We start from the raw sequence: 55,881 nt of genomic DNA on the forward strand, positions 1-55,881 counted from the left end.
CCGGACACACGCCGACAAACGACTCGCCCACAGCAAGATGATTGAGATATTAAAAAATCCTTTTTACTACGGCGAAATGCGTTGGCGAGGATTAGTTAACATCGGAAAACACAAACCGCTGATAGATAAAGATTTATGGGAACGAGTCCAACTGGTTATGGCCGAACACAATAGATATGCTTGCCGACGGCAAAAATTCAACTTCATTCTGCGAGGCCTGACCTTTTGTGCCAACTGCGGACAAAGATACACCGCCGAACATCACCCTAAGAAAAATAAATCTTATTATCACTGCAACCGGTCCGGCGATCAGATTAAATGCCAAGATAAGTATGTGGAAGTTTGGGATATAGAACAGCAAGTTGCTAACCTGTTCAAATACATAGAATTTACTCCCAATTTTACCGACAGGCTGGTGACCAAGATTGAAAAGATTTACAGCAGTCGCAAAGAAGTGATCAACAAAGATAAGCGAGCTCTGAATACTCAAAAAATGATGTTTGAAAAGAAACGGGATACAGCCGAGGAAAAACTATTTGCCGGACTTATTACCGATGACGACTTCACCAGAATAAAAATAAAAATCAAAGAACAGCTTGAGCTGTTGCAAGACGAACTGTACGTCCAAGATAAAAAACTCAATATGAGAATCGATGAACTGCAAGACATGCTCTTATTCGTCCGCAACGCTTACGAAGCCTATACTAAATCGCCGGATGAAATGAAACGATTGTTCCTCGGCCTTTACTGGGAGAGGTTTGAGGTGGCTGACAAAAAAATCCAAACCGTAATACCGTCACCGATCATCAGAGGTCTGATGCAAGCCGAGGATTTGGTCTTTACCAAGAAATACAAAGAAATTACCGGTCCGAGAATAATAACCGACTTGGCCGTAGAATTTACTCCATTCATAGCTGGCAAATCAAAATCCAAGATTGCCCCTAAAACGCAAAAATCCCGACAAATTGCCGAGATTCCTGCAATGATATCCAATCAACCGAACTCGGTTATATTAGATACCGTTTGGGGTGCTTATCGGGAATCGAACCCGAATTAAAGGCTCCACAAGCCTCTGTGTTAACCGTTACACCATAAGCACCATATTTTATTGTTACCGCCTATTTATATGTCGGCGGTTCCTCTGTTATACCAGATTTGTGGTTAGAAAGTCGAGCCATCGCGTACAAAAGACTTGAGAGGCGATTGAGAAATGATTTGGTGTGCTCTCCCACAGTTACCCTTCCTTCTTCTGAAACACCGACCACTCTCCTCTCCGCGCGACGTGCCAACGTCCGCGCAAAATCAAGTTGGGCCGCCAAGAGGGTTCCGCCCGAAACAAAAAAAGTTTTGATCGGCGGTAATTCTTTTTCAATGGATGCGATGATTTCCTCAACCTCTTTCACTTTTTTCTCTTCAATCGTTTTTGGCGCACCCGCAACTTCCGCCTGCACAATAAAAAGATTTTGCTGAACCCAATCAAGTATCGTTTCATATCCCCTGTCTCCGACCGTCATCTCTTTTGTTTTAACATTCATCTTGCACACCCCGAGAAACGAATTACACTCATCAAGCGTTCCGAGCGCTTCCGCGACCGCAGAACTTTTTGACATACGCTGATTACAGCCAAATGTTCCCGTGTCTCCTTTATCTCCCTTGCGCGTGTAGAGCATGAACACCATTTTAGCATTCAATGGTATAATTGACAAATACTAAAATTTGTGATAGTCTAAAAAAGTAACAGTTCTTTATAACTGAACAGTTGTTTAAATCACATAACGGAGGTGGACCATGTCCGCGTTTTTCCATAGATTAACGCGCGAACATGCACCATCATGTCGCGCGCCAGAAGAAAGTTGCCATTGCACCCCACAAGAGCGCAGTAAACAAGAGGAGCGTCCATATTGGGTAACAAGTTTCTTGGCTATTATTGCAGGAGTTATTGGTGCGGCAGTAGGATACAATTTCAGTATGGCCGCCCTAAGCGATTCCCTTCACGCATTTTCAGATGGATTTGCAGACATGTGGGGAGTACGCGTTGTTCGCAAGATAGGAAAAGATCCTGCTCGAGAGCATGAACTTCGGCGCAAGGGAACTCGTGTTATCGCTTTTATACTTGTTGTTGCCGCACTACTTGTCTTACATGAAGGATGGGATCGATTTAATGGGGATGGTTATACTGTTTCCCCTATTTGGATTCTCCTTGTGGGACTTGCTACTAGTGTGATTGATCTTGTGAGGGTCTGGATTTTGTCTCTCGCACAATCACATAAACCCAATGAGATGCGTGGTGCACTCATTGAGCATGCGGTGATGGACCTACGGCGCAGTGAGTTGCTTGTTGTAATGGGATTTCTCATGTCTGTTGCGCAACTTGTCGTACCAATGGTTGCAGTACTGTTTCTGGTGGAGATTGTGCAAGTGGATGTCTGGCTCCGTGGAATTGATTTACTTATTTCCATGGGACTTACTGTCTATATGTTCAAAATCGCTCACATGTTGTGGTTGGGTAAACATTCCCATGTACATCGTGAAATGCGCTTTGAAAAATGGCTCATTCAAAATATGTTGGGCATCAGGATACATCTTCATCACCATCACTGATTTTGCAACTGCTCCGGGCGGAGTCTCAGGGGGTACTCTTCTCAAAAGAGATTCATAAGAAGAGTATGAAAGTAGAACGGGCACCGATTTTTGGTGCCCGTTTTTTTATTGGATCTAATTGGTTCCCCACGAAATCTGCTATAATTAAAATGTGAAAAAATTATTTAAGTGGCTCCTGTATCTTTTTCTTATTTTTATAGCGAGTGTTGCACTTTCACTGTTTGTTGTACATATCGCCATTACACCATCAAATGATCGGGAATGGGCTATTGATCAGTCGATACTTCCCTATGCTGACATCAGTGATACTTTAATAACAATACATAACGTTCGAAATTTTACCTACACATCTACTCAAGATTATGTTCCGGGATATTACGATAAAACATTTGACTTAAATAAAATTAAAAATGTATATTATGTCGTCGAACCATTTTCTGGAATTCCCGGATCAGCTCATACGTTCTTAAGTTTTGAATTTGAAGACGATCAGTTTGTTGCAATTTCAATAGAAATACGAAAAGAAAAAGGTGAGTCCTTTCACCCCGTCAAAGGACTTTTCAATCAATACGAACTCATGTACGTGATTGCTGATGAGCGTGATGTTATCAAACTGCGCACTAATTATCGAAAAGATTTAGTGTATGTATACCCGGCAAAAACTACAAAGGAAAAAATGCGGAAATTATTCTTGGATATGGTTCTGCGTGCAAATTATCTCAAAGATAATCCGGAATTTTATAACACAGTCACCAATACCTGTACCACGGGCATCGTACGGCACGTAAACACCATTACTCCGAATAGAATTCCCTTTTTAAACTGGCGCATCTTGTTCCCCGAGAGTTCGGATAAACTTGCATACAAACTTGGCCTCATTGATACCGACCTGTCTTTTGAGGAAGCGCGGGGACGATACTTTATCAATGATCGTGCTCAAAAATATGCGGACGATGAGAGTTTTTCAATAAAAATCAGACAGGCTGATTAATCTGTAAGAATAGAAAAGTTTTTCAGCAAACTGTTATTCGCCGCGAAGACAGGTTATCTCGAGATTTATGAGCTTGTCCCTAACCTCTGCATCATAAAGGTCGAGCAAGCCATTATCAAAGTAATATGCCCAAGGCGCTGAAGTTTGCCAGCTAAAATCTAGCACCCAGCTATCTGTGCCGAGTGGGTTAAAGTTGTGATAATTTTCCATAACTTCCACACTACCAGCGCCAAAAAATACAGGCCGTGATGTCAGCATGATATCGTTTGGACTATCACAAAATACCTCGAGATGATGAGGTGTAAAGGGTATATAAATTCCTGTTCCACCACCCCGCTTTATATATACCCGAGATTTATTAACAAGACTTCCCGTACTTGTTCCAGTAGGGCCTTGAATTCCCTGGGGTCCTACTGGTCCCTGCAAACCCTGAGCGCCATCTGCTCCTGGTAAACCGTTAACTCCCGCGGGACCTTGTGGGCCTGTTTGCCCTTGTGCGCCTACTGGACCCGCAACTCCCGGTATGCCTTGTGGCCCTTGTGGTCCTGTAACATTCCAGCTGATTGGCTGGTCGTTATCTTTGCAGTCAGCGCGCTTGAATCCTTCGCCAATCATATACATTGCTCCTTCCTTTTTAACACAGACGGTGATTATTCCACTTGCCGCTTGAGCGAGCGTCCACGAGATAAGAGAAAATGCCGCCACCCCAAGAATGAGAACGGCTGATACATATTTATACTTTAATGTTGTTTGCATATTATTATTTTTGTTAATTCTTTAGCTTTAATGAGTAATAACGCCTCTCACCAAGAGTGCTCGCGTTTCGATAATATGTCAAACGTTACAAAACAGCTATTTTTTGTGCGCAGGAGAGGACTTGGTCGTGTCCACCCCCGTAACCCTTTCCAAAATCGCCTCTTATTAAAGCGACAATCGCCCAGATTACAAGCCCCCAAAAGATGACCATAACTATCCAGCCGAACCCGCCCATAGCTCCAAATCCAAAGTTCATCATAAAATTATTTTGTTATTAATTAATAACAAATTATTCTTCAACGGTAAACGGAAACACCATACCGGCTTCTATGTGTTCAAGGATATGGCAGTGCGCCACCCATACGCCGGGGTTTTCTATATCAACCAAAATATCCACGTATTGCCCTGCGGGCACATTGACGGTATCTTTCCACACAAGGTTGGTTTGCGGTACGCCGTTTTTATTCACTACCAAGAATCGCTGGCCGTGAAAATGTATCGGGTGTTGCATGGGATGTACGGAGGTGCCGTCATTCTCAATGCGAATCTTCACCTTTTCTCCGACCTTAAATTTCCAATCAATATCCATATTGCTCTTGCCAGAACCTTGGTCGATAATTTTCCATGCCACCATGCTTGTGTTAGACATCGCATTCATTCCCGCGTTGTTTGCATCGTCCCATTCAATTCCTGCCTGCGCCGATTGCGCGGCAGGCAGGCCGTCTTCCGTCACGCCACCCATCATTTGGCCTCCACCCATACCAGACGGCATTGAGTGACCACTGTTGCCCCCGCCTGCATTTTGACGGGCAGACATCATCCCCATACCGCCCCCCATCATATCAAGCGCAAGCTTTATGTGCTTGTCGATTTCTTTTGTAAAAAGAGGACGAAAAGGATTGATGGTTTTGATGGTTTCTGTATTATCGTGGAGTGTCTGAAATAAATTTGCGGACGCGGAGGCGATAGGCTCTTTCGAAACGATAATTTTTCCGAGACGCGTGGTCGCATTGGGAGTTTTGTTTTGAATCGCGTATTCGCCCGGCGCGTCAAAACGTGCCTCGACGATGGCGCGTTCAGAAGGGGTGATGAGCACAGAATCTTTCCACTCCTCGCGTTCATATGCGCCATTGTCTCCGCCGACAAGTTTCAGTTTGATGCCTTCAAGAGCGAGATTAAACGGCCGGACACTCGCGCTGTTGGTGAAGTAAAAACGAACCACTTCGCCTTTCTTGACCGAGAGCGCGTAATCGGTTTCTCCGTTTACGAACATAGTATTTCCAAAGCGCCCCATGAGCGCGCGATCCGAACCTTTTTTATAAAAAGGGGCGATTGTGCCATTTTCAATTAAAATATCATCCAGAAAAATAGCAATTTCACGGTCAACGGTATTCCAGTAGGTCGGGCTTTTCGGCGTTACTAAAAAATTTCCATAAAGACCGAGCTCAATGGCGTAGTCATCGCGCATGTGCGGGTGGTACCAATACACGCCAGCGTCGGGAAACGTGAACGTATAGACAAACGACTCGCCCGGGAGAACCGCCTTTTGCGTAACATCGGGCACGCCATCAAAGGCGTTCTTCACGCGAACGCCATGCGGGTGAATAGAATTTCCCAAGTCCGTATCATTTTTAAAATTGACGGTCACGGTGGCTCCCTGAAGAACCTTCAAGCTCGGTCCGGGAATAGAGCCGTTATAAGCGAGCATCCTCACTTCCGTGTTGCCAATTTTTTTCTTAACGAAGCTTGCGGTGAGATTAAACGTATCTCCATCTTTGAGTTCTATTACCTCCGTCTTCCCGGCAAGTGGCAATCCTTTGGTGCTTGTTGAAAACGTTTGTCCCGAGACTGTGTCGTTGTTTGATATAAAAATTCCTCCGACAATTGCCGCCGCCGCGATGATACCGATGAATAGTGATTTATTTTTCATATACCTAATAGTATACCGTAAACACAAGCTCCAGAAAAGCCCTTTCCTAGAGCCTGCTCGCGTATTCATCCCCGCGGCAAGCCGACAGGAAATTCTGCGCTTTTAATTAAAACAAATGCTTATATTCAGGGTAATTATCTTTAACGAGAATTTTCCAGCTTGCAGTTTCGTTGTGACCGCTTAAATCGGTTTTGTGGTACACAAGAAGAACACAAACTTTGTTTATATTCCTATGGATCGCAACAATACACCTATTACCAGAACCGTGACGAGACTCTTGAGTACCGGAAATTTTAAATTCAGTTTTACAAATAACTACATCAGCATTTTTATCAGTAATTTCCTCGGCAATACTTTTCAGGAACAAAATGTCTATTTTCTCAAACTCTTGAATTACGGTGCTCAGAGTAAAATCCCATGCGCCCTTATACTTTTTTACAAAAGTCTTTATGAAATGCCTTTCGGTAAATGGTTCAAAGACAACTTCATACTTAGTAGACTTCATGAGGATCTTCTTGGGTTATGAGCGCATAAGAAATAATTTCCTCGTCATCAGCAATCAAGTATGGTAATTGATTGTGAGTAAAATTCACAATGTCTTGAGTTTTTTTGTCTTTCCACTTTTCCACAATTTTTTTCATCAATGCTTTTTCTTCAGTGGAAATAGTCTGAATCTTCTCATTTTTATTGCTTTCTGATTCACTAATCAGAAAGATATCCTTGTCATCGTCTCTTTTTCTATTGATAACAATCTTTCCACTAACTTCAAGTTCATCAAGAGCGCGGAAAAATGCGTCCGGCACCGGACCATAAGTAAGTTTTCTGTATTGCATTCCGCTCATACTCTCAAGATGGTTATAAAACCATGCAAAATCTGCAAGATAGAGAAGCTTTGCAAGCTTGGTCTTTGGAACTTTCCCATCCTTTGAGAGATTCATCCGCAGATAGGTAAGTATCATATGCTTGTACTTTTCTATATCCTGAATAGACCCAGAAACAAGCTCGCTAATATCAATACCCAAAAGATTTGCGAGTTTTTGAGCCTCATCTAAATCGAGCTTCTGTTTACCCGCCTCAATGGCACTGTAGGTAGGACGGGAAACACCAATTGCTTTCGCAACTTGCTCCTGAGAAAAACCTTTCTTAGTACGAAATTCCTTAATTTTTTGTATATACGTGTTCATACGAACAAGTATATACAAACGATGTAAAAAAGTCAAGCAGGTTTGGTCGAGTATTTGACATGTAGAATCAACGGCAATCTCGACATCAAAATTTGCTTTGCTGTACTACTGGGATGCGCTTGACCCACCATCCCGTTCGCGCGCAATATCCCCGCCGTGGGGAAAAGAGGAAACGGCGGGGATGCTCCCTAGTATCACTAAGCCCAGAATGGGATGTAGGACATATACCTTTTTGATTTGTTGTTTGGATCAGATGGTTTAATCAACCCCGCCTCCATAGCGTCACTAATAATTCCCGAGGCAATAGGATAGTTTTCTTCTTTAATCTGGAATCTTTCGCGTAGAGTTGTGTTATTCATTTTTTCTTTACCTGCCACATATTTCAAACAACAGTGAAGATAACACGCGCGCACTTTATCGTCCTTATTCATTTTTGAGAGAGGCTTATGAGAATACAAAATTGCTGTGAAATGTTTTTCGTTTTTTCTAAAATCTGGCGCAGGTAATTGAAAAAACTCCGACTGGAATACCACCTTATCAATACCGCTCCCTCTTTCTTCACAAATTTTGAATCGGCGCATAATTCCCGCCAGCTTCTCATTTCTAGATTGAGGCGGAGAATCCAAAAGTCGCAGAGTATCAATAAGAGGCTGTCCGGGATTTGTGATCTCTATCCGATCAGAAAAAATCTCAATCATTGGTCCAGTGCCTGTAATATAAAAATCTTGATGAATTAAAGCATTTGCGACCAACTCTCTGATGGCAATTTCTGGATACATTTTTACATCTGCTCGTAAAGCTGTTTTTATGACTTCGTTTGCAGGCAAAAGATTATTTATAAATCCAATCAAAGATTCAAAACCTGATGCATATCCTTTTTTACCGTCTAATTCCTTAATAGTTTTCATTCTATCCTTACCTTCGTAAATAATCACACGCACAGCCTTACGGCTTAAATTCTCAAATTCTTCAATATTTTTCGCCAACAGGATTGCTCCGAGGTTTGTTATATCAAAAAGGTCGCCATTTTTTCTTGCTAATTTATCTGCACATAAAACATCCAGAATTGCTTCATTCCCGCTCGGTAGTGGTCGTTCAATCATGTCAAAATATGAAGTAAAATCAATTTTCTTCAAAACTGCCTCTGCCGACAATCCAGTTTCAGAAATTCCATCTTCAAATCTCAATCCTTGTGATTTCGCAATCAAATTAGCCACCTCAACTCTATCCATTCTCCTTGTTTGTCCAGCCGAGCGAGTGTAAGAGTCATAAACAGAGCCACTTCGCAAATGAATCGGTCTCTCTTGTGCTTCGCCAATTTTTATAAAAAGTAAATTTTTTCCTTGAAACTCTGTGACCGCATGATCTAAAACTATCGGCGGTATCAAATTTTGTCGGGCAATATTCCCTAGAGCCGTAATAATTTTTGTGCATTGATCATTATCTATACCAATTATTTTCCCGGCTTCAACGCCAAACACGAGAAAACCACCACCATCATAGTTTGAAAAGGCAGACAAATGTTGCGCCAAGCGGTCAGTATTTGGCGACAGGTCAAGTTTCCAGTCAATTTCATTGAGTTCTTGAGGAAACGGCTTTATGCTCTTTTCTAGCCAATCAATGGCTTCTTTTTCCCATATTTTCATAATTTATACATGGCCATTACATTAGAATACCCTTTATATTAGCAGAAATATGGCCTTTTTGCTCCATAATTTTATTACCAATTACATGAACTATGTCTCTATTTCCCCGCCAAAAACCTTCTCTAGAAAAACCGGGACAATTGAGTCAATATGCCTTTTATACTTCTCGCTATGTTTAATTAGATTAGTTGAAAGTAAGGACAAGCCATTTATGTTTTCTACTATTTTTTTCTGAACACTTATATCCTTTGGGATTTTTATTACTTGAGCAAGAAATAATTTCTCTTCCAAATACTGACGGTTGGTCGCACCTCTACTAGATTTAATACAGAAATCAAGAAAGCTATTCGTTTGTGTTAAAAAAGCAAAGAAATCAGGATTTAATAATTTTGTGTTTACTTCGTAGTCCCAGAAATTTCCGGTGATAATTGCTTTCTCAAGCTCTTTCGGAATAATACCAAAAGCACCATTCCTTGCATCAATTTTTGACATTAGTAAATGTCCCGGACTCACAGTAAATTGTTTTTTTGTACCAATACTGTTGCCACTCACTTGATCTCTAAGAATAACGCCCTTGCCGTGCATTTTAACTGTTGTTCTTTTATATTGTTGTCCATCTTTTATTTCAATCTTCTCTTTTTTCCGTATCAAAAGCTTACCTAATGGATATTCCTCATATGCACAATCTATATGTCTAGATATGTTCTCTTCAATTTCACTAAACAATCCTTCCATTAATCCAAAACTTTCTCTTATCATCTGGACAATTTCTTTTGAGTTCGGAAGCTTAATTATTGAATTTTGATTCGGATGCCGAAAATCAAGAGAATAATTCTTTTTTATCACATCATCTCTATTTATAATCCACGACCGTTCTGTTAGTTCATTTGTATTCCATAATTCCTTAATTTCGTTGAAATGGTCATTTGTTATCGGTCTTGTCTTAGTAAAATTTTTTCTTCCATCTGTAATTGGTAGGTCATAATAATGAATTTCTTTAGTCGGTCCGGTTTTATCAAAGAAAAGTATATTGGTGTTAATTGGTGTATAAGGAGCAAAGGATCCTTTCGGTAAACGGATTATGTGATGAAGATTAAAACTTTGAAGAAGTTCCTTCTTGGTATTAATATAAGATTGATCTTGATTTTCAAATAAAACACCCTCTGGAAAAACTATTGCGCACTTTCCGCCTTCCTTAAGCGAACGCATACAGTGTTGTAAAAATAAAATTTCTGTCTGTGCAGATGGATATGGAAAATTTGAATCTATACCACGCACTGTGCCGGAAAATGGAGGGTTGGTAAGAATAATGTCATATTTTTCAGTAAGATTGAAAAGATTGATGGAAAGCGTATTCATTTTACGAATGTTTGGCGTAGCAATTCCGTTCAAAATCATATTCATTGTGCCAAGAATAAACGGCAACGATTTTAATTCCTTTCCATAAAAAGTTTCCTTTTGTAATTTTTCGTTATCAGCTACATTTTTTGCTTTCGGTCGCATAAAATGATACGCCTCTGTCAAGAATCCTGACGGCCCATTGCAAGGGTCGTATATCGTTTGGCCAATTTTAGGAGCAACCATTTCCGTCATAAACCGAGCAATGACTCGCGGAGTGTGAAATTCAGCAAGCGGTTTTATTTCTGCCGATTTCATTCGGCTAAATAATCCCTCATAAATACTCGAAACGGCAAAGGAATCTTCGTCAGAGAAAAAATCCACGCCAACCATCACATCTACCACTTCTCGCAAAAGATAGCCGTCCTCCATTCTGTTTTGAGTATTGGTAAAAATTTCAGAGATAATTTCTTTGGTGCGATTACCAGAAAGCGTGCATAAATGCGGGATAAGTTTATTTTGCACAAATTTAAGAAGGTCTGGCCCAGTGAGATAAGTATCTTTCCCAGTCCAAACACTCCAGCGATATTCGCCGTCAATGTTCCTCTGGTATGTTTTCCCCTCAAAAGCAGCCTTTGCTTCATTCTTATTTTCTGTTTCCTCGTATACTTTCAAAAAGAGAAGCCATGAAAATTGCTCCACATACTGCAAAGCTCCGGTCGTACCCGGGTCTTGGCGCATTTTATTGCACGCGCTCCATAATTTATTTGAAATTGAATCGTTTGCCATAATTAATTATTTGCGTAAAGCTTTTCCTGTAATTTATCGACATTTTGTCGCAGTGCGCGCGGAGAACCGAAAGCATTTTGCGAATAGGTAAAGCCGGGCATTGGATATACATCAAATACATCTGCTTTTGTAATTTCTGTAATACCATTTTCCTGATATTTCAAAAGCAAGCCTTTGATAATACGAAGTTGATCGGGAGTGAAAAGTTTTAGAAATTCCTGCTCTTTGTTCACTACTGCATCTGCACGCTCTTGGCGAGAATGAATCTGCTCACCGAAGCCCAGAGATGCAAGCAGATCGTAATCATCAGCTTCATCATTGTTGGTAATTTTAGAAAGCATTTTTATATTGATACCATTCTGCTCAAGTTCGGCAATGAGAGCGTCGCGAGTTTCTTGTTTTATCCATGTTGTTCTAAGATTTTCAACATTTGTAGCAATTTTACCAATTTCTTCTTTAGAATACGCAACATATTCTTTTAGATTAAGTCTTTTACCAAGTATTTCCACCTCAAACATCATCTCATCTTCAATAAACACAGTGAGTCCAGTAACTTTTATCGGAGGAACTGGTTTCTTTTGCAAAGTAAGCTCTATTTGTATTTTTTCTTTGGTTGTCGGTTGAGTTTCAAGTGTTATTTCACGGCGTTTATATCCTGAAGCTGTAACAAATAATTTTATTTTTCCTTCTGGTAAATTAGTTAGAGCAAATAATCCATCTTTGTCTGTTCTTGATTGAATCTGTTCATTTGGAGAAAGTTGTATAGTCAAAAGAGCATTTTCTATCGGCGCAATAACATCAAACGCATCGTGCATTGGTCCCACAACACTGCCATTAAGAAAATTTATTCTCGGAGAATCGGGTTTAATTTCTGGTGTTCCCTCAATCCATTCATCAATAAGACGAGTAGCATTAGTATAGTCAATAACCCGATACCACAATTTTCCTTTTTCTTTGGAAATACGGCTTCCTCGTCCCATAATTTGTTTGAAAACAATCGGTGAGCGGATTGGCTTCATAAAGACAATATTTTGGACAGTTGGCGCATCAAAACCGGTTGAAAGCAAATCAACAGTAGTCGCAATGACAGGAACACTCTGTGCTTGATCTTGAAAAGTTTTTAGTAGGGCTAGTGCGTCTGATTCCTCTGACACAATACGGACGGCATAATTTGGATAACCTAAATAAGCAAAGCTATTTTGCAGATGCTTAGAAACTTCTCCTGCGTGATCCATTGTTACGCAAAATACAATGGTCTTTTGCATTTCGCCGTAAGTCTTTATAAGCCCAGCAAGGTGCTCGCACATTTTCTCTGTTCGGTCGGGTAAAATAATCTGCTTTTCAAATTGCTCCATTTTGTAGAAATCATCCGGTTCTGCATCATCCGGTATTTCAACCTGCGCACCTTCTTTGACGGCATCTTCTATTTTTAACCCATCTTTATCAACATTCAGATTTACTTTATGGAGCAAGAAATTTGCCAAAAAACCATCATCAATTCCTTGTGCCATAGTATATTCATAAGCGGCCTTAAAATTATTTTGAGGATTACCGAAGTATTTGTATGTGTTTATGTTTTCATCCTGCTTTGGCGTTGCAGTCATACCAAGATGAATGGCACTAGAAAAATGTTTTAAAATATCATTCCAATTTCCAAAACCAGAACGATGACATTCATCAATAATTACAAGGTCAAAAAAATCTTTTGGGTATTGCTCAAAAACACGCTTCCCATCTTTTTCTCCGTACATTGATTGATAAATACTAAAATAAATATCTCGCGCCGTTGAAATTTCGCCATTTTCAATATAGCCACGAGCATTACCGAAAGGCTCGAAAGTATTAAATGCCTGATCGCGTAGAACATTTCTATCTGCTAAAAACAAAACCCTTCGGATTTTACCGGCTTGTCTTAATTTCCACGCAATTTGAAACGCAATAGTAGTTTTACCAGTACCCGTAGCAAGATTAAGTAGGATTCTATTTCGTCCCTTACTTAGTTCTTCTATGGCTCGACGAATAGCAACCTGCTGATAATAACGAGGATTCTCATTAAAAGTTTGTTTGTTGTATGCAATAGTAAGAGGAGCGATATCTACTGATTCGAGGTTTCGTGCCTTAATAAATCGTTGATAAAGTTCTTCGCGAGATGGGAAATTGGGAATAGTTTTTTGAGTATTTGTTGAAAAATCGAATTCTTCAATCTCGTGTCCGTTTGTTGCGTAGGCAAACATAATATCGAGGCGTTCGGCGTAGTCTTTTGCCTGTTGCATACCAGTCGTGGCAGATTTTTCTTCTTCTTTTGCTTCAACCACAGCAAGAGGTAGCGCGTCGTTGTATCGGAGTAAATAATCTGCCTTTTTAGGTTCTTTTCTTTTCGCCTCATCTCCGACAAGATAAATTTTTCCTTCGGTAAAATAAAATTCACGCGAAATAAAATCCTCTACCCATCCAGATTGGTAAAGTTTTGGATCAATTATTTTTGCTCTTGTATCTGCTTCGTTGTATGCCATAAATTTATTTCAAAAGTTCACTGCTGGAAATATCCAATGCTCCAGCTATTTTTTCCAACGTCGAAAGAGTAGGATTCATTCGACCATTTTTGCCGATGTTTCTACTTGTGCGCAGGAGAGGACTTGAACCTCCACGCCCGTAAGGGCACATCCACCTCAAGGATGCTTGGCTACCAATTACAACACCTGCGCAAATTTATATCCCTTTCTCACCAACTATACCCAATACCTTGCGGATTTTCAACCCTTTTTCCTTGTCGTGAAAAAAGGCGGGACACCCCGCCTTTTAAAATTTCTTGATTATTCTGATTTTGTTTTCCCGACGCTTTCGGTCGGGACCCCGACCTCTTCGGGCGTCGGGGCTTCACTCTCTTCGGGCTCCATGACTTCAAGCGCTTCTTCGGGAACTCCTTGCGGAAGTGCGCGGGAGTGTTTCATTTTTCTGCGAACTTCGCGGGCAACCTTTTCAGTGATGTAGTAGAGCTTTGATCGGCGCACTTTTGCTCGGCGCAAAACTTCAATTTTATCAATGACTGGGGAATAGAGGGGGTACACTTTCTCAACACCAACTCCGCTTGTGACTTTATAGACAGTAAATGTTCCGCCGGATTGTTTTCCATGCTTAAGGCCGAGAACCATTCCCTCAAAAGCCTGGAGGCGAGTCTTCCCTTTTTCCTGTATCTTCGAGAAGACGCGCACCGTATCGCCCGCACGAATGTCGAGCTTTTTTCGTTCTTCAATATTTACGGGAGAAAATTTAATAGTGATCGGTTGCATATAGGCAGATAATCTATCACGAAAGCCCGAGCTGTGCAAGCGCCCCGGTAAAATCATCAGGTACAGGAGCTTCGATCGTGATATGAGTTTTATTGGGAGTATTGATTGATATAGAATAAGCATGGAGTGCCATCCGCAGAAGTCCCCCTTCGCAAAGCCGTTTCGATGCATAGAGTTTATCGCACAGTACCGGGTGTCCGATTGATTTTAAGTGCACGCGAATCTGGTGCGTCCTTCCCGTTTTTGGATGAAGAGAAAGATAAGAAAAATCTTTTGTGCTTTTTAGAAGTTCATACTCCGTTGTTGCCTCACGCAACACCCCACGCGCTCCTTTTTCCGCAGACCATTGCCTGAAATCATTTCTACTTTTCCCGATGGGTTTATCAATGATCCCCTTTGTTTCTTTTACTCTCCCGTGCACGATCGCTCGGTATGTTTTTTGCACTTCGCGGTCCTGAAATTGATTTTTGAAAAACAAAAAAGCTTCTTGGTTTTTCGCGATAATCATAACGCCAGATGTATCGCGATCAAGGCGGTGCACAATGCCATGTTTGGGAATTTCCTGACCAGATGCAAGCTTGATTCCCTCCCCCACTCCTCGTACTGACGGGTAGTGTTCAACAACCCAATCTGAAAGCGTTTTTTCTTTAGACCTCCCGTCGGTGTGTACTGTGATGCCCGCCGGTTTATTGATCGCAAGAATATCTTCATCTTCGTAAATAACAGAAATGTTCATGATATCTTTTAGCTTCCATAGCTTCGGTGGCTTCGAAAGCTTTTGAAGCTCGTGAAGCTAGAACCTATTGAAGCTCTCTTTGATTATTTCCCATTTCTCCGCTCACGCGAAGAAAATTCATCGATCATGCCATTAAATTCTTTTTCGGTAAAATCTGACCAGAGCGTTTTTGTAAAAAAGAGTTCACTGTATGCGGATTGCCACAGAAGAAAGTTAGAAAGTCGCATTTCTCCCCCAGTTCGCAAAATAATATCAGGGTCTGGAATTCCTTGCGTGGAAATCTTTTCCGAAAAGCTTTTTTCCGTAAGATTTTGCATGTCCTCCAGAGAAAGTTTTTTTATTGCTGATATGATTTCATCTCGCCCGCCATAAGATAACGCCACAACAACTTCAATGTTCACACCACTCGCGGTTTCTTTTTCTGCTTCACGCACTTTGTTTACAACGTCAGGAGGAAACTGCTCGACGTTGCCGATAAATTTCAGCTTAATGCCCTCTTTTTTCAATGATTCAACTTCAGTATCGAGCACCATGCGAAGCAGTTCGGTGATTTGACCCACTTCTGCCTCAGATCGTTTCCAGTTTTCTGTTGAAAATGCATACGCTACAACGTACCGAGCACCCCGCTTCCGTGCCCACCGAATAAACTCTTTGAATTTTTTATACCCCTCGCTATGTCCCATAAACACAGGGAGTCCGCGCGCTTTCGCCCACCGGCGATTCCCGTCCATAATAATCCCGATGCAATGCGGGATTTTACCGTTTTCTGGAGTAGTGATTGTATCCTTCATCTTGTTTACTAATTTTTATGTAGCCCCTCATGTGACTCACCCATAACTCTAATATAAAATCTGAAAATCAGGAAATGTTCCGGTGGATTCGCCCCACTGCTCATCAATATTTTCAACACGTGCAACCATTCGAGAAATAAGCGGTTTCTTCCGAAGTATCGGTATTAATTTTTTAAGTTGCCCTTCTTCCCCTTCCGCGACAACGTAGACCAGGTTATCAGCACGATTTTCTACGGTTCCCACGAGGTCAAGCGAGAGCGCTGTACGCTTCACAAAATCACGAAACATCACTCCCTGCACAAGGCCGGTTATTTTGCATTCGAGACGTTTTTGCATTCGAGACATCTTAGTGTAATTTTTAAAATAAAACTAGACAATCAGTTTTTTTATCTTTTCAATCTGAGCAATGATCTGAAGAAATAATTTTGTATTACAGACATAAATATCAAAAGTACCATACGGCAAACTATCTTTTTTATTCTTACTCGCAATACTCGGCTTCGAATACGTTTTGAAAAATTGTGAGCGCGGAATTCCTGAAACATGTGACCAATACCGCTCTGCGCTCTCAATATTGAGATGAGAGTGGATGTGGATATGGCCACGAAATTTTTTCTCCTCAACCTTAAAAATCTCTCGAAAAAACCGCATCATTACCTTAATAACCGCGGGATCGCTATTTGAGATCCTTGCCGATCCTTTGTTTGTCTTTCCTCCTTCTCCCCAATATAAACATAACCCGATAAGATGTAAATCGTGGGTAGAAATATTTTTAATGTCTTTTTGCGCCAAAGTCGCTATGGCGTCCCTCTTTTCTTGTTCATTGAGCAATCGTTTTTGGCGTCTTTTTTCGATTGCTTCGGATGAAAACCCTTTCCGTTTTAAAACACTCATCTGCTTTTTACTCAGCGTAATATTACGCACCCACATACTCACACTCGCCTTTGAAACACTGGCGCTTCGAGCAATCTCTTTGATCGACATTCCTTCCTTACGCAACGCGATGACTTTTTGTTTTTCTAATAATTTCATATATAGTGAACCACTAATACATATACTACATAAGATGTATTCTATCATCTGTATCGACTTTTACAAGTATTGAATTTATTTGAGAAATACAGTATGATGCCTGTGTTCTTTATACCTTTGACGGGCGATTAGCTCAGTTGGTAGAGCAGCGCATTTACACTGCGAAGGTCGGGGGTTCAAGCCCCTCATCGCCCACCATGTGAAAAATGTCCAACTTTTGTTGGGCATTTTTTGCATCATGCAAATGAGAAACGCGTAGCGTTTTGTAGGGACTTGAAAGCCGGAGCGTGGCGGCGCGAGGCGGGGTCGCGGAATTTTTCAACAGAAAAATATCCGTGACCAAGCCCCTCATCGCCCACAAAACATTAAATTCCGAAGCGATAGCTTTGGGTTTTTGATTTTGTGGATAGCAAGTAATCTCATTGTCTTTTTATTTTTCTTCAAAAGTTTTTTTAGGAATCACTTCGCGTATTGAAAAGTGCGCGATATCCAAACTCTTCCACCCATCGACACGAAACGTCGTTTCCCATCCTGCCCAAAGCGCGGCTTTGACATATTGGCCAGTAGAGACCCCCTCTATATCATTCCATTCTGTATAAAGATGAAAATCGTTTCGGGGCGAGCCGTCCTCATTATAAGGATTAGTATCAAGATAGAGAAAGTTTCTTGTTCTTTTTTGTTGTTCTTCTAAAAAAGAAACGACTTTAACTGCGAGCCATTTGTTTTCTTGGATTGCATAATCAAATTTCCGGTTTATTGTGAGAAAGTCATAATCAGGATGATCTAACTCCTTGAATACTTTTGCTTTGAGATTTGCGTACGGGACCTGCATACCTATGCAGCTTGACCGAGGGTCGTGCGAGCCTCCATGAACACCTCCTCGAATGATCCATGAAAAGGAAGTGTGGGTTTTATTGAAATCATGAACCCGGAAATAAATGGTTGCTTCAAAATTCTCATTATCTTTTTCGGTGCCAATGTATCCGTGTTCGCTGGCGCCAGTACGCCATGTGTATTGTTGCGAGCCTGGTGCATGCATGCGCAAGCGGATTGTCAATCCATCTGGCTGGCCGTCAGCGTATGTAACTCTTTCTGCAACAACTTTATAATAAATGATGCCATTCTCCGTTTCTTTACCGACTATGGAACCACCGATTCCAAATCCTTCTTGTACTTGAGGATCTTCATCAAAAGACAATGTGAAGCTATTGCCCTCGGGGTTGTGTTTATAAAGATATATCATTGAACTTATGATTATCTAAAAAATCCTACTTCAAATGAATTAAAATTTGGAAGAAGTTTTTAGGTAGTCCTGATGGGTTAGGTCCTTCGGTCATTAGAACCTCGCCCTGTATTATGTGTTTATTGTACCAAGCTCGAACCTATTTCCAAAATCGCTGATGTCGCACGCGCGAAGCGCGTCCCACCTTCTGGCTTTGAAAAAGCCGTTGAGTTCTGTGTTTATGCAGTATTCTTGAATTAGTCCGAACGCATTTTTCCGGAAAATTCCCCCCGCGAAAATTCGGAAAGGCGGCGGAGCCACACCGCTGATTCAGCAGAATCACCTACTGGGTGACAATTTCAAGTTTTTTGACGGCATTCAATCCAAGAATTCGCAAAGCGAATACAAAATTATGAAGAAACTTTATTTCCCACTTTCAACCTTCTTTTTAGCAACACGATACTTCATCCATTTTCTATTTGGATCAACTTCAAATGACACACCAAGCTCCAGATGTTCCTGTGAGATTTTGTGCATCAATTGGTATAAATCTTCCGGACTTTTCAAATCGCCTGCGCTTACAATAAACGGGAGCCCGCCATCCATTCTTTTTTCGCGGTCAAGACTCCCATCTGGTTTAATTTGGAGAGCTTCCGAATACTCGCCACTTTTTTTAATGCCGTCTTCAAACCATTTTGCCATCCAATTTCGGTTCTGTCGTGGCCATTCTTCGGCTCGTTGCGCTTTTTCCTCTGGTGTCATTTTCACGTCCTTCTCTCGGTATTCCTGTCTCAAACACTCTCTTCCGGCTTCCTCTCCTTCTTCTCTTACTCGTGCGGTTTCAGAAGTTTCTCCTGGCCTAAACTCGAGACTTGGACCAACTTTTTTACCAAAAAGATTTCCTTTTTTCATAGTAAAACCCTCCCCTTTAATAGGTTCTTCTTTCTTGTTGGGAGGTTTTTCAAACGGATTTTCTATGCTCATAAATTTGTATGATTAAAAAATTTTCTTCCCCCAAAATTAAAATATGATTCGAGTCGATGTTTTTCTTTGGGTTCTTTTGAGGTTTTACTAGCCAACCTGTGCAATTATTGTAGCATATTTTCTTATTCGAATGCCCCTGGTAGGAATGTCCCACAGTTACTAAGCTCACTCAAAGCAAAGCTTCTCGCTCGATATCGAGCTCTTCGAGCGCAGGATCGACATGGTCACGAGTTACTAAGCATATTTCTTCGCTTTGCCTACCTGCCGGTAGGCAGGCTCGAAATCTGCGTAAGTACACCACAAGAGTACTTCCAGTTTTCTAATTCGCTACGCTCATAAGAAAACTTTGGTCGCTCGCGAACCCCAGCTCGTGGCCTTGCGTGGTCGCAAGGCATCACTGTGCTTGCATAAAGTTAAAAAAGTGAAGCAGCGACCAAAATCTCTTGAGTGCAGCGATTAGAGATTTGAAGTACTCTTGTGGTGTTCACTTTTTCTTAACACTTTATGCCCTCGGCAGGATCGGTCACGAGTTACTAAGTGTTCTCGTCTGCTTTGCAGACTGCGAGCACTAAGTACTCTCGACCCCGACGGAGCGACAAGCACTCGCTTCGCCTGCCTACCGGCAGGCAGGCTCGTCTTGTATACCGCTTCCGTCCTTCGATTCCTGCCGAGGGCGATAAAAATATAATCACCCAATGCTTCGCATTGTTCTCGTTATTTTTATGCCCTCGGCAGGAATCGAACCTGCATCTACGGCTTAGAAGTCCGCAGCACTATCCATTATGCTACGAGGGCAATTACAATTGATACACGCTACATGATTTATATCGATGGGTCAATGATGGATGGTTTTTCAGCGCGGAGCATTTCGAGTTCTTTCTTTCTTTGCTCAAAAATTCCAATGGTATCCTTAAGTTTTTGTGTATTAAATGTTCTCACGCGGACCATTTCATTCTCTTTAGCAAGAAATATATCATCGTGTTGTATCCGAAGAAAAATGTAGTAACTCGCAGATCCCACCGCCACAATAAGAATTGTAAAAATAACGAATAACATCCGCCAATCACTGTGAGGTGTCATCTCCATTTTCAGCTTGTCTTTGTCTCGTAGTTGGACAAATCTTTTCAATATTCTTTTTATATCAAAATTTTTCATGTAGTTATTCTTTAATGTACCCGGAAATTTCAAGAGTAAAACTCGCATCCCACAATACTTTTCGTATATCGTTTTTTTCACTTTCAACTGATTCCCCACCCGAAAGAGACTTCGGTTGCGAATGTTCTACAGCTGGCAAAGGAATGGCAGGTGCGTTTGAACTATTAAAAAACGCTTTTTTAAATTCTATCCGGTACGGTAGATGTTCAATAAGTTTTACAAAATAGTAAATATCTTCAAATGTACCACTCACACCGACATCGATCCCCAGAAGACTTTCCCGCTCAATGAGTCCCCCCAATTTTACAACAACATTACTTTCTGCCCCCAAAGACTCGAGGGAGTCAAAAAAGGTATTTATTGAACTTGAACGCACAAAATATGACTGGAGTTTCATTCGATCTTCTTTCATATCATTCACCGCATGACGGAGTTGCGTGAGATCATCTTCGTTTGTTTGTCGCGCATTAAGCTCATATGACAACGTTGACGTTTCTTCGCTCGCCGTTTTAATGCGGTAAAACAAAAAACCGTAAACACCAAAAAGTGCGGTGCTGACTATAATCATAGTAATTAATAATTTTTTTGTTTTGTTCATTCCGTTGTGTGCAATAAAACACAGAATGTTTTATTACGTAAACAATGTTGCTCGACCATCAAATGTATGTGTATTTTCATAATCTATGTGCTAACAATATAACCCCTAAGGTGCTTCGTCTTCTTCTGGTGGTGGTGGAGTTACTTGTTCCTTTTTCTTTGCCTTTTCATTTTCTTCATCTTTATATTTAATCATGATCGTGAAATCGATGTTTTTATCTTTTACGAGATCAGAAATCGGGAGACTCACGTCTTTAAACACTGCGTCTTTTTTAAGTATCTCGACAAAATTTGTAAGACTCTGGCGATTCGTTGCCATTCCTTTTAAAGAAAGGGTGCTTTCGATATCTGTTTTGTTGTAAAATATTCCCCGTATCTTTATATCTTCAGTTTTATAACGAGCTGTTTTTTGAAGCAGATCGGATGAAAGAGTAAATTTTTTCCCTTTCTCATTCAGTAGATCAATCGTGGTATCAGTTTCTTTGACAATCACCTCGAGGTTTTTTGCCTCTTGAAAAGATGTTTTTTTGTCGTCTGTTTTTGATAAATTTTCCACCACGATGGATTGTTTGTGAGACGCGAGAAGATACGCCGGGACAAGAAGTATTATTGCAATAATCATTGTTGTCGCGAGCATAACAAGCGCGGTAGTAGTAAGCCGTATGCGATACTCCGAGATGACCCTTTTTATTCCTGATATGGGAAGGAGATTTATCATGATTTAGAATTCATTTCAATAAAAACGGCGTTACGATTGTTATTCGGAGGGACGAAGCGCAAGACCAATTGCTGTCGCATAACTTAAGGAGTCGCCGAATTCGATTTCCGGTATATAACGATCAAAGGTATTAACGTTTACCATTGCATTACCAAGTTCTATTTCTGTCTTCAGGCCCGGTAAAACAAAATCAATAAAGCCCGTGAGGTTTGAATCACTCCCGCACATAAATACTTTTTCTACCTTGGGTCTTTTTCCGCCATCTTGATCAAGGTGTGTGTTCCAATATATATAATGTTTATTGATCTCATCTTTTAAAATCGAAACGGTGGACATGAGTACGAGAAACATTTCCTGTGTTTCTTCGTTTTTCAAGAAACCCTTTTCTTTTTTTATATTTTCTGCCTCTTCTGTGCTAACTCCAAATTGTTTTTCTATTGCTTTTGTGAGCGAACTTCCTCCAATGTTTAGCGTCGAAGTAAAAACTACTGTTTCTTCACTGACAATCGATATTCCCGTTTGTGTTTTACCAAAATCTACAATCATATAAGTCCCCTTGTCGCCACGCGGAATAATCGAACGAGCAACGGCTTGAGCTTCAACTTCAAACGCGATGGGCATGATGCCGGTATGTTCAAAAATACTGGTGTAACTTTCTGCAACAGTGCGGGGCACAGCAGCAAGGGAAAGTTCCATATGTTCTTTATCTTTGTGTGAACTATTTACAATATCGTAATCAAATGTCGCGTCCCCCATCGATATGGGAACGTATTCTTCAAGCTGAAGTTCCAGACTCCCTCGGATCTCGCTTTGTTTCATGGTGAGAACATTAATCGTGAGAAGGTACGATTGCTGTTCAGGTAATGAAACGTTGGCAAAATCAATATTGTGTTCTTGATGTATAGAGGATAAAACTTTTTTAAGCTCCTCGGTATTTTTTATTTCTCCCCCTATAATAACTCCGGGAGCAATATTTCGAAATCCGTATTTTCCAATTACAAAACCTTTGCGTGTTTCAATAATTTCCACAAATCGTATAGCCTGATCCGAAATATCAAACCCAACGGAAGGCATTCTCAAAAATACCGGTGGGGGGAAAAATTTATAGAAAAGACTTTTTTTCATCCTGTAGTAGAAAAAGGCATTGCTCTTATCGAGCAAAATTGCTGCTTAGTGGATAAATAAAAAAACAAATCATTTGTTGTACTATGAAGAATATTATACCATTGTGGGTTGCTCCAATGCCATTTTTCACCGCAGGATTCATGAAATATTCAACGGTATCCTTGTTCCTCTATAAGTATACGGTGCAACAGCATAATGCGCAAAGTAAACTTTCTGCGGAATGCGCACCACAGCGGTGCACGCATCATTTCCCTTTATTTTTTACAAGTTCAATAATAATGGGGATGAATGAAACAATGATGATTCCTATGACAATCGGCAGTAGATATCGTTCAACGCCAGGAATAATTGATCCGAGAAAATAACTTGCGGACGTAACGCCAGCACCCCAGAGAACACCGCCAATAATATTAAATTTCAAAAACGTGCCGTACGGCATCGTCCCCACCCCGGCAAGGATTGGGGTAAATGTGCGCACGATGGGAATAAAACGCGCAAACACGATTGCTCTTGAGCCGTATTTGAGGTAAAAATTATGGGTACGTTCAAGGTGTTGCTTATGAAAAAAGAAGGAGTCTTCTCGTGTAAAAATTTTGGGACCAATCTTTGCACCAAACCAATAACCAACATTGTCGCCCAATATCGCGGCGAGAATTATGAGCGGTACAAGTATCCAAATGTTAAGAAATCCCTGTGAAGCAACGAGTCCCGCGGTAAAAAGCAAGCTATCGCCCGGCAAAAAGAATCCGAAAAAGAGACCGGATTCTGCAAACACAATAGCGAATATGCCAAGGTATCCGAATGTTTTTATGAGTGCTATTAAGTCAAAATGTAGAAAATCAAACATGGCGAGGGAAGTTAGTAAATTAGTAGGTTAGTAAGTTTAAGACCTTATTTAAGCGGTGTTCCTACGGGAACTTCTTTTGCTGGTTCGACGGTTGTGAAATGTTCCCCTTCTCCAACAGCATAAAGGATCATCCCCTGGCTTTCGTGTCCTCGAATCACACGTGGCGCAAGATTGGTGAGCACGGGTACTTGTTTCCCCACCAAAACAGACGGGTCAGGATAATGCATTGCGATACCGGAAAGAATTTGTCGCGGACTTCCTTCTCCGAGGTCAACCGTAAACTTAATGAGCTTATCCGCATCAGGAACTTTCTCCGCGGAAAGAATTTTCCCGATCTTTATTTTCAGTTTTGCAAAATCTTCAATCGAAACCATCCCAAGGTCTGACCTTGGGGAATTTTTAAGGTCTGCCTGCGCGGTAGACAGGTCAAACCTTTGCTCTTCAAGTTTTTTATTTTCACCGTCAGTCATGGGCACATTGTATCATTATTTATTCTCCACGAATACAAAAATTTTTTGATTCCAACAGAGGGATCGTGCGTATCCCCGTGAGAGAGGAGCCCGAGGTACGATTCGTACGTCTCCTTCGTTGGGCGTTTCTCTAAACGCCGAAACATCCTGCATTTGGTCGTTGTCCTGAGGACCCGATGGTTTGTAAAGTGCACCCAGCCGAGAAAATCAATGCCTGATGCAAATGTCTTTATAAAAACCTTGTCGGGATGGAGAGTGAGCTTGAGTTTTACTTCAAGAAATTCGGAAATTTTTGGGATAAGACTTTCAAGATAATTCTTGTCGCCATGCACTACCACAAAATCATCAGCATAGCGAATATAATGCTTCACCTTGGTCGTATGTTTCATGAACTGATCAAACTCATTCATATAGATATTGACAAGGAGCTGCGACGTAAGGTTGCCAAGCGGTAGACCGATGCCAATTTTGCCTTCAGTATGAAAACTATCAATAACCTGCCCCAAAAGCCAGAGAATATTTCCGTCTTTGATATGCCGAGCCAAAATATCTTTCAGTATTGCGTGATCTATGCTTGCAAAAAATTTTCTGATATCGCACTTCAAAACCCATGCGGTATTCGTATAGTTAGATGAAACTTTCCCGCTATATTCTCTGAATCGGTTGATGGCGCGGTGCGTACCCTTGCCTAATCTGCAGGAATACGAATCAAAAATAAATTTCCGGTCAAAATAGGTATAAAGGGTGCGGTAAATCGCGTGGTGCACCAACCGATCACGAACCGTTGCTTTGTGAATATCACGCGGTTTCGGGTCATTGATCTTAAACGCATAATATCCGCCATGTGTGTATATTTTTGCCGCGAGTTCACCTCGAAGCAGGAACAGATTATCGGCAAAGTTCAATAAAAACTCCGCAACGTCCTTTCGTTTCCGTTTACCGCGCAAAAATTCCTGCCACGAGACAAGCAAATTTTCTAGGGAAATGATATCATCATATCCATGGCGCAGCATTTTCCTCTCTCTCTCTCTCTCTCTCTCGAAAACGCTTCGATCCTTCAGCGCATCAAAGAGGGATATTTGGTGTGGTTGAAGATTGTCTCGCATATTCCCAAAGGACAACGCTATACGTTAGGCGCTCGTATTGAAAACAAATTTCTTGATCTGCTCGAGGTTGCACACCAAGCATACTTCATTGAGCGGGAAAAGAAAATGGGGAAAGTCGTGCAGTGCATATTCCTACTCGACACGCTTAAGTTTCTCCTCCATGTCGGATGGGAAGCAAAACTTATCTCGCACAAACACTACGCCGAAATCGCAGAAAAGCTGGATGAGATCGGCAAAATGCTCGGTGGCTGAAAGAAGAATCTGGACAATCCTGAAAAGAAAAACCGCACATCATTATGAGTGCGGAAAAGAATGACTTTCGGGAGCAGAAAACAAACTGGTTGTCGGCATTCCACCTGTTCGACGGCTTCGCGTTGTTCGCATTAAGCTTGAGTTCCACATCGTCGGCATTCAGATTGAACACATTCGGGTTACCATCACCGGTCAGTATTTGTATGCGATGCCATCTGAGCCACCGCCAACCTAGCCCGCCAATCGGCGGAAGAGTGTCGACTGTATCGCATTTGAGATCTAAAATCCGCCAGCATCGCACACCAAGTTGATTTCTTTTTTGGGAAAAACGCATACCCTCTGCAAAAAACCGTAGCCATTTGCACCCTCAATACGCGCCAACTGGAAAGGTTTCGGGAAGCCATAACCGCCCGATATGACCAAACCATTTTGAGTATATCAAAAAAATTTTCAAAAAGCGCCAAAGGGCTCAAGTGTCAAAATCACAAAATTCCTAAGATTCAGAGGCTTCAAGTTTCTTGCGGGAGCAGAAAACAAACTGGCTGACGGCATACCACCTGCGCGACGGCCTCGCGCGGTACGCATCAAGCTCGAGTCCCACACCGCCGGCATCCAGAGAGAACACACTCGGGTAACCATCACTGGTCAGAATTTGCTTCATGGCGATCAGTTTCCAATCCCTGCCCCCATACTGGAGTCGCAGGTACGGTCCGATTTCGGCGGGAGCAAGTTCCAGTCCGAGTTTGATCGCTTTGGCGTATATCTCATCCGTCGTGGCGCCCTTAGGAAAATCGAGTTGTGCAACGGTAAATTGCACTAATTCGTAAGTTTTACTCTCTGTGCTGAATTCCGTTTTGTAGAGAATGTCTTTTCCCCACTCTGACAGATAGATGTTTTTGGCTTTCAGAGATTCTTCCGCTTTTTCCGGAGAGTTGACCGTAGGGTCGGTTTCCATGTGTCTCATGAATATCTCTTTGTCGGGAAATGATTCATAAAGATGCTTAATGTTCGGATATTGCTTAATGGTTTGGAAAATGGTCGGATTCCATTCGCCAATATACGCTTTTGTGTCATTATTAATCTCCTTCGGCACATGAGCGATCTCCTCTTTCACGCATTCAAAGATGACGAGCATGTCTTCCTCCGAATTTCTCCCTTGGCGAAGTTCCTGGATGCGCGGATCGCTCTCATAGCCGAAGCCTTGGATGGGTGAATCAATTTCGTAGAGAAAGATAAATTCGTCTTTGGTGAGCGGTTCGTTTTTCTTTGTTTTGTTTTCAATCTGAGTGAGAAGCTTCATGTCTTCGCTTTTCCTGCGGTACGTGTCCGCCTCACTTCCGAATTCTGCGAGTTTCTCGTCAAGCACTTCCTGCATGAGAGGCTCGACGCTTTGGTGTGGTAAAACGCCTCGTATCTGACCGATCTGAGAACCACTCATTTGTATGGCAAGACGGGGATGAGTCGGTTCGCCACTTGCGTCATTGGTATAATAGACATAAAAATCGCCTTGCTTGATATAACTGCTAGCTGTCGTCTTACCTTCCACACACCACCCTGTACCCTGACCCTGCATTGATTCAAAAAGGTTCTCTGCGTCCGTATTATTACCCTGTGCATACTTCATCCACTGTCCGCGAATTTCTTCGCGGTTCTCCATTGAAGCGGCGAGGGACTTTGAGATAAGCTCGGCATAGAGAGCAGGGAACTTTTTTGAAAATGCTTCTCGAATTTCCGGCTCTTTGAGATTTTTGTTGTCCGCTTTTACTTTTTCGTAAACATCGAGTATTTGCGCAAGCGCTCCCCGATGAATATCCGGGAATCGTGCCACGGTGGTGCTCGTTCGTTCTTTGAATTTGCCGAGTTCTTTATCAAATTGAGAAAGCTTGGTGATGTTCCGCCAGACGAAATATTTGAACCATGTTGGATAGGCAACATCCTCTTCGCTGAGATAATCCGTCCACGCGTCAAGCGAGTGTTTTTGGTCTTCTATCGCCACCTCCATCATCTGCCTGCGGACATTTTCGGAGATTTCCTCCACGACCTCTCCGCGCTCACGCGCGATGCGCTTTTGAAGCTCAAAGTATGACTCGGGAAAATTCTCACGCTTGATGATGAGCGCGTCATATATCTTGTCGCGGAACATTTCAAGATTGCGCTCGCGCGTTCGTTCGTCGGGATTGAGAAAGATGTTCTCCAGACGATCCATATACGCTTCAATCCGCTCCGCAGGGTCGTTGGGTATCTTTTTACCCGTGTGCCGTTCCTCTCGCTCGACAGCATCTTCTACATCGGATGACGTTTGGAGTTCGGGGAGCTTTTTGTGGAGAAATTCAAAGTCTTCTTTCATGGTTTATTATTCTTGATTCTTCTTTTTATCCAAATAACTTTGCAAAATGATTGCCGCCGCGGATGCATCAATCATCTCTCCCTTCCCTTGCAAATGTTCCGCGGCGGCGGATGTCATGAATTCCCGCTCAAAGTGAACTGGCAAACCCGTGACATCCTCTAACTCCTTTTTAAACGGAGTTATCTTCTCCATAATAACATTTGGTTTCATTTTGTAATCAAGAGATTCACCGAGAACGATTTCGGCAATATGTTCTTTATCGCAGAGTTCTTTGATGGCAGGAATAAGTTTTTTGTCGTTGGGGAGAACCGTACGCGGGAAAGCCATACCGCCTTCACTATCTCCAGTCGCGATTCCTACGCGTTTTGCCCCATAATCAATGCCAAGAAATTTCATATTTATGAGGCGAGGTATTCCTTGATAGCCTCCGCAATAATTTCAAACCGCGATTGTAATTTTTTCTTATCAGATTCGAGAAGCGTGGTGCGGAATCCTTGGTAATTTGAGTTGAACCCCGAGAGCGGCACCACGCAGATACCGCGGGATGCCATAAGATAATATGCGAATCGCCGATCAAACGGAATGTTGGTCATTTTTTTCTCAATAGCCTCTTTTGCGCGGCTGTTTGCGATTGAGAGTGTTTGATTTCCGCGGAGCGTCCCATCCTCAAACACCACCGTCATATAAAACGCGCCGCCGGGTTTTGGCGCAATAATACCAGAAACTTTTTTGAGAGCCGAATAGGCTATCTCGGCGCGCTCTTCGTACTCGTGAGATTGCTCTGCAATGTGTTTGGAGTATCGCGGGTCAGAGAAAATTTCAGGAATCACTCGCTGGGGCAGAGTTGTTGAGCACACCTCAAGCATTTTTGCGTCAACGATTGTTTTTACATATCGAGCGAACATCGGATCTTTGTCTTTGTTGTACACCTCTATCCATCCACACCGCGAACCGGGCCATGGAATTTCTTTTGAAAGCCCGCGCATGGTTATACCGGGGACATCTCCTAAAACCTTCGCAATGGGAACCATTTTTTCAGGTCCGTAGGTTATGCGTGCATAGATTTCGTCAGAAATAACAAAGAGTCCGAATTCTTTTGCGATAGCAACGATTTCTCGAAGAACGCGCTCGGGGTACACCATTCCGGTCGGGTTGTCAGGATTGATAATGAGAATTCCAGCGATATTGGGATTATATTTTACTTTGTTGCGCAGTTCCTCAAGATCAGGAAGCCAGTTGCGTTTTGGATTAAGTGTGTAGGTAATATGCCGCGAGCCTGCGTGCGCTCCTTCTGCTGATGAATGGGTCGGATATGCGGGATTGGGACCGATCACGCGTGCGCTTTTATTGAGGTAGGTATACACTTTTGAAATCGCATCGCCCAAGCCATTGAAAAAAAGAATGTCTTCTGCGGTGATGTTTGTTCCGTTTTCTTTGTTAGCTTCTTTGGCAAGAAATTCTCGTGTCGCAAGAAGCCCCTTGGTAGGAGAATAGGCAAAACTTGCATTGTCCTCGCTTACGGTCTTTTTAATAATGTCGCGGATCCACGGAGGAACAGGGTGCCCCTTGGCGACAGGATCGCCGATATTTTCCCAAACGATCGAAATGCCTAATTTCTCAAGTTCCCGCCCAACCTCAAAGATCTCGCGGATCTCGTACGTCAGTTCATCTGCTCCTGCATGGACAATGTTGGTTCGCATTTCCATAGAGTACTACGCGCGATTCAAAAAATCAAAAATTGCAATGCGGCACTTTTCTGGTACTATTGAGTCACAAATATTTAGGGCTTATCACGACATAATAGTGAGCAATATTTTACAGTAGTGCGGAGGAGTGGCAGAGTGGTCGAATGCACCGGTCTTGAAAACCGGAATCTGCGAAAGCGGATCGTGAGTTCGAATCTCACCTCCTCCGCACTGTGGTAAAAAGCGTTTATTAAAAATGTAACCAGTGAGCATGCGAAAACACGGAACATGCGCAAGACCTTTTGAGATATTTTTGAGCCGATAAAATCGGTTAAGAAAATATCCAAAAGATGTACTGATTCTGTAAGAATCGAGAAAAATAGGAGTCTGGGCAACCGGACCGTGAGTTCGAATCTCATCCCCCGCAATTTTTCCCAATATTGTCTTCATGGAAGAACTACCAAATTTTGAAAATAGAGAATCGGTTATTGACGGACTTATCGACACTCTTGCTGAAAAAGAGGGGATGAGACCCGAAGATATAATTTCTGATATTATTACTTTTGCAGAATTATCAGAAAAAGATAGAGATGTAATTGGCTACTTTGAGGTGGTTGCGGAAAAGATAGGGATTCCCTACGATGAATTGATGGCGTACGCAATCAATAAAGCTAAAGAATAGTAACTTTTTTAATTACTAACTTCATGCAGACAAAATTTTTTCAATAATTTGGGCATTTAAAATCTCACCCCCCCCACCGCATTGGGAATTACCGTGAGGAACGTTTATAATAAGTACCTATGTTCCAGCGCAGATACATTGTTGGCGTTGTTGTCATTGTCGCCATTGCGACGCTCTTTTTTCTTTCACCCACACTACAAGAAACATTTTTTAATATAACGCTGTCATTACAGAAGTACGCGATAAGTAATGGTGTTATGGCTGGTACAATCTTTGTGGCTCTTTCCGCTCTTTCCGCATTGCTTTCACCCTTTAGTAGTGTGCCATTTATCCCAATTGCCATCACTATCTGGGGACAACTAATGACCATTACACTACTTCTTCTTGGATGGGTGTTAGGTGGTATTTGCACATATGCTATCGGACGTTATGCTGCACGTCCTATTCTCGAACGATTCGTGAAGCCAGAAACGGCTCACCGATATGCTGATTGGATAAAAGAACATGCGACATTTACGAAAGTTCTTTTGTTCCGCCTCGCACTTCCTGCGGAAATACTTGGATATGCCCTTGGAATTGTTCGATATCATTTCGGCAAGTATATAGTGGCAACGTTTATAGCAGAACTTTTATTTGCATATGGCGCAACACAAGCATCAACAGCACTCGTGGATCTCAATCCAGCAGCATTTTTTGGGTGGACAGCAATTACCCTTGGAACTCTTTATGCGATATACCACCTATTCATCTCCGCAAAAAGAAAAATACACACCCATAGCCACTGAGTTTCTCTTCTATCAGAAAACGTAACCGCATTGTCGATTTATAAAAATCTTATCGTTTATATTCTTGTTTTTCTTTTTTTAGAAACTCTTTTATTTGTTCGTATAAAAAATATCCCTGCGGTTTTTCCACTTAAACTTGCGGTTTCTCCTATTGCCATGAGCCTTGTGCTTATGGTCTTCGCGGTATCGTATGGTTTTTGATTTTTTCAATTACATACCGTTTTTCATTCAGACCCCCCATTTCTTCTTAACAAAAAAACCGCATAAGCGGTTTTTTTGTTAAGAAGAATATCTTTTATTCCTCCTCTTCTTGTTCTTCCTCAATTTCTTCGATCTCAGAGAGACCATTGTGTTCCCCATCGGTGCAATCACAAAATTCAAGTGGCTTTCCTTCTTTTGAACATCCTTCGGTTTTGCAAACACCTGGCGTATCTGATATTCCTCCGCATCCTCCCGTACAAATATAATGTGGCATGTGAAATAGTTTATTAGTTTATAAGTTAATTAGTTTGAAGTATTCGACACGATGCTTACGTTTCTAACGATTTTTCTATTTTCCTCGCGACAATAAAGTCATTCCCCGAAAGTCCCCCGATTGCGTGCGTGGAAAGTTCGATCTCCACCTTATTATAGTATATATGGATGTCGGGGTGGTGGTCTTCATTATTTGCAACTTCCGCGACCTTGCTCACAAACACCATCGCCTCTTTGAAATCTTTGAATTTAAATTGCCGGGAGATTTTTTTATTGCCTTCCACGTTCCATAGAGTTTTAAGAAGTTTCGTGTAGCTCGCAACTTCTTCAAGCTTAAGGGGTAATGTTCCCCCCTCACACGGCACGCACTTTTTTTGAGATAGGTCTTCGTTCATAAGGTATAGATTAAACTGTATGCAATATATTGTCCACCAAGATAGGGGGATATTGTTTGATTAAAATGATTCTGCTTGATAGAATTCAGACATCATATAAACTACCTCAACAATAGCACTTTTTATGAATGAAGAAAAAATAACTTGGAGCGCGCTCGAATATCCGATTAGAGAAAAAACCACTGACTGGTATTGGGCCTTGGGAATTATGGCTATGGCAGGTGCTGTGGCTTCATATATTCTTGCGAATATTCTTTTCTCAATACTTATAATTCTTGGCGCATTTACAGTTGCGGTCTATGGTGCCCGCCATCCGCATGAGGTGCTCTTTGAAATTGATCGCCGTGGGGTTCGTTCCGGTGCGACACTCTACCCCCACTCTTCACTCACTTCGTTTTGGGTCATTGAGAGGAGAGAGGAATCAAAAATACTTCTTCAATCGAGTAAGGTTTTTATGCCATACATCGTCATCCCGCTCGGCGGAGAAAATCCGGAGATGGTCCGTGATGTCCTCCTCAATTATCTTAAAGAAGAAGAACATGTGGAGCCACTCGCGCAACGCATCATGGATTATTTGAGGTTTTAATATCCTGTGATACGGTTTTTGTCTTTCTTGTTTATATTTTAATTATTCCTCCTTGTCGTTCAATGGATAGGATGCCTCCCTCCGAAGGAGGCGATGCAGGTTCGATTCCTGCCGAGGAGATTTTGAATAAAATGAAAAATCTCCGAGAGGAGTCAACTGCTTGACTCCGTGCAGGAATCGAACGGCGGAGTATGTTGCGAAGCAACAGCGAGCCGCGTCCAGCAGTACTTAGTGAACGAGAAGCTTTGCTTTGAGTGAGCTTAGTAACTGCGGGACATTCCTGCCGAGGGGACTATGTAGCGAAGCGGAATATTCTACTCGGAGAAAGTAAATTTATTTGCTTTCGGCGGGAATCGAACAGCGGAGCGATATTTTGTCAGCAGACAAAATCGCGAGCTGGTGCCCAGCCCGAGCCGAATGGCGGCGAGGTGAGAGGCGCGGGAGATTCCTACCTCTTTGTTGCCAGTAATCGAAATTACATAGGTCGAACCTATGTAATTTCGATTACTGTTTGAGTCCCAGCCCCTTGCGGATTAAATACCAATTGATCGCCATAAGAATTACTGCCATCGCAAAAAGAATTCCCGTAGACATGTAGAGCGAAACGTCACTGATACCCAAAAATCCATAGCGAAATCCGTTTACCAGATAAAAAAGTGGGTTACTGTAGGTGATCGTTTGCCACCACTCCGGAAGCGCGTGAACGGAATAGAAGACGCCCCCGAGATACACAAGCGGGGTAAGTACAAATGTGGGAACGATGTTTATTCCGTCTATGGATTTTGCGTAGACACCGTTTACCAGTCCTGCAAGGGAAAAGATGAGTGCGGTCAAAAGTCCGTATCCCAGCATAATGAGAATATTATGGGTCGCCAGGTGAAGCCCCGTAAAGAAAAGAGACACCATAAGAACGAGGATGCCGACAATGGTTCCCCGTACCACCCCGCCCCCGATAAACCCGGCAATAAGAAGCCATGGCGGCGTAGGCGAAACGAGTATTTCGTCGATAGAGCGTCCGAAAAACTTTGAAGTAAAGAATACGAAGGATGTGTTGGAGTAAGAGCTAGTCACAATGGAAAGCATAACAAGCCCCGGCACAACAAATGTCATGTAGGAAATGCCCTGCATGTCTCCAATCCGCGAGCCGAGCACCGTACCGAAGATAAGGAAGTAGAGAACGGCTGTTATGACGGAGGGAAGAAATGTTTGTATCCAAACACGAAACATCCGCACAACATCCTTCCGGATTATGGTGTAAAACGATATCCAGAGTCCAAATGAGTTCATACTATTGGTTGATTAGTTTAACGAATACTTCCTCAAGTTTTCCTGTTTTATTGCGAATGGTCTGCACGGGGAGATTGTGGTTATTGAGTATGAGAATCGCATCATTGAGCCCTCTTCCCTCTCCTATTTCAATTTCAATGGATGTATCATCTATTTTTTTACAATTATATGCGCGCAGAGCTTGGAGCGCACTTTCGGTTACGGGTTTTGTGAGATCAATGGTAATCGTTTCACTTTTGAGTTTCCCTAAAATATCTTTCATGGTGCCAGAGGTGATAATTTGTCCTTTATTAATGATGGCGACGTGCTTGCAGAGCTGTTCTGCTTCTTCGAGATAGTGTGTGGTGAGAAGAATGGTGAGCCCTTTTTTAGTGAGAGAGCGGAGATAGTCCCACATTCCCCGGCGAAGTTCAACATCAACTCCCGCCGTCGGCTCATCAAGAATAAGAAATCGCGGTTCATGCACCAAAGCGCGCGCGATCATAAGACGGCGTTTCATCCCGCCCGAGAGAGTCATCGATTTTTCCATCATCTTGTCGCCAAGCCCCAGGTCTTCCAGAAGTTTTTTGGTGCGCGGGATCGCAATGGAACGCGGAATGCCGTAGTAGCCGGCTTGGTTGACAACAATGTCAAACGGTTTTTCAAATATATTGAAATTGAGTTCCTGTCCGACAAGACCGATGTATGTTTTTGCTTTTTCTGTTTCTTTGTCTATATCGTGCCCAAACACGGAAACTTCTCCATCGGTTTTATTGACAAGACCGGCGACAATGCCAATGATAGTCGTTTTACCCGCGCCGTTCGGTCCAAGGAGCGCGAAAAAGTCGCCTGTCGGCACTGTAAGCGAAACACCCTTGAGGGCCTCCGTCCCCGTGGCATACTTTTTCTTGAGATTTTTAATAACGAGCGCTGGTTTGTCCATAGAGAGGAAATTATATCAGGAATTCTTTTTTTCAATAATCATAAAAATGATCGATGGCAGCATCGCGCTCCCTTAATGCTCTGTAGACCTCGGGTATGTTCTCAACAGCAACTTCTGTGGTGATACGATCGGTGTATGTCATCTGACTGTTTATTATTTCATTGATTTCCACATCTCTCATAAGTTCTTTTGCGCCAGACGCAACCGGTGCACCCATGTCGTCCTGATAGGTAAGAGTGATCTTTTTATTTCCCGAAATATCGACAATGCGGAAATTCTTATTTCTTAACTCGCTTTCTAGCTCATTAAGAAGAAGTTTTGTGAACGGCTGATAATGCGGGGCGCTCACGAGCTCATAAGTCTTCCCGCCGTCTCTCGTAACTACTGCGTATACAACATCATCCTGAATGCCAAACTTTGTGTGTGTTGCAAACGCAATTACTTTTGAATAGAGGGTTTTAATCCCGAATTCAAGAGAAAGAAATAATTTTCTTTCAAGACGTCTGATATCTTGTAACCATGTGTAATTTTGTTTATTGTCGAGCGTCCATACACCCTTAAGAGATGAGAAATACGGGAAGTCATACCACGGATAATCATAAATAAAAACTGCGTAATCTTTTGCGACTTTTGCCGCATAAAGATCTTCGGCAACTTGCGTATTGCCTGCGATCCATTCAAAAAATCTGCCGATACTGTTTTCATAAAGACCTTTAATTATATTTTCAATGCTAAAGCTCCACCCAATGACATTTAACACGGTTTTATAATCATCGTTATTGTGGGTACTCGTTGCAGTCATTTCTACCACCCTACGATGTTGATTCCAATAATCCCCTATTGCTCCAAAGTAGCTGAATTTTGACGGAAGTGAGTCACGAAGAACTGTCGCATATTCATCCGCGCTATAAACAATATACCATTCCGGAATCGACAGATATGCATTGTCGAACGGTCGATAATATTCTTTCGTGGTGCTTGCAACAGTAAGTTCTGTTTGTATTTTTTTGTAGTAGTCGAGCTTTTCTTGACTATAATATTTATCCCAAAGTTTATTGGTAAATTTATCGGTTGGGTCATATTTATTTTTTATCTCAAAATATTCGATAGCTCCGGGGTATGCACGGTGAAACTGATCATCTGTTGCCTGTAGTTGATAGGGCAAATAATATGTCCCGCCTACTGAGAGTACTTGGTCAATCATTTCTCTTGTCCACATTGTTACTTCTTTTTTTGCCGCATCATCAGTCCCTTGTTTGTAATACACTACAAACGCGAAACTTTCTTTTTTTGCCCAGGCAAGTTTTGCCCCAGAGTCCGCAAGTGCGTGCCTGATTGAGACATTAATTACGTTTACATGATTATCATTGAACACTTTTTTCATCTTTAGTACCCACTCGTCAAAACGCTCAACAGGAACAAAATATTCCTGAAGAACATAGGTGGTTTGATTTCGCATCTCCGGCTCAAGCTCGGCATAATCATAACTTGCTTCATAGTTGCGTGTATGAACCGGCGGGGTGGCACTATAGAGAACGGGGTCAATTATGTACTCTCTGATCCATCTCCCTGCTGGCCACTCACTCATCACAATCCACGCAATTCGTTCTTTCCAGTAATCCTGCGCACGCGGAATGAGCCTGCTTTCTGTTGTGGGAGCTTTATCTGTTTTAGCCCAACTCACCCCAGAAACACTGTCGAAATCGGGTGGATAAAGGTCACCGTTATGAAAAATCACACTTGGGTCTGAGCGAACATATGCTTTAAAATAATCCCAGTACTGTGAGGTTGGCATTTTCACCTGCGCACGCTCAACATTCACATTATCGGCGAGTGCAAGGGTTACATCGGTAATAACACCGATACCGCCCATTCCGCCGATAGCGCTATAAAATATTTCAGTATGTTTTTCGGGTGATGCCTCAATAATACTTCCGTCAGCAAGCACGATTATAAATTTCTTAACACTTAAAATAATCGGCCCGAGCCCAATATATCTGCCGTGCACATTCACCGAGAGCGAACCCCCAACGGTAAAGTTCGAGTAAGTTTGCATGATCTTTACCGAAAGGTTGTACGAATCAATGTAGTCTTGAATATCACGCCAACGAATGCCCGATTGGACAGTGATTTCTTTTGTTGTGGTAGAAAAATTGAGTATTTTGTTGTACTCGCGCATATCGATTTGCACCGCGCGTTCGCTTGCGGTTTGACCGCCCATGCTATTGCGCCCTCCCCCAATAGATACGTGGTTATTGTTTTTCACCGCTTGCGCAATTTCTTCCGTGGTGTGTGGCACAATAATGCCAATCACTTTTACTGGATTAATTTCTGTAACATCATTGACGATGTTTTTCGCCGTATTCATCCTTTCACGCTCGAGCTTATTGGGAATCGGATTTTCGCGGGTTATAAAAACAACATAGGTAAACCCTAAAACAATCAACAAAAGCAGGACGACTAGTCCTCTAAAAAAATATTTACGCTTAAAGATATTCTTTATGTGCTCCGCTACCCTATACAGTTTCTTCATTGAGCTCGATGTGTTTAATTGCTTTTATAAGCGCGTAGGTGACGAGAATTGTGATTCCGATATGTGGCCCATTGAGCATTAAGTTTGCTATGACTCCCTGTCCTGTCATAAACCCATTCACCACATAAAAGAGTGCGTCGAGAGCATAATATCCGCCAATAAGCATGAGATACTTCACTGTCCATCGGTATCCTTTTAGAAGTGCAGTGAAACCAAAGATCCCTGATATTCCATGTGTTATATCGTCAACGAGAGAAATTTTGAAAACACCGAACATGAGCCATTCGTTTGGAACACCGGTCATCACCAAGACCCCGGGGAATCTTTCTATTGACACAATTCCAATAAAAAGCGCAGTTAAAAAAGCTGCAACATATTTGGCGGTTTTCATAGCTCCATCATATACTATTTTTTCAACGCATCAAACAATGCCGCGTCGAAACGTTCATAGTCTTCAATCATGGGGATGTGCCCTACTCCACTCAACGCGATTAGTTTTATGTTTGGTACGGTATCGAGCAATACTTTTGTGCCTTCTATTGGAGTGATCGTATCTTTGTCTCCCCAAATAAGCCTAACCGGCATTAAAATTTTTTCGTAGCTACTCGAAAGATTGCTCTGGTAATTAAGCGGGTCATTTACATAATCACGAAACCATTGAGATAGTCTCATTGTGGTGTTTTTTGTATCAAAATATCTCGTATAAACATCCAATAATTTTTGATCAACGTGGTCTCGGATGTTCACAAAGGTCTTGAGTCGTGAAATCGCAAAAGAATCATTGTGGACGAGGACCCCTAAAAGAAAGTTTCTTAGGAAATCTATTTGTACCGGACTCTGTTTGTTGACCACCTTTGGCTCGTTGATATTCAATACTCCATCAATAATAATGAGTTTTTCAACCTTATCTTCGTGACGCATTGCATACTCGACACTTGGTCCCGCGCCGTATGAATGCGCCACGAGGATAATATGGTTTATTTTTTTATTTTCAACAACTCCCGCGATTCTTTCTGCTTGTGTATCCCGAAAGTAGTTTTTATCCGAACTGGGGATACTATACCCGAACGGAGGAAGGTCGATTACGAGATAATTAATGTCATTCCTTTTACTGTTTATTTCACTTACGACCCTTTCCCATGTTCCACCCCATGCTGATAGTCCGCCAACAAAGACAGCTGTGGTTGACGCGTGATTATCCGTCTCTGTGTAAGCAATTTTCTCGCCCCCAACGTCTATAAATTTTGTCGTAGCGGGAGCAGTAGAAATGGGCTCCCTTGATTCAACGATTTTGGTGTTATAAAAAAACAATAAAAAAATAGTGATAATTCCTGCGATTACGAACCACAAAAAAGCTCTCAATACTTTTTTCATTATTTAGAATTTTATCATATTGCCCTAAAGTATTCTATTCTATCCTTAAGATAGAATTTCTGCTAAAATAGCTAGGCTCATTGATAATTCCCGATCAATAGAGTAGTTTATTGTATATTGTGAGGTAAGAAAAAATTGCGCCCGTAGTTCAACGGATAGAATGCAAGCTTGCGGAGCTTGTGATCGAGGTTCGATTCCTCGCGGGCGCATAAAGTGAAGGAAAAGAGAACTGCTTCGCTTTTCCGAACATTTATGCGAACCGGAGCGATGTTTCGCCAGCAGGCGAAACCGCGAGGTGGGGTCGCGGAAATCTAACTGCGACGGCAGTTAGATTATCTGTGACCATACAAATTCTGCACTCAAAGAGTTCGACATTAACAAAAAATCATACGATATTGTCGTATGATTTTTTGTTCTACTAGTTTTATGCCTCCTCTGGAATCCGCTTGATTAACTCCTCGACACTTAGACCAACCCTGTCTGCAAGAACTAGTGCATTGATTAATTCTTTTACTGCTAATTTTTTCACTTTTTCGGTATCAAGGCTCTCTCCGTGATCTGCATCTTCACTAATAGATGCCAATTTCCCAGCAAGTTTTACAGAGTGAAGTGTGCAATGTCTAATGTCAAATTTTATCTTTTCAGTATCTGATAGTTTGGCAAGTTCCGGGTAATTCGCTTCTGTATTTTTGTATTTCTCGGTAATAAATTTTAACGCTTCTTCTAGGGTTTTCATGGTTTATTTTATTCCCCCACCTTCATCCCTTTCTTCACCCATTCGCCAAATCCTCCGATGAGATTGTATGCGGAACCAAAGCCGAGTTCTTTCATTATCTTCACCGCCTTGCTCGAGCGTCCGCCGCCGGCGCAATGCACAATGTATGTTTTTGAACGATCAAGTTTTTCAAGTTTGTTTTTAAAATCCTGGTCGTAGAAGTTAATGTTCTCACTTCCCTCGATATATCCGCGTGTTCGTTCTCCTGGCGCACGCACATCGAGCACACACACGCTGTTCTCGCCGATTTTTCTTGCGGCATCTTCAACAGTGATTTCATTTCCGACGGCTATATTTTTTGAAAAGACCATATTGGACTACTTATATAAATATCCACTAAGTGTACTAAATTAAAAATGCCCCGCAAGGGGCATTTTATTACTTCGTTGTTTTTTTGACAAGAGCGGAGAGGCGGGACTTTTTTCGTGAGGCGGTGTTCTTTTTGATAACACCGGTCTTTGCCGCCTTATCGAGCGCTTGATATGCGGTTGAGAGGAGGGCTTTTGCCTCCTTTCCATTCCCTTGCGCGGAAAGACGCTTGATCTTCTTGGTAATATCCTTGAGGGTTGCGCGCCTTGTGTCGTTGTACGCTTTTTTGTGTACAGACGCTCGCAGTGCTTTTTTTGCTCCTTTTAGTATTGGCATAGATTATTTCGTATTGAATGTATATGTGCTGGTCATACTAACAGATTCTTATTTCATCTGCAACTATTCGTAAAAATAGTGTATCATTGGATTAATGATTTCTCACCTCAGAGGCATGGTTATTTTTTCAAGCGATAAGTTCGTTGTTTTGGATGTAGCCGGAGTCGGATACAAAATCGGGGTAACCCCCGATACACTCCGAAGATCTAGTTCGGAAAAAGGAACGGAAATTTCGCTTTGGATTCATCTTGCGGTACGGGAAGATTCTATGAGTATGTATGGTTTTTTAGAACGACAGGAACTTGAGCTTTTTGAAATGCTCATCGGGATATCGGGTGTGGGACCGAAGTCAGCGATCGGCGTACTTTCTGTCGCCTCTGTTGACGCACTGAAATCTGCCATCGCATCGGGCGACACATCGTATCTCACCAAAGTGTCAGGCATCGGAAAAAAGAACGCGGAAAAGATCGTACTTGAACTTCGAGACAAGCTTAGTGGCAGTGACAACAATGGAGCAGGCCATGCTGGCTTTAAGGAGGAGCTGGATGTAGTTGAGGCACTTAAATCTCTGGGCTATTCGCAACGAGAAGCGCGCGAGGCGCTCAAAGATATTCCTGATACCGTAAAAGGAACAAGTCATCGCGTGAAGGCGGCACTTAAAAACCTTGGTAAACAACCTGAATAATCCGATATTCCAAAGCGAGGCTTTGGAAATTAACCGAGTATTTAAATATTAATCAAGTGTAAATATATGTTTTCAAAAGAAAGATTACTTCGTCCTTTTTCATTAAGGTTAAGTTCTGCAGCAAATGCGCTATTGTGTTGGGTTAGTGTGATGGTAGTAAAGCCATTATTTGCTGTTGTTCTAGCCATGACGGGGAACTTTTGTTTTGATCATTGCCCCCCACTCTCTGTGTCCATGCAAATTACTAATCTGGGATTTTTAATATTCATATCATTATTCTTGTGTTACGGGATTACACTCGGAGTTATTGACGCAATCCGTGGTCCTAATCGAGGTCTTGGTATTTTTGCATTACTATTAAATGGCTTGTGGCTTAGTATGCTTATTTTTATGTTTTCATAAACCTGTTTCGCAACATCAATTCTTTTCATATGGAAAAACTATTACAATCAATTAAAAAATTCATCCCAAAAATGGTTTTTGAGGCGCTCGCGCCGATTTATCACTACAAGCTCGCGCTCGTAGGAGCGCTCCTCTACCGCTTCCCCTCTAGAAACATACAGGTGGTTGGAGTGACAGGAACAAAAGGAAAAACGACCACCATTGAGCTTGTGAACGCGATCCTGCAAGAAGCGGGACAAAAAACTGCGCTCGCAGGAACACTCCGCATTAAGATTGGAGAGAAGTCCCAACCGAATATGTTCAAGATGACGATGCCGGGACGTTTCTTTGTTCAACAATTTCTCCGAAAGGCAGTGTCGGCAAAATGCGATTGGGCAATTCTTGAAATGACGTCTGAAGGAACCAAGCAATTTCGTCACAAGTTTCTTGACCTTGATGCGCTCGTGTTTACCAATCTTTCTCCAGAGCATATCGAATCGCATGGCTCGTATGAAAACTACGTGAATGCGAAACTCAAGATTGCCAAAGCGCTCGAACGGTCACACAAAAACAATAAAACTATTATTGTAAATAACGACGACAAAGAAGCGGAGAAATTTTTGGAGATAGATGTTCAGAAAAAAATCGCCTACTCGCTTGATCGCGCAAAACCATTTTCCACGACAGACCACAATGTTTCGCTTACTCTCGATGGCAAAAAGGTGTCCGTGGGTATTCCGGGGGAATTCAATATTTATAATATCCTAGGAGCTGTAGCGTTTGCAAAGAGCCAGCGCATCAGTCCTGACATTGTGCGAAAAGCCCTTGAGAAATTCAAGGGGGTACGAGGACGAGTTGAGAAGGTGGATGAAGGACAAAATTTTTCCGTCGTTGTAGACTACGCGCACACACCTGATTCACTCCTGAAGCTCTACCAAACGTTTGGCGATTCAAAAAAAATCTGCGTGTTGGGAGGCACTGGCGGCGGAAGAGATCGTTGGAAGCGTAAAGAGATGGGGCGCATCGCAGACGAACACTGCTCGCGCATTATTCTCACCAATGAGGATCCGTATGACGAGGACCCTCGCCAGATCGTCGGCAATATCTCCGAAGGAATCCGCAAGGCCCCCCAGATGGTCATTATGGATAGACGCCAAGCCATCATGCGCGCATTTGAATCCGCGAAAAAGGGAGACGTCGTGCTCATCACCGGCAAAGGCACCGACCCGTACATTATGGGTCCGAATGGAACTAGATTGCCGTGGGATGATGCTCAAGTTGCGCGAGAGGAGCTCAAGCGACTAGCGACCAAGAATTTTAAAAGGTGAGATAACTGAATATTTTATTCCCCAGACTCACTCTCCTCTATTTCGTCAATTTTTTTCAATATCTGTTCACAAAGATCTTCTTCGTTCACTTGAGAAGCATACAAAAGAACATCTTCGAGGTGTTCGAGGGCTCCTGTTGTGTCCCCTGTTGCAAGATACAAAATGGAAAATTATCGGTCAAAAATCCTAAACAAAGCAATTCCCGCGGAAATGGAAACATTTAACGACTCTTTCTTCCCGCTCATCGGGATCTCTATCACCTTGTCGCAAAGTTTTAAAATACTTTTTTCTATCCCCCCTACTTCGTTGCCAAGGATGAGCGCGAGCGAATTTCTTGGTTTAAATGTTTTGTAATCAATGGAATTCTCTGCCTGCTCAAGCGCAATGATCTCTATTTTTTCTTCTTTAAATTTTTTGAGAAGTGTTTTGATGTTTGCAACATGCTCCCAGGGAACGGATATCTGCGCGCCTAGAGCGACCTTCGCGATATCTTTGCGCGGTCTTCCGAAGCGGTCTAAAGGTGCTGGAGTATAGCCCGTGAGATATATTTTGGAGACGCCGGCCGCGTCCGCGGTTCTAAAAATCGAGCCGACGTTGTGGGTGCTTCTGATATTGTGCAAGATGAGATACGTTTTTAGTGTCTGAGTGTTTTTTACCATAATTTTTTTGGGTTACAGGCTATAGGTTACATGTTACAAGACTTTTGATATACTGTCTTCATGCCAAAATTATTAAGTGTTTTCCCAGACCTTCTTACCTACAGTCTCATTGCGCCTTTTATATTGAGAGTTTCTTTGGGGTTAATTTTGATTTATTTTAGTTACTTAAAATTTTTCTCGGAGCGACAAGATAAGGCGGCATTTTTTGATTCAGTGGGTATGCGACCCGGAAGTATATTTTCGAGCGCCATTGGTGCAACTAAACTTGCGGGGGGAGTCATGCTCGTGGTGGGTTTTTACACCCAAATTGCAGGGCTTGTTGCCTCACTCATCATGCTTGTGGCGATTTTCATTAAGTGGCGACATCCAGCATCGCTACGCAACGATATTGAATTTTACATGCTTCTTTTTATTGTCTCCCTCTCACTTGTATTCACCGGCGCGGGCTTCTTCGCGTTTGATTTGCCATTGTAACCAGTAAGCAAAAAGTGGTTGATGATTTTTAGTACCACTATGTTGAAGAATTATGGGTAGTTTCTTCCATCTTCAGATATTGGAATTTTCTCCCCCAAATATTTCGGCTTTCTATTGAACATAAGATCTAGTATTGCTTTCTCGTCCGCAAAGACCTCGCGTACGTTATTACGGAAAAGAATATTGCCAACATCAGCATTTACTCCATACGCATTCATTCCAAGTCGACGCGCAATAAAAACGGCGCGCGGCAAATGAAATGATTGAGTAGTGATTACAACAGAAGAAACACCAAAAATATCACGGGCACGATACATAGAGCTGTAGGTGTCAAAACCTGCGTGGTCAAGAAAAATATCTTTATCCGGAATGTCTTTACTTAAAAGATAAAGGCGGACTGGATTTACTTCGTTGTGACTCACAGTACTATTGTCCCCAGAAACGAGAATTTTTGACACTCTTTTTTCCTCATATAATTTTATGGCCATATCCACGCGGTCTATAAAAATAGACGAGAGTGTACCATCTTTGAAAATTGCCGCACCGGGAATCAGGACTGTCTCTGTGTTCGGAGTCTCCATAGTATCACGGTAGATATATGGTTTTGTCGACAGGTAAAAAACTATATTGGTGACAAGAATAAAAATAATGAGAAGTCCAAAAGAGAGCGCGACAAAAAGAAAGAGTTGTTTTATACCACGAGTATACAATTTTCTGATGCTTTCCATTTTACCACGTTGATGCATTCTGGACTCCCGCCTGCACAGCCAGGCGAATTTATCTCGGGTTAACTCTTTGGTATGCTTGTAACCACATTCCGCTTACTTGCAGTTTTGAATGAAATTGAAACCCTTATTAAGAACCACCGAGTGTTCTATGTTTTTGAATTATTTGATTAATGGAGAGTACTGTCTATTGCCCCCTGTTCAATTTTTAAAATAGCTTCTTCGGTTGGAGGAATATTTTTTGCAAAAACAGTTAGCTCTTTTTGTTTTCGAAGATCTTCTTCCAGTTTTATATTTTCCTTTTTTAGATTTTTGTACCTAAAGTAGTTTTTAATACTTTCTGGAAGTATGAGGAGGACGGTAATGAGAACGCCCGTGCTGATAGCCAGTGATAAAATAAGAGCGAGAGAACCTGTTAAGTGCCAGGAGAAAAAAGTGACAGTAATGACGGCAATATTTTGTAATGAAAATATAACAGCAACCGCACCAAGTAATAACCCAACAATAAATAGTATCGTCACCTAGACATTATATACTTTCTTCCATTCAAATCAATGGCGATTGGAATATATGGGACAAAAATTCAAATTTAAACCAACTTGACACATCAAAAGTGTTGCTCTATTAGCACCTGCCAGTAGGTTTCATGTGATAGCCCGCCGGGCAGTCTCGGTCACGAGTTACTAATTCGCTACGCTCATAAGTACTCTCGACCCCGCCTCGTTCCCGCAAAGCGGGATACTGCGGCTTTCGATTCCTGACGAAACACAAGCAGTTGTGTTTCTCCGCGCGGACACTCACTCACTTCGTTCATTCGTGTCCGCCCGGCAGGAATCGAACCTGCGACCGTTTGCTTAAAAGGCAACTGCTCTACCGACTGAGCTACGGGCGGATATGAACTAAACAGTATTCAACTTACAACAAAAACTGTCAAAAAGCAAAGATTTTGTGTAACTTACTAAAACTTTTCTTTGTTTGCTATACTAACCCCATGAAACGAATCTTCATCATCCACGGCTGGGCAGGAAACAGCAAGAGCGACTGGCTCCCCTGGCTTAAATCAGAACTGGAAAAGCTCGGGTATAAAGTTTTTGTACCAGATATGCCCGACACGGAAAATCCGGTGATAGGAAAGTGGGTCAATCATTTGAGAGACCTTGTGGAAACGCCCGATAAAGATACGTATTTTGTGGGACATAGTATCGGATGTCAGACGATTCTTCGCTACCTCGAAACTGTTTCGACTCCGGTAGGCAAAGCAGTATTCATCGCGGGATGGTTTGATTTAAAAAACCTTGAGGATGACGAGGCGGAAAAAATTGCTGAACCGTGGATCACAACCCCGATAGATATCGCGAAGGTGCGAAAAGTCCTTCCCTCTTCCACGGTTATCATTTCCGACAACGACCCGTTTGGCACATTTGAGGAAAATAAAAAGAAATTCGTCGAGCTTGGTTCTAAGATTATTATCCTCCACAATGCAGGACATATTGATAAAGAAAGTAGCTACACAAAACTTCCGGAAGCGTTGGAGGAGTTTAAAAAGTTGTAATTTTATGCTCACTCTCTACAACGTACTATCTTCCGATGGATTCATCGCCGCAAAAGACGGGGGTGAGGATTTTATTCCCGACGAGGTGTGGGGTGATTTCTTAGAGCTGTGCACAAAATATGGCGCTCTCATTATGGGTAAGAATGCTTATGGCGCGATACAATCCTTTGACAAAGAACTTGTGGAGCCGTTTGAGAATTTAAGTATTGAAAAAATAGTAGTAACAAGGGATAAAAATTTAAAACCTAAAAGGGGGTATGCGGTGATTAATTCTTTGCGCGAAGCGGCGACACTCCACCCCAATATGCTCCTCTGCAGCGGTCCCAAGCTCAATACGGCATTTCTAAAAGAAAAACTTATTGATAGAATTATTTTAAATAAACTTCCTATTGCTATTGGCGAAGGAATCTCTCAATTTGAAGAAGGGGTGCATCCTCAACTGATCCCCCAGTCCGAATTGGATATAAATAAAGGCAACGGCAGAACATTGGTTTTTTACAAAGTTATGTATTAAAAATCACAATCGCCCCAACGGGTTTTTGGTTTTTACCCCAGTACCAATTTTGTGAGTTGCGTACTATTGTTTGTGGTAATGCTAAGTAAAATTTATTTTTCAATAAAGCAATGCTTCGCCCGACGAGGGTTGGGCTATTCGCCCGCGCATTGCTTATGTAATTCAAAAGCAAAATTGATACGGGGTCCTCAAAAATCATAGTCGCCTAAACGGCTCCTTGATTTTTGGGACTTATCCACACCCCCCCCCACTTGCACTTGTCTTGCAGAAAGATATACTGGCTTCAGACAAGTGATGGACATTCGTCAAAAAAGTATTAGCCACTTTATGGCATAAACAAAAACCCCGACGAAATCCCCATTTCACACAGCACCTTATCCTCAGTGATCTTTTGATCACAACAACCTATTCAGAATAAAGTCCACCTCGGTGGGCTTTTTTCATGGTTAATTACAGAAACTATTTCAATATTAAACTAAATACTCAACACAAACTTCTCAAGCGCCATCCCAAGTTCATCCCCTCCTCGACGCGCTTCGTGATAGATGGAGACTAAGCGCGATGAAAGATTTTTTAATTCTTCTTCGGTGAAGTTTTTTGCAAACGAAAGTGATTTTCTGAATACAAATGGATTGAGCCCCGCCTCTCCGGCGGTTTTTGAGGACACAGCAAGAATCATGGATTTCACCTGCCAGAAAAGCATCCCATGAATTTCCTCTGCCACCCCTCCCGCATCAAAAGATTTTTGAAGAAGAACCCACGCGTCTTTCTTACTTCTCCTCCCAAGCGCGTCACTCAATGCAAAGCGATCAAACTCAATTTTTTTTGCTATTTTTTCTACCGTAGACTCTTGTGTGGTTTCCGTTTTTTTTGCAACTCGTTCTGCAGTGACTTTAGTGAGTTTCCCCTCAATGATGACAAAAATATTGGGGGAGTCTTTCATCTCTTTGAGCTTCTCAAGAACAGTCCCCTCCGCATCTATATCTTGAAGAAGAGAGTCGAGAACAATAACACTCCTCCCTCCGAATAGTCCGCGTGATGCCAAAAGTTCTCCAAATTTCTCCTCACTCCACGATTCCGCGTTCATTTCAAACATAGGCGCATCGGGATTTTTTGCAAAAAAACCATCCAGAAACTCATGGAATTTTTCCCGTACTCTGGCGCTATTTTCTCCGTAGAAAAAATGGATCATGATGCTTTTTTATTTACCAAATAATTTCCATATTCTCAACTGCATGAAGCAGTTCTTTGCGCGCAAGTGCCAAGAGTTCTGGCGACATATTTGGAGATATTGTGAAACTCACCTCGACAATCACCTCTTGCCCTCTAGTGACTATAGAAAAATATGCTTCGTTGTTTGTTGATTCAAAAAGCGTCAAGCGCTGATCTTGTGCGCTGGTCGTGGCGGGTGATTGTATGAAAATTTTTGCATCAGCTCCGACATCCGTACTCTTTTTGTGACGCAAATAGATCATAATATGTTTTGTCCCATCCGTTGATTCAATAAATTGTTTGTCCGAATATCCGGGGAATATAGGGTCATATGTATCAGGAAGAATGATGTATGTTTCTTTGAGTGCGACCTCGCCGGGATACGGCCACATTGTGTACCGTGCGTTTCGCAGTGACGCAAAAGGACTTCCGCTTTCGGCAATGAGAATGTCGTTCCACGGGGTCGCTTTTTTCATCGTGGTCGTCCCTGTTCCGAAAGAAAGGAGGGGTGATGTGTTTCTGTTTAAGATTTCTACGGGGTTTATCTCTTCGATTCTCATATTTGCCATATCAGGAGGTAGCCCAATGGCGACTGGGCATACTGGGACCATACTTCCATCTGGCGCTTGCATTATGGGACAGGGAGGCATTACTGGTATTGTTGATGGAACAGATGTTACAATTTCTTGAATAGTTTCCTGTATCGGATTGTTTTGTATCTTACTCTTCTTAAAATACGCAACATATGCTCCTCCACCAAACAGAGAACCCGCCACAAATATAATTAAACCAAAAAATATATTTTTATTGTTTTGCATATTAAGATTATACATTCTGCTCCTTTAATCCCCCCCATGAATCCCCGACAGAAATATTGACCTCAAGCGGTATGGAAAGTTTGGCAACACTTTCCATCCCGTGTTTGATGATTTTTGCCACCGCGGGAATCGTGTCTTCTTCAACTTCATAAATAAGTTCGTCATGAACCTGGAGAATGATGTGTGCTTTTTTCAAGAGCCCCTCTTTCTCAAGTGCGTCATCAACCTTTTTCATCGCAATCCTTATGAGATCGGCGGCAGTTCCCTGGATGGGAGCATTTTGCGCCATGCGTTCCGCGGAAGCTCTGATGAACGGAAGTGATGATTTGATGCTTTCAAAATAACGCCGCCTGCCAAAAAACGTCTCGGTGTACCCCTTCTTCCGCGCGGCGTTCTTGGTATTTTCAAAATATGCCGCAATGCTCGGAAACTTTTTGAAATAATTATTGTAAAATTCCTGTGCTTCTTCGCGTGTCCCGCCAAGATTCCCACGCAAGGCGTTCACCCCCATGCCATAGATGATCCCGAAGTTGATGACTTTCGCCTTGCGTCGCATGTCCTTGGTCACTTCGTTTTCTTTCACGCCAAATACAAATGCCGCGACTCCCGCATGCACATCTTTTCCTTCTTGAAAAAATTTCCGCAGATGTTTGTCTTCCGAAAGCTCTGCCAACACGCGCATCTCGATCTGCGAATAATCTCCCGCTATGAGCTTGTGTCCCTTCGCGGCGATGAAAGCATTGCGAATCGCTTTGCCAAATCCTTCGCTTGTCGGGATGTTCTGAAGGTTGGGATTACTTGATGACATCCTACCTGTGGTCGTCCCTGTCTGGTTTAAATTCGCATGAAGTCTGCCGTCTTTACCTGCCATTTCGGGAATGTTGTCGATGTAGGTAGAGAGAAGTTTTTGAAGCTCGCGATATGCAAGAATGTGGTCGATGACGGGATGCACGCCTTGGAGTTTCTCCAATTCAGACTCGCGCGTTGAACGCGCACCACCCGCGGTTTTCTTGAGTCCTTTCACCGATAATTTCATATTATCGAAAAGAACGACACCAAGCTGTTTTGGTGAATTGATATTGAATTTCTCTCCAGCACTTTCCCATATCTTCTCTTCAAGCACGGAAAGTTTTTTGTGATAATCCTTGGAAAGGTCTTTGAGATACGCGATATCGACAAGCACACCACGCTCTTCGGCGCGTTTTATAATCGGAATGAGGGGAAGCTCGATTTCGTGATAAAGCTTTTCAAGTCCTCGCGTTTTTAGTTCCTTGAGAAGTTCCCCGAGTGATTCCTGTATGGTATCTTTTCCGCCTGCCTGCACTGGTGTCGCAGGCGCGGTAGGCAGGCTCCACTGCAAAATGTCTTCTCTCTTGGGATTGGTGATATCTGAATTGATGAGCCAGAGCGCAATTTGCGCTTTTTTAAAATCTTCTTCGGAGATCGGCTCTTGGTCGAGAGAAAGTTTCATGTTTCCCGTTTTAGTCGTTGTTTCACTGGTTGCTTGTGTGGATTCTTTTTTTGCTTCCGTGGGATTCAAAATATCCTTCACGCGGTCTCGCAAGCTTCTGAAATCAAGGTCGGTAAAAAGAGTCTCGAGTTTTTTTGGTTCAAACGACGCGCGCCATTCCTCTTTCGGGATGGAAAATTCGATGGGCGCATCACGGCGAATCGTCGCAAGTGTTTTTGAAAAGATTGCTTCTTCCTCGCCTTCTTCCAAAAGTTTTATAATACGATCTTTGATTCCCACGTCCTTCAGTGCTGTGGGATTTTTCTTGAGTTTTTTATACATATCCTCAATGGTATGGAAATTGGTGATGAGTATTGTTGCGGTTTTTTCGCCAATCCCTTTTATACCAATAATATTGTCCGATGGATCACCACGAAGCCCTTTCCAGTCGGGAAGAAATTTCGGTTCAAATCCAAAACGCTTCATTACTTCGTCTTCGTCATACGTAATGGTGTCATTGATCCCTTTTTTAAGCGTATATACAACGACCCGTTTGTCGTCAACAAGCTGGAGTGTGTCCATATCGCCTGACGCGATAATAATTTTTACATTGTTGTTGTTTTTGAGTTTTTCGACAATGGTTCCTAAAATATCATCGGCCTCAAATCCTGCTTTTTCGTAGATGGGAATCCCAAACGCAGTAAAAACATCTTGGGAGCGCTTGATTTGATGCACAAGTTCGTCGTCTGTTTTAGGACGACCTACTTTATACGCATCATATGCTTCATGGCGAAATGTTGGCTCAGGTCGGTCATAACAAGCAATGACGTAGTCAGGAGTGAGTTCGCGGATGATCTTCATAAGCATCGTGGAGAGTCCATAGAGTGCGCCAGTGGGTTCGCCCTTGCGTGAAGAAAAACCCGGGAGCGCGTGGTACGCCCGATGGAGGATCGCGTGTGCATCCAAAAGAACTATTGTCTTTTTTTCCTTGTCTGATTTTTGCTTCATGGTTTTATTAAAACTGTATTGTGGTACTTATCTTAATTCAAAGTTTAAAAATCAAAATGTAAAACTACAGTGCAAAATGTAAAAATGAAAATTTTTTGAACTTTTACCTGCCATTTTGATTTTTAATATTTTAACTTTTATTTTACTCTAATTTCCCTCGTATGTTCACTTACGAACCGAAATTCTATTCTCATTGCATCTTTTGGCAATGCCCCCTTTACGCATTCCGGCCACTCAATCAATATCAATATTTTGGAGTCTTCTATGACCTCATCCCAATTAAGTGCGTTTAATTCTTTTTTGTCTTCCAATCGATACGCATCAATGTGAACAAGTTTTGAAAATTCTTTGCCTGGCGGAAGTGTGTAGATTTTCTCAAGAACAAAAGTTGGGCTCGTGACGGTGTTTTTGACCCCGAGTGCTTGCGCCACTCCTTTTACAAACGCCGTTTTTCCCGACCCAAGCTCGCCAGAAAGACCAACAACAGTGGCGCCTAGTTGTTTTTTTTGTTTCGATATCTCGCGAATAAATTGCGCAGCAAATTTCTCCGTGTCTTTGATGTCCTTCGATGTAAAAACTGCCATAGGGTCATTCTACACTGGAAAAAACCTACCGCCAACAACCGACAATATTTGACACATATCTCATACCTAGGCATGAGATATGTGTCATGGGTGTCATTACTCAACAGAACAAAAAAATATTTGTTTTGTTAAAAAAAGTTTGTGCTCTATAATAAACCTGGTTCGTTTATCACAACTAATAAATTTGTACATGAAAATTGAGCAAAAAAAATGGACACCTGAAACTGGGTGGAAAACACTATCGTTTACTACGCCCATAGATGCCCCGGAGCTTGTGTTTCTTTTTGGAGGAAATGCGCCACTCAAAAATCAGATGATGTTTGGTGAAGTTCGTTCGTGGTACCCCCACTCACACATCATAAGCGCTTCCACGGCAGGGGAAATAATTGGGACAGAGGTCTCTGATGATACGTTGGTTTTAATGGCGATAAAGTTTGAAAAAACCACACTTCAATTTACCGAGGCGCATATTGACCATACCGAAGAAAGTGAACTTGTTGGTAAAAAACTCGCGCAAGCGCTTCCGAAGGAAGAGTTGGTTCATGTGATGATTTTTTCTGATGGTCTTTTTGTGAACGGAACCGCCTTAGTGAAGGGACTTCTTTCAGAATTACCCCCGCATGTTTCTGTAACAGGAGGTTTGGTGGGTGACGGATCTCGCTTTAAAGAAACCCTCCTTGGACTTGATAAATTACCAGAAATAAAAAAACTTGTTTGTGTTGGGTTTTACGGCTCAAATATAAAAATAGGGTACGGATCGTTGGGGGGATGGGATTCATTCGGTGTTTCTCGTCTTATTACCAAGGCAACAGGAAATGTACTTTATGAGCTTGATAGTAAGCCAGCTCTCACTATCTACAAAGAATACCTTGGTGATTTAGCAAAAGATCTTCCCGCAAGCGGTCTTCTCTTCCCGATTAGCTTAAAAGTGATAAACGATAAAGGAGAGGAAGATGAGCTCGTGCGAACACTCCTTGGGGTTGATGAAGAAACTCAATCAATGACTTTTGCTGGCGATATGCCAGAGGGGGTTGTTGCCCGATTCATGAAGGCAAACTTTGATCGTCTTATTGACGGCGCTTCTCGAGCGGCAAATATGAGTATTGAAAGTTTGGGAAATGAAAAGGCTGATATCGCAATTTTAATTAGCTGTATCGGCAGAAAGCTTGTCCTTAAAGAACGCACCGAGGATGAACTTCTGGCAGTGCAAGAAAAAATAGGGCGCCAGGCGGCAATCATCGGGTTTTACTCATACGGCGAAATCTGTCCAACAACTTCCACTGAACGACAGTGTCAGCTTCATAACCAAACCATGACGATCACCACATTTCGAGAACTATAAAAACGATGCACCACATCCTTGAACGCCAAGTAAGAAAATTTTTCAAAGAAGGCACCCCGCTTTCTTTGGACATACAGACTTTGCTAAAAATAGTGAGCGATACATATGATAACTACGACAAAGATCGCCAGTTTATGGAACGTTCGTTCGACCTAAGTTCAGAAGAGTTCATGGAACTCAACCACAAAATAGTGAAGTTGTTCGAAGAATTAAAAGCAGAAAAGGAGAGTGTTGAACAAAAAGTAGTACAAAGAACTCAAGAACTCAAACAAAAAATAGAGGAGCTCAATATAAGCAACCAGCTACTTATTAAACGCGAGGAAGATCTTGTTCGCGCAAATGACCGCCTACGCGAACTTGATAAAATAAAGACTGAATTTATCTCCGTAGCAGCACACCAACTTCGTACCCCGCTTTCTGCAATCAAGTGGACCCTTTCATTATTAATCGATGAGCACTCAGACAACCTTAATCCAAAACAACGATCCCTTCTTCAAAAGGGATTCGAAAGCAATGAACGTATTATTACTCTTGTTAATGAAATGCTTGTGGTAACGCGCATAGAGTCAGGTAAAATGCGATATGATTTTACGTTCATTCACACCGAGGATTTGATTGACAGCGTACTTTCCGACTTTGTAAGCCCGGCCAAGGTACGGAACATCAACCTGTCATACGAAAAACCCCCTATTTCATTGCCTCGCATTAATGCGGATCCTGGGAAAATACGTGCGGTACTTCAAAATTTAATTGAAAATGCGATCTTTTACACCCGCGAGGGCGGTAGGGTTACTGTTTCTACAAAAATAGAAAATGATTTTGTAAAATTTATTGTGAACGATAACGGAATCGGTATTCCCGAGCAACAGCAGTCAAGTATTTTTACTAAATTCTTTCGCGCTGATAACGCAGTGAGACTTGAAACTGACGGCTCTGGGCTTGGTCTTTTTATAGCAAAAAGTATTGTGGATAAACATGGTGGAGCCATTGGTTTTGACAGCAAGGAAAATATCGGCACCACTTTTTATTTCACCATACCGATTGTTGGTATTCCCATGTAAAATTTATTTAAAATATTTCATATAATCATAGTACACACGCCATGGAACAACATAAAAAAATTCTTATCATCGAAGACGACCACACATTAGGAAACCTTCTTTTGGATAAATTGACTGCCGAAGGATACACTGTTTTTTTTGAAACCGACGGTCAGGTGGGGCTTCAAAAGATACGTGATTTAAAGCCAGACATGGTCCTTCTTGATATTGTACTGCCAAACAAGAATGGATATGATATTCTTGATGAAGTAAGTAAAGATCCCGAGCTTAAGAAAATCTGTATGATCGTTATTTCTGGTTCCGGTCAGCCGGTTGATTTGAAAAGAATTTTGGATCTTGGCGCAAAGGATTATCTCATTAAAACAGAGTTTGACCCCGGCGAATTGCTTATAAAAATGAAAAAACATCTTGCTGATGAAAACTCGCAAGTAAAAAAAGTGATGAGTAAAAAAAATTCTGATATAAAAATTATGATTGTGGAGGATGATCCATTTCTTTCTTCTATCGCCTCTTCGCGCATGGAAAGAGAGGGCTACAAGATTTCTGTAGCAATGAATGGGGAAGAAGCCCTGACTCTTCTTGAAAACAATATTCCGGACTTGATACTTCTCGATATTATTATGCCGGGTATGAACGGATTTGAAGTGCTCAAAAAAATAAAATCCAATGAACGCTTGAAAGACGTACTCATAATTATTTTTTCTAATCTTAGCCAAGAACACGAGATCGAAGAAGCAAAAAATTTAGGCGCAGATGATTTTCTCATTAAAGCGAATTTTACCCCCATGGAGATCATTGAGAAAATAAACATTCTTTTAAAACAAAAAGGTAAACTGTAAAATACCGCGTGACTCCGTGGGATTTTGTATAGTATTACTTAATCACCCGTGACACATCTTCACCATCTTCTCTTTCACTCACCACACTCAACTCATGTCGTTTCTTTTCTTCTTTTCTTTTTTGATATCTGTCAACCACGTGGTCAATTGCGATCACAATAAGGATAATAAGTAAGAATATAAGGAGCCAGCCGGCGAGGGAATTTGGGAATCCATCACTGAAAATACCCACCATTGCTGTGTTGGTTGCTTTACTTGAAGATGTCTTTGTTGTTTTAGGTGGTGTTGTATTTGTTTCTCCGCCTATTTCGGAAGGAAAACTTTCTGTGGTGGAAGCGGACGTAATGGAAGTGACTCCTGTGGACGGAGTCGACGTAATACTATTTATGTCTCCTGTTTTAAAACTGTAAATACTCCCCGGTGCTAGTCCATCAGCATTTTGTGCAACTGCTTTGAAATAATAAATAGTGTTGGGGCTTAGATCAGAAAGCGAGTAGTTAAAATTTCCCGCCAAGGTACCTTGATTTGCTTTTGGTGTTTGTTTCCCTAATGACTGCGTCGTCCCCCATTCAAACCAGCGTACGGTATCAGATGTTCCGAGCGGATTTACCGCCCCATTAAGCACCGCCGAAGAACCAGTTACATTACTCGCCGTTCTCGTTTCTACGGTTGGAATCTGTTGAGAAGGATATTGGATTTTTGTAGTACTAAAACTTAATGTTTGGCCATATTGCGTTTCCCCTGTCTCGTGTGATACGGCAACGGCTCGATAATAATATGTTTTTCCTTGTTCTAGTCCATATTGAGATTTACGGAATACTCCAGAACCAGAAATAGCTGCGATTCCAGTTGTATTATTAAGTAAATAGCTTTCTCCCCATTCAAAATATATAGTGCTATATCCGCCGAGGTTAGAAACAAATCCATTCAATATTGCCCCTCCTTGATTAACACCCGTAACATCATTGGTTTTCACCGTGAGATTCCCCGCAAATGCGGGAAATGAAAAAACGGGTACCGAGAAAACAACGGCAACCGCAAGTAGAATTTTAAGGAATATATTAACTTGTTTATTTCTTGTATCTTTTCTCATATCGCAAGTAATGTTTTTATATGGTTAGCACTTTATCATATATTATATATTATGTCAACCCCCTCGTAATCTAGGTTCAACAAGTAAGTGCAACGTGCTCAATTAA

General features: G+C 42.0%; 60 protein-coding genes and 8 tRNA genes. 19 read left to right on the forward strand and 49 right to left on the reverse strand.

What is annotated here, in order from left to right:
- On the forward strand, positions 1-1,057 hold a 1,057-nt coding region (locus Q7S11_03020; protein ID MDO8572716.1), incomplete at its 5' end, for a recombinase zinc beta ribbon domain-containing protein.
- Here Q7S11_03020 and Q7S11_03025 read toward each other — a convergent pair.
- Both Q7S11_03025 and Q7S11_03030 read right to left on the reverse strand, forming a co-directional pair.
- Positions 1,025-1,099: transfer RNA gene (locus Q7S11_03025), tRNA-His, on the reverse strand. The two genes, Q7S11_03020 and Q7S11_03025, sit on opposite strands and share 33 nt — an antisense overlap.
- Before the next feature lie 19 nt (positions 1,100-1,118).
- A complete protein-coding gene (locus Q7S11_03030) occupies positions 1,119-1,670 on the reverse strand; it encodes a cob(I)yrinic acid a,c-diamide adenosyltransferase (protein MDO8572717.1) in 552 nt (183 codons plus the stop codon).
- 118 nt (positions 1,671-1,788) lie between these two features.
- Between Q7S11_03030 and Q7S11_03035 the strand changes: the two genes are divergently transcribed.
- Both Q7S11_03035 and Q7S11_03040 read left to right on the forward strand, forming a co-directional pair.
- Entirely contained in the window at positions 1,789-2,601 is an 813-nt protein-coding gene (locus Q7S11_03035) for a cation transporter (protein MDO8572718.1), read from the forward strand.
- Positions 2,602-2,752: 151 nt separating this feature from the next.
- Complete coding sequence (locus Q7S11_03040) at positions 2,753-3,592, forward strand: DUF4105 domain-containing protein (GenBank protein ID MDO8572719.1); 840 nt, start codon at positions 2,753-2,755, stop codon at positions 3,590-3,592.
- Between the two features lie 33 nt (positions 3,593-3,625).
- On the opposite strand, the gene Q7S11_03045 is transcribed toward Q7S11_03040, so the two are convergent.
- From Q7S11_03045 to Q7S11_03110, 14 genes are all read right to left on the reverse strand, one after another.
- The gene (locus tag Q7S11_03045) at positions 3,626-4,348 is read right to left on the reverse strand and encodes a hypothetical protein (GenBank protein ID MDO8572720.1); all 723 of its coding nucleotides are present in this window, start codon (positions 4,346-4,348) and stop codon (positions 3,626-3,628) included.
- 85 nt (positions 4,349-4,433) lie between these two features.
- The gene (locus Q7S11_03050; protein ID MDO8572721.1) at positions 4,434-4,607 is read right to left on the reverse strand and encodes a hypothetical protein; all 174 of its coding nucleotides are present in this window, start codon (positions 4,605-4,607) and stop codon (positions 4,434-4,436) included.
- 30 nt (positions 4,608-4,637) lie between these two features.
- Positions 4,638-6,278 (reverse strand): multicopper oxidase family protein, encoded by a 1,641-nt coding sequence (locus tag Q7S11_03055; GenBank protein MDO8572722.1) that lies wholly within the window; start codon positions 6,276-6,278, stop codon positions 4,638-4,640.
- Between the two features lie 106 nt (positions 6,279-6,384).
- Positions 6,385-6,783 carry a hypothetical protein gene (locus Q7S11_03060; protein ID MDO8572723.1) on the reverse strand — a complete coding sequence of 133 codons (399 nt, stop codon included), beginning with the start codon at positions 6,781-6,783 and terminating at the stop codon, positions 6,385-6,387.
- Positions 6,770-7,462, reverse strand: coding sequence for a helix-turn-helix domain-containing protein (locus tag Q7S11_03065; GenBank protein MDO8572724.1), 693 nt, complete (start codon positions 7,460-7,462; stop codon positions 6,770-6,772). The genes Q7S11_03060 and Q7S11_03065 overlap by 14 nt, the downstream gene beginning before the upstream one ends.
- A 197-nt stretch (positions 7,463-7,659) precedes the next feature.
- Positions 7,660-9,108, reverse strand: coding sequence for an ATP-binding protein (locus Q7S11_03070; GenBank protein MDO8572725.1), 1,449 nt, complete (start codon positions 9,106-9,108; stop codon positions 7,660-7,662).
- 90 nt (positions 9,109-9,198) lie between these two features.
- On the reverse strand, positions 9,199-11,235 hold the full coding sequence (locus tag Q7S11_03075; GenBank protein ID MDO8572726.1) for an N-6 DNA methylase: 2,037 nt from the start codon (positions 11,233-11,235) through the stop codon (positions 9,199-9,201).
- 2 nt (positions 11,236-11,237) lie between these two features.
- Positions 11,238-13,748 carry a DEAD/DEAH box helicase family protein gene (locus Q7S11_03080; protein ID MDO8572727.1) on the reverse strand — a complete coding sequence of 837 codons (2,511 nt, stop codon included), beginning with the start codon at positions 13,746-13,748 and terminating at the stop codon, positions 11,238-11,240.
- A gap of 108 nt (positions 13,749-13,856) precedes the next feature.
- Positions 13,857-13,940 (reverse strand) — tRNA-Leu (locus Q7S11_03085).
- 108 nt (positions 13,941-14,048) lie between these two features.
- Positions 14,049-14,525, reverse strand: coding sequence for a 50S ribosomal protein L19 (rplS, locus tag Q7S11_03090; GenBank protein MDO8572728.1), 477 nt, complete (start codon positions 14,523-14,525; stop codon positions 14,049-14,051).
- 16 nt (positions 14,526-14,541) lie between these two features.
- On the reverse strand, positions 14,542-15,261 hold the full coding sequence (locus Q7S11_03095) for an RluA family pseudouridine synthase (protein MDO8572729.1): 720 nt from the start codon (positions 15,259-15,261) through the stop codon (positions 14,542-14,544).
- 83 nt (positions 15,262-15,344) lie between these two features.
- The gene (gene uppS / locus Q7S11_03100) at positions 15,345-16,052 is read right to left on the reverse strand and encodes a polyprenyl diphosphate synthase (protein MDO8572730.1); all 708 of its coding nucleotides are present in this window, start codon (positions 16,050-16,052) and stop codon (positions 15,345-15,347) included.
- A gap of 48 nt (positions 16,053-16,100) precedes the next feature.
- On the reverse strand, positions 16,101-16,388 hold the full coding sequence (locus Q7S11_03105; GenBank protein MDO8572731.1) for an acylphosphatase: 288 nt from the start codon (positions 16,386-16,388) through the stop codon (positions 16,101-16,103).
- A 33-nt stretch (positions 16,389-16,421) separates the two neighbouring features.
- A complete protein-coding gene (locus Q7S11_03110; GenBank protein MDO8572732.1) occupies positions 16,422-17,084 on the reverse strand; it encodes a hypothetical protein in 663 nt (220 codons plus the stop codon).
- Positions 17,085-17,206: 122 nt separating this feature from the next.
- Between Q7S11_03110 and Q7S11_03115 the strand changes: the two genes are divergently transcribed.
- Positions 17,207-17,282, forward strand: a tRNA-Val gene (locus Q7S11_03115).
- A gap of 232 nt (positions 17,283-17,514) precedes the next feature.
- On the opposite strand, the gene Q7S11_03120 is transcribed toward Q7S11_03115, so the two are convergent.
- From Q7S11_03120 to Q7S11_03165, 10 genes are all read right to left on the reverse strand, one after another.
- Entirely contained in the window at positions 17,515-18,327 is an 813-nt protein-coding gene (locus Q7S11_03120; GenBank protein ID MDO8572733.1) for a hypothetical protein, read from the reverse strand.
- A 402-nt stretch (positions 18,328-18,729) separates the two neighbouring features.
- Entirely contained in the window at positions 18,730-19,290 is a 561-nt protein-coding gene (locus Q7S11_03125) for a hypothetical protein (protein MDO8572734.1), read from the reverse strand.
- 723 nt (positions 19,291-20,013) lie between these two features.
- Positions 20,014-20,085, reverse strand: a tRNA-Arg gene (locus tag Q7S11_03130).
- Positions 20,086-20,112: 27 nt separating this feature from the next.
- On the reverse strand, positions 20,113-20,445 hold the full coding sequence (locus tag Q7S11_03135) for a hypothetical protein (GenBank protein MDO8572735.1): 333 nt from the start codon (positions 20,443-20,445) through the stop codon (positions 20,113-20,115).
- A 4-nt stretch (positions 20,446-20,449) separates the two neighbouring features.
- Positions 20,450-21,013 carry a hypothetical protein gene (locus Q7S11_03140; GenBank protein ID MDO8572736.1) on the reverse strand — a complete coding sequence of 188 codons (564 nt, stop codon included), beginning with the start codon at positions 21,011-21,013 and terminating at the stop codon, positions 20,450-20,452.
- A 135-nt stretch (positions 21,014-21,148) separates the two neighbouring features.
- On the reverse strand, positions 21,149-21,760 hold the full coding sequence (locus Q7S11_03145) for a hypothetical protein (protein MDO8572737.1): 612 nt from the start codon (positions 21,758-21,760) through the stop codon (positions 21,149-21,151).
- Positions 21,761-21,799: 39 nt separating this feature from the next.
- Entirely contained in the window at positions 21,800-22,885 is a 1,086-nt protein-coding gene (gene pilM, locus Q7S11_03150; protein MDO8572738.1) for a pilus assembly protein PilM, read from the reverse strand.
- A gap of 244 nt (positions 22,886-23,129) precedes the next feature.
- Positions 23,130-23,732, reverse strand: coding sequence for a DedA family protein (locus Q7S11_03155; protein MDO8572739.1), 603 nt, complete (start codon positions 23,730-23,732; stop codon positions 23,130-23,132).
- Positions 23,733-23,776: 44 nt separating this feature from the next.
- Positions 23,777-24,202, reverse strand: coding sequence for a hypothetical protein (locus Q7S11_03160; protein MDO8572740.1), 426 nt, complete (start codon positions 24,200-24,202; stop codon positions 23,777-23,779).
- Positions 24,199-25,215 (reverse strand): reverse transcriptase/maturase family protein, encoded by a 1,017-nt coding sequence (locus tag Q7S11_03165; GenBank protein MDO8572741.1) that lies wholly within the window; start codon positions 25,213-25,215, stop codon positions 24,199-24,201. Before Q7S11_03165 ends, Q7S11_03160 begins: the two co-directional genes overlap by 4 nt.
- Between Q7S11_03165 and Q7S11_03170 the strand changes: the two genes are divergently transcribed.
- Positions 25,204-25,560 carry a four helix bundle protein gene (locus Q7S11_03170; GenBank protein MDO8572742.1) on the forward strand — a complete coding sequence of 119 codons (357 nt, stop codon included), beginning with the start codon at positions 25,204-25,206 and terminating at the stop codon, positions 25,558-25,560. The genes Q7S11_03165 and Q7S11_03170 overlap by 12 nt on opposite strands.
- 493 nt (positions 25,561-26,053) lie before the next feature.
- Here the strand turns inward: Q7S11_03170 and Q7S11_03175 are convergent, their stop codons facing one another.
- Genes Q7S11_03175 through Q7S11_03185 form a run of 3 tightly spaced genes read right to left on the reverse strand, consistent with a single transcriptional unit; the run spans position 26,054 to position 29,607 of the window.
- Positions 26,054-27,907 carry a hypothetical protein gene (locus tag Q7S11_03175; GenBank protein MDO8572743.1) on the reverse strand — a complete coding sequence of 618 codons (1,854 nt, stop codon included), beginning with the start codon at positions 27,905-27,907 and terminating at the stop codon, positions 26,054-26,056.
- Positions 27,908-27,913: 6 nt separating this feature from the next.
- Positions 27,914-28,303 carry a RuvX/YqgF family protein gene (locus Q7S11_03180; protein ID MDO8572744.1) on the reverse strand — a complete coding sequence of 130 codons (390 nt, stop codon included), beginning with the start codon at positions 28,301-28,303 and terminating at the stop codon, positions 27,914-27,916.
- A 2-nt stretch (positions 28,304-28,305) separates the two neighbouring features.
- Positions 28,306-29,607, reverse strand: coding sequence for a pyridoxal phosphate-dependent aminotransferase (locus Q7S11_03185; GenBank protein MDO8572745.1), 1,302 nt, complete (start codon positions 29,605-29,607; stop codon positions 28,306-28,308).
- A 127-nt stretch (positions 29,608-29,734) separates the two neighbouring features.
- On the opposite strand from Q7S11_03185, the gene Q7S11_03190 reads away from it, so the two are divergent.
- The 3 genes from Q7S11_03190 to Q7S11_03200 all read left to right on the forward strand — a co-directional run bounded on the left by Q7S11_03190 (position 29,735) and on the right by Q7S11_03200 (position 31,059).
- Positions 29,735-29,821 (forward strand) — tRNA-Ser (locus tag Q7S11_03190).
- Between the two features lie 219 nt (positions 29,822-30,040).
- Entirely contained in the window at positions 30,041-30,274 is a 234-nt protein-coding gene (locus Q7S11_03195) for a hypothetical protein (GenBank protein MDO8572746.1), read from the forward strand.
- A gap of 119 nt (positions 30,275-30,393) precedes the next feature.
- On the forward strand, positions 30,394-31,059 hold the full coding sequence (locus Q7S11_03200; protein MDO8572747.1) for a VTT domain-containing protein: 666 nt from the start codon (positions 30,394-30,396) through the stop codon (positions 31,057-31,059).
- A gap of 295 nt (positions 31,060-31,354) precedes the next feature.
- Here the strand turns inward: Q7S11_03200 and Q7S11_03205 are convergent, their stop codons facing one another.
- Entirely contained in the window at positions 31,355-31,534 is a 180-nt protein-coding gene (locus Q7S11_03205) for a hypothetical protein (protein ID MDO8572748.1), read from the reverse strand.
- 55 nt (positions 31,535-31,589) lie between these two features.
- Positions 31,590-31,928, reverse strand: a complete 339-nt coding sequence (locus Q7S11_03210) for a 4a-hydroxytetrahydrobiopterin dehydratase (protein ID MDO8572749.1) — start codon at positions 31,926-31,928, stop codon at positions 31,590-31,592.
- 124 nt (positions 31,929-32,052) lie between these two features.
- On the opposite strand from Q7S11_03210, the gene Q7S11_03215 reads away from it, so the two are divergent.
- Positions 32,053-32,514 carry a hypothetical protein gene (locus Q7S11_03215; GenBank protein MDO8572750.1) on the forward strand — a complete coding sequence of 154 codons (462 nt, stop codon included), beginning with the start codon at positions 32,053-32,055 and terminating at the stop codon, positions 32,512-32,514.
- 48 nt (positions 32,515-32,562) lie between these two features.
- Positions 32,563-32,634, forward strand: a tRNA-Arg gene (locus tag Q7S11_03220).
- Between the two features lie 384 nt (positions 32,635-33,018).
- Here the strand turns inward: Q7S11_03220 and Q7S11_03225 are convergent.
- From Q7S11_03225 to Q7S11_03245, 5 genes are read right to left on the reverse strand one after another with little or no spacing between them, the layout of a single operon-like run.
- Positions 33,019-33,801, reverse strand: a complete 783-nt coding sequence (locus Q7S11_03225) for an ABC transporter permease (protein MDO8572751.1) — start codon at positions 33,799-33,801, stop codon at positions 33,019-33,021.
- Position 33,802: 1 nt separating this feature from the next.
- Positions 33,803-34,723, reverse strand: a complete 921-nt coding sequence (locus tag Q7S11_03230; GenBank protein ID MDO8572752.1) for an ABC transporter ATP-binding protein — start codon at positions 34,721-34,723, stop codon at positions 33,803-33,805.
- Between the two features lie 31 nt (positions 34,724-34,754).
- Positions 34,755-37,256, reverse strand: a complete 2,502-nt coding sequence (locus Q7S11_03235; GenBank protein ID MDO8572753.1) for an FAD-binding protein — start codon at positions 37,254-37,256, stop codon at positions 34,755-34,757.
- Positions 37,240-37,647 carry a hypothetical protein gene (locus Q7S11_03240; protein MDO8572754.1) on the reverse strand — a complete coding sequence of 136 codons (408 nt, stop codon included), beginning with the start codon at positions 37,645-37,647 and terminating at the stop codon, positions 37,240-37,242. The genes Q7S11_03235 and Q7S11_03240 overlap by 17 nt, the downstream gene beginning before the upstream one ends.
- A 14-nt stretch (positions 37,648-37,661) precedes the next feature.
- Positions 37,662-38,630 (reverse strand): alpha/beta hydrolase, encoded by a 969-nt coding sequence (locus tag Q7S11_03245; GenBank protein ID MDO8572755.1) that lies wholly within the window; start codon positions 38,628-38,630, stop codon positions 37,662-37,664.
- A gap of 137 nt (positions 38,631-38,767) precedes the next feature.
- Here Q7S11_03245 and Q7S11_03250 point away from each other — a divergent pair.
- Positions 38,768-38,839: transfer RNA gene (locus Q7S11_03250), tRNA-Arg, on the forward strand.
- A gap of 215 nt (positions 38,840-39,054) precedes the next feature.
- Here the strand turns inward: Q7S11_03250 and Q7S11_03255 are convergent.
- The 3 genes from Q7S11_03255 to rpsT all read right to left on the reverse strand — a co-directional run bounded on the left by Q7S11_03255 (position 39,055) and on the right by rpsT (position 40,050).
- Positions 39,055-39,366 (reverse strand): hypothetical protein, encoded by a 312-nt coding sequence (locus Q7S11_03255; GenBank protein MDO8572756.1) that lies wholly within the window; start codon positions 39,364-39,366, stop codon positions 39,055-39,057.
- 8 nt (positions 39,367-39,374) lie between these two features.
- Complete coding sequence (locus Q7S11_03260; protein ID MDO8572757.1) at positions 39,375-39,716, reverse strand: rhodanese-like domain-containing protein; 342 nt, start codon at positions 39,714-39,716, stop codon at positions 39,375-39,377.
- Between the two features lie 67 nt (positions 39,717-39,783).
- Positions 39,784-40,050: a 30S ribosomal protein S20 gene (gene rpsT, locus Q7S11_03265; GenBank protein ID MDO8572758.1), complete on the reverse strand. Its 267-nt coding sequence runs from the start codon at positions 40,048-40,050 to the stop codon at positions 39,784-39,786.
- Positions 40,051-40,144: 94 nt separating this feature from the next.
- Between rpsT and ruvA the strand changes: the two genes are divergently transcribed.
- Positions 40,145-40,735 carry a Holliday junction branch migration protein RuvA gene (gene ruvA / locus Q7S11_03270; GenBank protein MDO8572759.1) on the forward strand — a complete coding sequence of 197 codons (591 nt, stop codon included), beginning with the start codon at positions 40,145-40,147 and terminating at the stop codon, positions 40,733-40,735.
- Positions 40,736-41,166: 431 nt separating this feature from the next.
- Positions 41,167-42,444 carry a UDP-N-acetylmuramyl-tripeptide synthetase gene (gene murE / locus Q7S11_03275; protein MDO8572760.1) on the forward strand — a complete coding sequence of 426 codons (1,278 nt, stop codon included), beginning with the start codon at positions 41,167-41,169 and terminating at the stop codon, positions 42,442-42,444.
- Between the two features lie 14 nt (positions 42,445-42,458).
- On the opposite strand, the gene Q7S11_03280 is transcribed toward murE, so the two are convergent.
- Positions 42,459-42,605, reverse strand: coding sequence for a hypothetical protein (locus tag Q7S11_03280; protein ID MDO8572761.1), 147 nt, complete (start codon positions 42,603-42,605; stop codon positions 42,459-42,461).
- A gap of 9 nt (positions 42,606-42,614) precedes the next feature.
- Complete coding sequence (locus tag Q7S11_03285) at positions 42,615-43,103, reverse strand: RNA methyltransferase (protein MDO8572762.1); 489 nt, start codon at positions 43,101-43,103, stop codon at positions 42,615-42,617.
- Positions 43,104-43,163: 60 nt separating this feature from the next.
- Here Q7S11_03285 and Q7S11_03290 point away from each other — a divergent pair, with 60 nt between their 5' ends.
- Positions 43,164-43,577, forward strand: a complete 414-nt coding sequence (locus tag Q7S11_03290; GenBank protein MDO8572763.1) for a DoxX family protein — start codon at positions 43,164-43,166, stop codon at positions 43,575-43,577.
- 50 nt (positions 43,578-43,627) lie between these two features.
- Here the strand turns inward: Q7S11_03290 and Q7S11_03295 are convergent, their stop codons facing one another.
- The 3 genes from Q7S11_03295 to Q7S11_03305 all read right to left on the reverse strand — a co-directional run bounded on the left by Q7S11_03295 (position 43,628) and on the right by Q7S11_03305 (position 45,194).
- Positions 43,628-44,305, reverse strand: a complete 678-nt coding sequence (locus tag Q7S11_03295; protein MDO8572764.1) for an ElyC/SanA/YdcF family protein — start codon at positions 44,303-44,305, stop codon at positions 43,628-43,630.
- A 167-nt stretch (positions 44,306-44,472) separates the two neighbouring features.
- A complete protein-coding gene (locus Q7S11_03300; GenBank protein ID MDO8572765.1) occupies positions 44,473-44,823 on the reverse strand; it encodes a LapA family protein in 351 nt (116 codons plus the stop codon).
- A gap of 298 nt (positions 44,824-45,121) precedes the next feature.
- Positions 45,122-45,194, reverse strand: a tRNA-Lys gene (locus tag Q7S11_03305).
- Between the two features lie 99 nt (positions 45,195-45,293).
- Between Q7S11_03305 and Q7S11_03310 the strand changes: the two genes are divergently transcribed.
- Both Q7S11_03310 and Q7S11_03315 read left to right on the forward strand, forming a co-directional pair.
- On the forward strand, positions 45,294-45,854 hold the full coding sequence (locus tag Q7S11_03310) for an alpha/beta fold hydrolase (GenBank protein MDO8572766.1): 561 nt from the start codon (positions 45,294-45,296) through the stop codon (positions 45,852-45,854).
- Positions 45,855-45,858: 4 nt separating this feature from the next.
- A complete protein-coding gene (locus Q7S11_03315; GenBank protein MDO8572767.1) occupies positions 45,859-46,368 on the forward strand; it encodes a hypothetical protein in 510 nt (169 codons plus the stop codon).
- Between the two features lie 475 nt (positions 46,369-46,843).
- Here the strand turns inward: Q7S11_03315 and Q7S11_03320 are convergent, their stop codons facing one another.
- The 4 genes from Q7S11_03320 to tsaE form a co-directional block, all read right to left on the reverse strand.
- Positions 46,844-47,560 carry a hypothetical protein gene (locus Q7S11_03320; protein ID MDO8572768.1) on the reverse strand — a complete coding sequence of 239 codons (717 nt, stop codon included), beginning with the start codon at positions 47,558-47,560 and terminating at the stop codon, positions 46,844-46,846.
- 13 nt (positions 47,561-47,573) lie between these two features.
- Complete coding sequence (locus Q7S11_03325; protein MDO8572769.1) at positions 47,574-48,398, reverse strand: hypothetical protein; 825 nt, start codon at positions 48,396-48,398, stop codon at positions 47,574-47,576.
- A gap of 7 nt (positions 48,399-48,405) precedes the next feature.
- A complete protein-coding gene (locus tag Q7S11_03330; protein MDO8572770.1) occupies positions 48,406-50,856 on the reverse strand; it encodes a DNA polymerase in 2,451 nt (816 codons plus the stop codon).
- Positions 50,857-50,993: 137 nt separating this feature from the next.
- Positions 50,994-51,440, reverse strand: a complete 447-nt coding sequence (tsaE, locus tag Q7S11_03335; GenBank protein MDO8572771.1) for a tRNA (adenosine(37)-N6)-threonylcarbamoyltransferase complex ATPase subunit type 1 TsaE — start codon at positions 51,438-51,440, stop codon at positions 50,994-50,996.
- Between the two features lie 190 nt (positions 51,441-51,630).
- Here tsaE and Q7S11_03340 point away from each other — a divergent pair, with 190 nt between their 5' ends.
- The 3 genes from Q7S11_03340 to Q7S11_03350 are packed head-to-tail and all read left to right on the forward strand — an operon-like array spanning position 51,631 to position 54,682.
- Positions 51,631-52,782 carry an FIST C-terminal domain-containing protein gene (locus Q7S11_03340; GenBank protein MDO8572772.1) on the forward strand — a complete coding sequence of 384 codons (1,152 nt, stop codon included), beginning with the start codon at positions 51,631-51,633 and terminating at the stop codon, positions 52,780-52,782.
- A gap of 5 nt (positions 52,783-52,787) precedes the next feature.
- Complete coding sequence (locus Q7S11_03345; GenBank protein MDO8572773.1) at positions 52,788-53,843, forward strand: ATP-binding protein; 1,056 nt, start codon at positions 52,788-52,790, stop codon at positions 53,841-53,843.
- A 41-nt stretch (positions 53,844-53,884) separates the two neighbouring features.
- A complete protein-coding gene (locus Q7S11_03350; protein MDO8572774.1) occupies positions 53,885-54,682 on the forward strand; it encodes a response regulator in 798 nt (265 codons plus the stop codon).
- A 34-nt stretch (positions 54,683-54,716) separates the two neighbouring features.
- Here Q7S11_03350 and Q7S11_03355 read toward each other — a convergent pair whose 3' ends face one another.
- Entirely contained in the window at positions 54,717-55,775 is a 1,059-nt protein-coding gene (locus tag Q7S11_03355) for a hypothetical protein (GenBank protein ID MDO8572775.1), read from the reverse strand.
- Positions 55,776-55,881 lie beyond the last annotated feature (106 nt).

The sequence above is a fragment of the bacterium genome (genome assembly GCA_030648955.1).
In the GTDB taxonomy this organism is placed as follows: Bacteria; Patescibacteriota; Minisyncoccia; order Phycocordibacterales; family JAUSHB01; genus JAUSHB01.

What these genes read in the sequence shown, in the direction of transcription:
- Q7S11_03030 (MDO8572717.1), bottom strand. Translation starts at nt 1,670, where the DNA reads ATGCTCTACACGCGCAAGGGAGATAAAGGAGACACGGGAACATTTGGC.
- Q7S11_03035 (MDO8572718.1), top strand. Translation starts at nt 1,789, where the DNA reads ATGTCCGCGTTTTTCCATAGATTAACGCGCGAACATGCACCATCATGT.
- Q7S11_03045 (MDO8572720.1), bottom strand. Translation starts at nt 4,348, where the DNA reads ATGCAAACAACATTAAAGTATAAATATGTATCAGCCGTTCTCATTCTT.
- Q7S11_03050 (MDO8572721.1), bottom strand. Translation starts at nt 4,607, where the DNA reads ATGATGAACTTTGGATTTGGAGCTATGGGCGGGTTCGGCTGGATAGTT.
- Q7S11_03055 (MDO8572722.1), bottom strand. Translation starts at nt 6,278, where the DNA reads ATGAAAAATAAATCACTATTCATCGGTATCATCGCGGCGGCGGCAATT.
- Q7S11_03060 (MDO8572723.1), bottom strand. Translation starts at nt 6,783, where the DNA reads ATGAAGTCTACTAAGTATGAAGTTGTCTTTGAACCATTTACCGAAAGG.
- Q7S11_03065 (MDO8572724.1), bottom strand. Translation starts at nt 7,462, where the DNA reads ATGAACACGTATATACAAAAAATTAAGGAATTTCGTACTAAGAAAGGT.
- Q7S11_03070 (MDO8572725.1), bottom strand. Translation starts at nt 9,108, where the DNA reads ATGAAAATATGGGAAAAAGAAGCCATTGATTGGCTAGAAAAGAGCATA.
- Q7S11_03075 (MDO8572726.1), bottom strand. Translation starts at nt 11,235, where the DNA reads ATGGCAAACGATTCAATTTCAAATAAATTATGGAGCGCGTGCAATAAA.
- Q7S11_03080 (MDO8572727.1), bottom strand. Translation starts at nt 13,748, where the DNA reads ATGGCATACAACGAAGCAGATACAAGAGCAAAAATAATTGATCCAAAA.
- rplS (MDO8572728.1), bottom strand. Translation starts at nt 14,525, where the DNA reads ATGCAACCGATCACTATTAAATTTTCTCCCGTAAATATTGAAGAACGA.
- Q7S11_03095 (MDO8572729.1), bottom strand. Translation starts at nt 15,261, where the DNA reads ATGAACATTTCTGTTATTTACGAAGATGAAGATATTCTTGCGATCAAT.
- uppS (MDO8572730.1), bottom strand. Translation starts at nt 16,052, where the DNA reads ATGAAGGATACAATCACTACTCCAGAAAACGGTAAAATCCCGCATTGC.
- Q7S11_03105 (MDO8572731.1), bottom strand. Translation starts at nt 16,388, where the DNA reads ATGCAAAAACGTCTCGAATGCAAAATAACCGGCCTTGTGCAGGGAGTG.
- Q7S11_03110 (MDO8572732.1), bottom strand. Translation starts at nt 17,084, where the DNA reads ATGAAATTATTAGAAAAACAAAAAGTCATCGCGTTGCGTAAGGAAGGA.
- Q7S11_03120 (MDO8572733.1), bottom strand. Translation starts at nt 18,327, where the DNA reads ATGATATATCTTTATAAACACAACCCCGAGGGCAATAGCTTCACATTG.
- Q7S11_03125 (MDO8572734.1), bottom strand. Translation starts at nt 19,290, where the DNA reads ATGAGCATAGAAAATCCGTTTGAAAAACCTCCCAACAAGAAAGAAGAA.
- Q7S11_03135 (MDO8572735.1), bottom strand. Translation starts at nt 20,445, where the DNA reads ATGAAAAATTTTGATATAAAAAGAATATTGAAAAGATTTGTCCAACTA.
- Q7S11_03140 (MDO8572736.1), bottom strand. Translation starts at nt 21,013, where the DNA reads ATGATTATAGTCAGCACCGCACTTTTTGGTGTTTACGGTTTTTTGTTT.
- Q7S11_03145 (MDO8572737.1), bottom strand. Translation starts at nt 21,760, where the DNA reads ATGATAAATCTCCTTCCCATATCAGGAATAAAAAGGGTCATCTCGGAG.
- pilM (MDO8572738.1), bottom strand. Translation starts at nt 22,885, where the DNA reads ATGAAAAAAAGTCTTTTCTATAAATTTTTCCCCCCACCGGTATTTTTG.
- Q7S11_03155 (MDO8572739.1), bottom strand. Translation starts at nt 23,732, where the DNA reads ATGTTTGATTTTCTACATTTTGACTTAATAGCACTCATAAAAACATTC.
- Q7S11_03160 (MDO8572740.1), bottom strand. Translation starts at nt 24,202, where the DNA reads ATGACTGACGGTGAAAATAAAAAACTTGAAGAGCAAAGGTTTGACCTG.
- Q7S11_03170 (MDO8572742.1), top strand. Translation starts at nt 25,204, where the DNA reads ATGGCGCAGCATTTTCCTCTCTCTCTCTCTCTCTCTCTCGAAAACGCT.
- Q7S11_03165 (MDO8572741.1), bottom strand. Translation starts at nt 25,215, where the DNA reads ATGCTGCGCCATGGATATGATGATATCATTTCCCTAGAAAATTTGCTT.
- Q7S11_03175 (MDO8572743.1), bottom strand. Translation starts at nt 27,907, where the DNA reads ATGAAAGAAGACTTTGAATTTCTCCACAAAAAGCTCCCCGAACTCCAA.
- Q7S11_03180 (MDO8572744.1), bottom strand. Translation starts at nt 28,303, where the DNA reads ATGAAATTTCTTGGCATTGATTATGGGGCAAAACGCGTAGGAATCGCG.
- Q7S11_03185 (MDO8572745.1), bottom strand. Translation starts at nt 29,607, where the DNA reads ATGCGAACCAACATTGTCCATGCAGGAGCAGATGAACTGACGTACGAG.
- Q7S11_03195 (MDO8572746.1), top strand. Translation starts at nt 30,041, where the DNA reads ATGGAAGAACTACCAAATTTTGAAAATAGAGAATCGGTTATTGACGGA.
- Q7S11_03200 (MDO8572747.1), top strand. Translation starts at nt 30,394, where the DNA reads ATGTTCCAGCGCAGATACATTGTTGGCGTTGTTGTCATTGTCGCCATT.
- Q7S11_03205 (MDO8572748.1), bottom strand. Translation starts at nt 31,534, where the DNA reads ATGCCACATTATATTTGTACGGGAGGATGCGGAGGAATATCAGATACG.
- Q7S11_03210 (MDO8572749.1), bottom strand. Translation starts at nt 31,928, where the DNA reads ATGAACGAAGACCTATCTCAAAAAAAGTGCGTGCCGTGTGAGGGGGGA.
- Q7S11_03215 (MDO8572750.1), top strand. Translation starts at nt 32,053, where the DNA reads ATGAATGAAGAAAAAATAACTTGGAGCGCGCTCGAATATCCGATTAGA.
- Q7S11_03225 (MDO8572751.1), bottom strand. Translation starts at nt 33,801, where the DNA reads ATGAACTCATTTGGACTCTGGATATCGTTTTACACCATAATCCGGAAG.
- Q7S11_03230 (MDO8572752.1), bottom strand. Translation starts at nt 34,723, where the DNA reads ATGGACAAACCAGCGCTCGTTATTAAAAATCTCAAGAAAAAGTATGCC.
- Q7S11_03235 (MDO8572753.1), bottom strand. Translation starts at nt 37,256, where the DNA reads ATGAAGAAACTGTATAGGGTAGCGGAGCACATAAAGAATATCTTTAAG.
- Q7S11_03240 (MDO8572754.1), bottom strand. Translation starts at nt 37,647, where the DNA reads ATGAAAACCGCCAAATATGTTGCAGCTTTTTTAACTGCGCTTTTTATT.
- Q7S11_03245 (MDO8572755.1), bottom strand. Translation starts at nt 38,630, where the DNA reads ATGAAAAAAGTATTGAGAGCTTTTTTGTGGTTCGTAATCGCAGGAATT.
- Q7S11_03255 (MDO8572756.1), bottom strand. Translation starts at nt 39,366, where the DNA reads ATGAAAACCCTAGAAGAAGCGTTAAAATTTATTACCGAGAAATACAAA.
- Q7S11_03260 (MDO8572757.1), bottom strand. Translation starts at nt 39,716, where the DNA reads ATGGTCTTTTCAAAAAATATAGCCGTCGGAAATGAAATCACTGTTGAA.
- rpsT (MDO8572758.1), bottom strand. Translation starts at nt 40,050, where the DNA reads ATGCCAATACTAAAAGGAGCAAAAAAAGCACTGCGAGCGTCTGTACAC.
- ruvA (MDO8572759.1), top strand. Translation starts at nt 40,145, where the DNA reads ATGATTTCTCACCTCAGAGGCATGGTTATTTTTTCAAGCGATAAGTTC.
- murE (MDO8572760.1), top strand. Translation starts at nt 41,167, where the DNA reads ATGGAAAAACTATTACAATCAATTAAAAAATTCATCCCAAAAATGGTT.
- Q7S11_03285 (MDO8572762.1), bottom strand. Translation starts at nt 43,103, where the DNA reads ATGGTAAAAAACACTCAGACACTAAAAACGTATCTCATCTTGCACAAT.
- Q7S11_03290 (MDO8572763.1), top strand. Translation starts at nt 43,164, where the DNA reads ATGCCAAAATTATTAAGTGTTTTCCCAGACCTTCTTACCTACAGTCTC.
- Q7S11_03295 (MDO8572764.1), bottom strand. Translation starts at nt 44,305, where the DNA reads ATGGAAAGCATCAGAAAATTGTATACTCGTGGTATAAAACAACTCTTT.
- Q7S11_03310 (MDO8572766.1), top strand. Translation starts at nt 45,294, where the DNA reads ATGAAACGAATCTTCATCATCCACGGCTGGGCAGGAAACAGCAAGAGC.
- Q7S11_03315 (MDO8572767.1), top strand. Translation starts at nt 45,859, where the DNA reads ATGCTCACTCTCTACAACGTACTATCTTCCGATGGATTCATCGCCGCA.
- Q7S11_03320 (MDO8572768.1), bottom strand. Translation starts at nt 47,560, where the DNA reads ATGATCCATTTTTTCTACGGAGAAAATAGCGCCAGAGTACGGGAAAAA.
- Q7S11_03325 (MDO8572769.1), bottom strand. Translation starts at nt 48,398, where the DNA reads ATGCAAAACAATAAAAATATATTTTTTGGTTTAATTATATTTGTGGCG.
- Q7S11_03330 (MDO8572770.1), bottom strand. Translation starts at nt 50,856, where the DNA reads ATGAAGCAAAAATCAGACAAGGAAAAAAAGACAATAGTTCTTTTGGAT.
- tsaE (MDO8572771.1), bottom strand. Translation starts at nt 51,440, where the DNA reads ATGGCAGTTTTTACATCGAAGGACATCAAAGACACGGAGAAATTTGCT.
- Q7S11_03340 (MDO8572772.1), top strand. Translation starts at nt 51,631, where the DNA reads ATGAAAATTGAGCAAAAAAAATGGACACCTGAAACTGGGTGGAAAACA.
- Q7S11_03345 (MDO8572773.1), top strand. Translation starts at nt 52,788, where the DNA reads ATGCACCACATCCTTGAACGCCAAGTAAGAAAATTTTTCAAAGAAGGC.
- Q7S11_03350 (MDO8572774.1), top strand. Translation starts at nt 53,885, where the DNA reads ATGGAACAACATAAAAAAATTCTTATCATCGAAGACGACCACACATTA.
- Q7S11_03355 (MDO8572775.1), bottom strand. Translation starts at nt 55,775, where the DNA reads ATGAGAAAAGATACAAGAAATAAACAAGTTAATATATTCCTTAAAATT.